The sequence below is a fragment of the Fulvivirga marina genome, from assembly GCF_016775155.1.
Taxonomy (GTDB): domain Bacteria; phylum Bacteroidota; class Bacteroidia; order Cytophagales; family Cyclobacteriaceae; genus Fulvivirga; species Fulvivirga marina.
The window spans coordinates 1-57,671 of record NZ_JAEUGD010000065.1 but is presented as its reverse complement, the minus strand read 5'-3'; the positions used below and the strand labels follow the sequence as shown (position 1 = coordinate 57,671).

Sequence of the window (57,671 nt, the reverse complement as noted above, 5' to 3'; positions counted from 1 at the left end):
GTATTAATATATTTAGAGTTGTACGCAACGCGGTTTCTGCATCCGCATTTTCGGTAGTACTTATGCTGCTTGTTCCAGTTTATGTAGTCCTTATTCTATACTACAGAGGCTATTGGATGGAGATATTATATCGAGTATTTCCTTCTGAACGGAATACAAGGATGTTAAAAATTATTTCTCTTACCATTCAAACTTACTATGATTTCATCAAGGGCATGGCCATCGTCTATCTGGTGGTAGGTACTTTAAATAGTATCGGGCTACTGATATTGGGGGTTCCTCATGCCATATTGTTTGGTTTTATCGCTTCAGTTTTAACATTTATCCCTTATGTGGGTATAATTGTAGGTTCGTTATTGCCCATAGCCATGTCATGGATTACCTATGATTCCATCTGGCACCCGGTAGGGATCATTGCTGTTTTTTCCTTTGTTCAGTATCTGGAGGCCAATGTTATATTTCCCTTAGCAGTGAGCAGCAAGTTGCACGTAAATACTTTGGTGATGCTCATTGCAATATTTACGGGAGGTTTACTATGGGGTATGGCTGGAATGATCCTTTTTGTGCCATTTGTCGGCATTATCAAGCTCATTGCAGATCAAAACCCGAAGTGGGCAACCGTCTCTATGATGTTAGGTATGAAAAATGATAAACAAAATAAAAATAAATAAGGAATAGGATTAGGTGTATGCTATGCTTAAAAAACAACTTTGGAACAAAGAATTGCTTAGCATATTGAATATACCAAAGTGTATAGGTGTCGTGAAATGCCGAAATAAACGCAAGATAAAATAAAGTGAAAGATTATTAGGTCGTTAGACTTAATAACCTTTCACTTGTCAAATCAATTCTTTAAGGCTTTAATCAGGCCTTGCACAATACTGTTTGTATCAAGGGCTCCATAATAACTTTTGCTGTAATAGAGTTAGAGATCAGGCAAGAACGCTCTGTTTTGTTCAGTATTTTTAAAGCACGCTCGCGATCTTCATCATCATATAATGTTACTACAGGTTTTACATGTACCTCGGTCATGTACAGTTTTCCATCAACCATTTCCAGTTTTCCACTTGAGTCACATGAAAACCCCTTGAAGTTAAGTTTAAAGTTTTCTGCTATTGCCAGGAAGGTAGTCATGAAACAGCTGCTTACGGCTGCTGTAAACAAGTGTTCGGGAGACCATAGGCCTTCAATACCTTTTGGAAATTGCGGAGGTGTAGCTACTTCTATGCTACCGTTTCCCGGGGTCATGTTATGAAGTTCAGGAGAGCTCATCAGTCCTATTCTTTCTTTAGACCAGGTAACATTGATATTATAAAAATGTGGTCCCATTAAATATATTATTTAAGTGTTATTGTATGTCACAAACCTAGTACATCAATTGTTTGTCAGGTATGACTGAAATCATATGAATGGGTGAGTGTTATCAATAAAATGAATAATTACATATCCAGGGATTCATGCTAATGAGCAATGATTTTAAAAAACTTTGCCAGATAGTTTATAGTCATATTCAAAAGACTGAAAGTTACAATGACCAGCCAGTCAACAACGGTTAGGGGGTAAAGAGAGAGTACTTCACGGAAGATTTCGAATTGGTACAAAATGCCAATGATGCCAACCCCGCATGCCAACGCATACCATACATATTTGTTCCTCATAACCTCTGATCTGAAAAAATTACTGCTAGATGAATTCATATTAAAAACATGAAGCAGTTGGGCACTGATGAGTGTAAAAAACAGAATGTTATTATATAGCTCGGGGTTCCACTCACCGGCAGGGTAAATAAGAAAATGGTAGCTTACTACAGCTCCCAAGCTACAGGCACTTATGGTTATGGCATAAAATATTATGGCTCTCCATCTTCCAGGGTCGATAATAGGTTTATCCTGATTTCGTGGAGGTTGCTTCATAATATCCCCGGGAGCAGCCGTTGCCCCAAGAGCTAGAGCCGGCAATACATCAGACACAAGGTTGATAAAAAGGATCTGTAAGGGTAGGAGCTGGAAATGGAGTGATAACCCTGAAGCTATGCTTATGGCAATTATTTCACTTAGATTACTTGATAATAGGTAAATAACGAATTTTCGAATGTTTTCAAATATAATCCTCCCTTGTTTGATAGCCATTACTATCGATGAGAAAGAGTCGTCTTTTAGTATCATATCAGCTACTCCTTGAGCCACTTGTGTGCCTCTTTGTCCCATAGCTATTCCGATATCAGCTTTTTTGAGAGCTGGAGCATCATTAACGCCGTCACCGGTCATGCCTACAACATACTTTTGGTCTTGCAATACCTGTATAAGGTCGAGTTTTTGAACTGGGTTTACCCTCGCAAATACGGATGTTTCGGTCCAAAGAGTTTTATCATCTTCCGTAAGTTCTTCATAGGCTTTCATTTCGGAACCCATAAGGCCGGTGGAAGTGCCTTTATTTTTCCGGTCAATGAGATTTAGTTGTGTAGCAATCTCATTTGCAGTTTGTGGGTGGTCGCCCGTGATCATGATTACTTTGATGCCGGCAGATTTACATTCATCAATAGCCTGGGCTACATCTGGTCTTGCCGGATCCATTAAAGCCACAATTGCCAAAAAAGAAAATCCGGCAGTCCTTATTTTATTAGAAGGGCTTTGTTGAAAAGCCAGTGCAATTACTTTATAACCCGAAGAGGCTAGTTCTGAGGCCTCATTGAGTAGAGCCTTTTTGTTTTCACTGGTAAGCACAGTGTTTTCGGTACCTATTTTGTCAGAGATGAGAAGTATCTCCTCAACGGCCCCTTTGACAAAGGCTATGGAGCCATCATCATCCTTATGGGTGGTTATCATCCTTTTGGTTTCAGATGAGAATGGCTCTTCACTTATTTTAGGATAACGACTTCGAATACTATCAGATACCCCATATGTGTTAACATACCTAAGCAAGGCAGTTTCAAGAGGGTCTCCGATTTCAGTGCCGTCATCTGTGATGTTAGCCGTATTACAAAGTGCCATGGCTTGTAGTATTTTACTATTAGCAGGATCGGCTTCCGATGGTTTGGGTTTTACTCTTTGAACGCTCATTTGGTTCTCGGTAAGCGTACCGGTTTTGTCCGTACATATGACATTGGTGCTACCCAGAGTCTCAACTGCAGACAATTTTTTAACAATGACGTTGTGTCGGGCCATTATTAGCATGCCACGTGCTAACCCTAAGGTGGCCACAATGGGTAATCCCTCTGGTATGGCCGCAACAGCAAGTGCAATAGAGGTTCTTAGCATTTCGAAAAAATCCTGTCCCATGAGCCATCCGGCAATGAATATGAGCAAAACAAGTAACAGAGTGACTTTGATCAGTCGCTTACTGAAGGCCTCTAGTTTCTTTTCTAGTGGGGTGGAGGCTTGTTCAGCTTTACTCACAAGATTGGCTATTTTTCCCAATTCAGTGTCCATACCTGTGCCGGTAACTATTGCAGAAGCATTGCCTCTGGTTACATAAGTGCCTTTAAAAACCATGTTGACCTGTTCGGCAACTGCAGTTCCTTCAGGCAAAGCGTCTATACCTTTTTCCACGGGTAACGATTCCCCGGTAAGAGTCGATTCGTTGATCTGGAGCAGGGCCAGTTTGAAAATCCGAGCATCAGCAGGTACCATGTCACCGGCTTCCAGGTAAATGATGTCCCCTGGCACCAACTCCCTGGAGTCTATCTCCATAAGTATACCGTTGCGAATTCCTCTGGCAGTTATTGAAGTTAGGTCTCTTAAAGCTTGCATGGAACGATCAGCTTGGTATTCCATATAAAAACCTACAGCTGTATTGATAAGAATCACAATAAGGATGGCAATACCATCAAGCCACTCTCCAAAAAAGAATGACGCTCCAGCTGCGAAAAACAGCAGAAGAACAATGGGACTTTTAACTTGTCTCAGTATAATGTCTGCCCAGGTTTGGCCTTTGTCTTCCTGTATATCATTGACCCCATATTGTTCACGCCTTTCCGTCACTCCTTCATCGTTGAGTCCAGATTCAGGGGTTATGCCCATAGCTGAGAATATCTGTTCAGGTTTTAGATTATAGGCAGATTTCATATTAATTACGTAAGGAAAACGATAGCATAAATTTAAACCAACTGAATACTAAGATCAGCTTATCGACGAAGGTATAATATGAGTATTAGCATTACATAAGACGATTATTGTCATAAAATGCTGATAAAATGAGAAGGTTTGTATTGAATAATTTATTAAATTGAAGAAAAAGGATTTCATATGATTGGACAGAGGTTCCTTGAGAGTGAAGCGGGTTTTAAGGTGCTGTTTGATTGTGCAACAATCAGTATTTTGGTTGTTGATGAAAAGGGTTATATTGAACTGTCAAACCCATGTGCTGAAAAGCTTTTTGGATATTTCCCTGATGAGTTAAAGGGAAAACCTATTGAAACTCTGATTCCCGGAAACCATAGAAAAAAACATTTTGATCACCGAGAGCATTATTTTAAGAACCCTAAATCCCGGTCTATGGGAGGTGAATTGGAATTATTTGCTCAAAAGAAGAACGGAGAGATTTTTCCTGTCGAAATAAGCCTTGGACATTATAAGGTTGATAGTGAAAAACTGGCCGTAGCGTTTGTTACGGATATCACTGCTCAGGTAAGAGCCCAGAAAATGGTGGATGAAAGAGAGGCGTGGTTTAGAAGTATTGCAGAAAACTCTCCTACGATGATCTGGGTAGCTGATGAAAAGAAGGAATACACCTATTTCAATCATACCTGGCTGGAGTTTACTGGTTGCGATATTAATCATGAAAAAGGTTTAGGGTGGTTGGATAACGTATACCCGGAGGATAGGAGTGTAATGCTGGAAGCTTTTGATTTAGCTTACGAAAAAAGAGAACCCTACATTACAGAGTTTAGGTTAAAAAGAGGAGATGGGGAATATCGATGGATACAGCAAATTGCAAAACCGGCTTATTCTCCTGAATATGAATTCACTGGTTATATAGGGTCATGTACTGATGTAAATGACCAGCGTACCACGCAGGAAGAGTTGGAGTTGAAAGTGCACCAGAGAACTCAAGAGCTCAATGATGCCCTTGATCGTGAAAAGACTGTAAGTGAAATGAAGTCAAGGTTTGTGTCTATGGCATCTCATGAGTTCCGTACACCACTGAGTATCATACTTTCCAGTGTTACGTTGATTGATCAGTACGTAGGAGGAGTGAATAAGGATGAACGCATTGGTAAACACTTGCAAAGAATTAGAACATCTATAAACAACCTTACCGAGGTGCTCAACGATTTTTTATCTATAGATAAGCTGGAACAAGGTAACGTGAAACTGGAATTTAATGCCTTGAATATTTCAGAATTTGTTCAAGATCTTATTGCCAATATGCAGGTTTTGAAGAAAGGTGAACAGAGGATAAACCTGGACGTGAAAGGAGAAGATATGGTGCTGTTGGATGCTAACAAGTTCAGACATGTTTTAGAAAACCTGATTTCTAATGCAATAAAGTATTCATCTGACGGGACAGAAATTGATCTTCACATACAAAATGACAATGGGGCCTTGGAGGTTATGATTCAGGATCATGGTATAGGTATTCCTGAAGAAGAGCAGGTGCACTTATTCAATAAATTTTTCAGGGCTACAAATACAGGAAGTGTACAAGGTACAGGTCTGGGTTTAACAATCGTGAAGAGATATGTGGAATTAATGAACGGAACTATTACTTTTAAAAGTAAATCAGGAAAGGGAACCAATTTTACCATTAAATTGCCAAACATTGACTATGAAGAAAACAGTATTGGTCATTGAAGATAACAAAGAGATTAGAGAAAATACTATTGAACTTTTAGAACTGGCAGGGTATAGAGTGATTGATGTAGAAGACGGTAAAGCAGGGATACATGCCGCCGAAAAAGAGTTGCCAGATATTATTCTATGTGATATAATGATGCCTCTGACTGATGGCTATGAGGTTTTGGAAAACCTTAAGGGCAACTCTTCGACCACTAATATTCCTTTTATTTATCTTACCGCAAGTGCCGAAAAAAAAGAGATTCAAAAAGCTATGGATATGGGGGCTAGTGCCTATATATGTAAGCCGTTTGACGTTAATGAATTAATAGATACCGTTGAGCGCCTCTTGCAATAAGGCACTTTTCACAAACAAATAGAGTATCCACTGCAAACAAAAATCATAAGATCCAACGATATAGATCATGGCGGAAAACCTTCCGTTAGCTTAATTTTATAAAATAAAAACACGGAGGTAATTATGAACTTAACAGTGAAAAAAAATGAAGGTTTTCCTTCATTGCTAACAGACTTCTTCAGCCCCACCTCATTACTAGGTCGCGAATTTTTTGACTTCGATTCAGATGCATGGCCTACACGATTAGGGGTAAATATGCCAACAGTAAATATTAAAGAATCCCCAAAAGATTACAGATTGGAACTGGCTGCTCCAGGTCTGGAACGTAAGGATTTTATCATTGAAATTGACAATAATATTCTGAGCATCAAGGCAGAGAAAGAAGAAGAGAAGAAAGAGGAAGAGGGTGACTATTCAAGAAAAGAATATTCATTCAATTCCTTCTGTAGAACATTTACGCTTCCTGAGAATATCAAGGAGGATAACATCAAGGCTAAATACGAAAATGGTGTTCTTAATTTGACCATTCCCAAGCTCAAAGAGAGCCCTGTAAAACCGGCTCATAAAATTGATGTTTCGTAGCCAACCAGTGCGTGTACATATTGATGAAGCAGAGGAAGATACGCAGAAAGTTTGGTAATATCTAAGCGGTAGCAAGGTATCCTCTTTTGCTTCATTGCTTTTTGACACACCAAAACTACTCAGTAAAATGAAAACCGATGAACAAATAAAACAAGATGTTATTGAAGAGATCCGATGGGACCCTCAACTCACGGATATAGCTCCTCATATAGGGGTGAGCGTAGATGATGGAGTTGTGACACTCTCCGGTATGGTAGATTTCTATGCTCAAAAGCTGGCAACAGAAAAAGCAGCACAAAGGGTTAGTGGGGTGAAGGTGGTAGCTGTTGACATTGAATTAAAAGGGCAAAGTGAAAAAGTAACCGATGCAGAGCTTGGAGAGGCCATTAGAAATGCGCTTACCTGGCATAGCGCAATCAATGAAGACCGGTTGGAAATTATGGTTGATAATGGCTGGGTATCTCTTTCAGGTACGGTGAAGTGGGACTATGAGCGTAAAGCTGCCCAAAAAGCAATAGAAAAAATAATCGGCATAAAAGGCATAATTAACCGAGTTAAGGTTGAAAACGAAATTGTTGAGCCCAAATATATTAAAAAGAAGATTAGCAATGCTTTTCATCGACACGCTACCGTTGATGTTGAAAATATTACTGTTGAGGTTAACGGAAGTACAGTAACGCTAAAAGGGAAAGTAAGCTCATGGTCAGAGAGGGAAGATGCCGAGGATGTGGCTTGGGCTATGCCAGGAGTAACTGAAGTACTAAATAACCTGGTTATTGACACCAGTATTTATGCTGAACATTAGAAACTCCTTCTTTGAAATAACTCGATAAACTTTAAAGATTAACATTTTTTAACCCATGAAAGACCTGGGGATTGAATTTCTCAATTATATGATTAAAGTCAGCCGGTTGAGCGACATCTGTCATATTGGTCATAAGGGGGAGATCCTACCTTTAGGTCGTGGAAAAGATCAACTTTTAAACAATGGATAAATCAGTTGCTTTATTATCAGAATTGCGTGAATGTTTGGGGGAGGAAGGTAAACTTTCCATAACCAAACACGTCTTTGTTGGCTTTGATGGTTTCGTAGATAAAATAAAGAAAGCCGTAAAGCAGAAAAATAAACTTGATACGATCTACTATAATACTTTAAATGAGTTTTCCGAACGTATTAATGCTGCCTCAGGTAAGAGTGGACAGGTTGAAATGGTCACTGAGAAAATTAAATTAGGAGGTAATGCGCCTATTTTGGCGGATACTTTAGGTAAGTTAGGTGTAGAGAGCATTTGTTTGGGAAGCATGGGATATCCCGAAGAGCACGAAGTATTCAAGCAGATGGATGAGAGGAGCAAGAGAATCAGTGTGCTGAATCCGGGTGAAAGTGATGCCATAGAGTTTGATGATGGCAAAATGATATTTAGTGAGCTTAGTGTTTTTGATAAATACGATTGGGAATATATCAGAAATACAGTAGACCTCCATGAGATCAGGAGAGCTATAGGAGAGAGTGATCTCATTGCTTTTGTCAATTGGGTAAACCTACCTCATGCCAGTGATATATGGACAGGCGTACTTAACGACCTGATCAAGCCATCAGGCAAAAAAGACTTTCTTTTTTTGTTTGATCTGTCTGACCCGTCTAAGAAATCACCAGAGGAAATAGACGAAGTGCTGGGTTTGATGAGTAGCTTCTTTCCATATGGAAAAGTGACACTAGGCATTAATGAAAATGAAGCACTTAAAATATGGGCTGCCATAAATCGTGTGGATATTAGTAAGCCAGGGATGAAAAAGAAACTCCCTACTGTACAGGAAGCAGGAAAGCTGATATATCAGGTGATGAACATTGACTATTTGCTTGTGCATCCGGTTGATCGGACTATACTGTTTCATCAGGGTGATATGTTGGAAATTCCAGGAAGACTGGTGACCGAACCGAAGGTGCTAACCGGTGGTGGCGATAATCTTAATGCAGGATATTGCATGGGGCTAATGTCAGGCTTCTCATTGCCATTATGTATGTTGCTGGGAATGGCAGCATCAGGTGCATATATCCAAAACGGAAAGAGTCCGGATGTGGCTGATATTAAAGATTATATCAGCATTTGGATAGATGAACTTTTAAAAAATACTGATAAGCATAAACAGATGCTTGCTAAGTGACATAAATAGTTGTAATATAAATCATTATTTTAAATAGAACAGAGATGAAAACCATTATTGAAACACCCAATTTTAAGGCAAGACAAGAATTGTTGGATTTTGTGCAGGAAAAAACAGACAAACTGGACTTGTTTAGTGACAGAATAATTGAAAGTAGAGTTTACCTAAAATTAAATAATTCAGATAATGGAGATAATAAAGTTTGCGAACTGAAAGTCCTCATTCCTGGTAATGACCTTTTTGCTTCAGCAGAAAGCACTTCTTTTGAAGAAGCAGTGGTTAAAGCTATAGAGGGTATTAAGCACCAAATAGAGCGTTGGAAAGATTCTAAAAATAAAAAAACTCATTCAACACCTTTATAATTCAAGTAAAGTAGAGTGAAAGAGCCGTTCCAAGATCTTGGAACGGTTTTTTTGTGTTGTTCTGAGATTCTACATATCCCAATTCACAATTTTCTCTTTATAGTTATGGTAACGAAACTGAAGGAGGTGATTATTGAATTGAACTTCATTCGAAGTGCTAAGTCAATACATTCTTTGAGATCAGGGGTTAGGCTTTAACGCGTACTTACTATGATGAAAATACTGTTTTATTTCCGAAATGAGAGCATCATAAGGCAGCGTAAGTCCACACGGGACACTTGATTTGGTCAATTACCCCCTCTGTAATACTTTTGTGAAACAGGTGAGCCAATCCGCTCCGTGCATGCGTACCTATGACCACCATATCCATAGGCTCATTGTTGGCGAAATCAATAATCCCCTTTTCTTCGCTGCGGTAGTTTCTGAAATGCAGAGCATAGTTATTTATCTTATAGTGCTTAACAAATTCCTCCAGAGCACTGCTGGCCTCGGCATCACTATTGAAAAGAGAAGGAGTATTGACTAGTAAAATGTTCAGTGTAGCATCAAAAAATTCCTGAACCTCTTTTACCTTGTGAATAAACTTGGTTAGCTTGAGAGAAAGGTTCGTTGGCAGTAAAATATTTTTAATGGTATCGGCTTCTATCGCTTCGTGTATGGCCATTACTGGTACATTAGAGTTGCGCACTATTTTTTCAGTATTGGAGCCAATGATCATTTCTTGTACTCTTGATATGCCTGTTGTCCCCATTACTACCAAGTCAATCTTCTTTTTTTTCGTCATATGTGTTACGGCTGATAGCACATCGTCATAGACCATTTCAAAGTGTAATTTTTTGTAATTTTCAGAGAGCTTTTTCATTTTTTCAAACTCTTTTTCCGTATCCTTTTCAAATTCGGCAAGCAAAAGCGGGTCATAAGACAAGTGAGCTCCACCAGGGATATATATTGCGTGAAATACAATGACTTCGCTGTTGTTGATGGCGGCAATACTTAGAGCCATTTTAAAAGCCTCCATTGATGGCTCTGAAAAGTCGGTAGGAACCAGTATTCGTCTCATAACTTTTTTCTTTAAAGTTATTTGGATCAGCCAACATAAGTCATGACTGGTATTTACCGGTTGATATGATAATTGTCATGTGAAGTTAACTCCTGAAGGTTGAGCTGTAAACTGCTAAAAATCACATTCAAAGTATGATACAGGTCATGCATATGAAGTCGGTTATACACTAATTTTATATACAAATAATAAATCAGATGACCAACATTCTTGTGCCATATGATTTTTCAACTCAGGCAGCCAATGCTTTAAGGTTTGCTTTGCAGTTTAATGAAGAACAGAAACGGATAGTGCACATTTTGCACGTAGTGGAAATGATTTCGAAACCTTTTCTTAATATAGACGAAGAGGTGCTTGATGACTTGAAAATAGAGGTTGAAAAGAAGATCCTTTCCAGGTTGGAAGAAGAAGCTTTGAACAAGTTTTCAGCGAAACTAAATAATATAAGAATACAAGTGGTATTCGGACACATCTCACAAACCATACTTAAGTATGCTGATAGTCATGAGATGGACCTGATTGTAATGGGTACCAAAGGAGTGACTGGAATGAGAGAGCTACTTATAGGTTCTAACACTGAAAAAATAATCAGGGCTTCCAAAATACCTGTGATAGCCGTGAAGAACTACGTGAAGCCGGAAAGAATAAAAAACATTGTTTTCCCTAATACGCTGCTATCCGATGCAGATGAGGAACTAATATTGAAAGTGAAGGCCTTACAGCATCACTTTGGAGCCGCATTACATATTGTGTGGGTGAATACACCCACTAACTTTCAACGAGATGTTGTAACTAGTGAAGAGCTCAAGCGCTTTAGTAAATGGTTTATGTTTAAGGACTTCACTACAAATATATTTAATGATACCAATGAGGAGGCAGGCATGATCAACTTTACCCACTTGATCAAGGCCGATATGATCGCACTGGGTACACATGGTCGTAAAGGACTGGCGCATGTTCTTAATGGCAGTTTGGCTGAAGACCTTGTGAATCATGCCGATGTACCGGTATGGACCTATACTATTAAAGAAAGAGAATAATAATTTTAATTATTTTAACCATGGAACTATTAACTAACCCTAAAGCTGATTACTTGCTCAGTGCAAGTCTCGAATCGCTCCATGCTGAGAGCAAGACTTGGCTCAGTGAGATAGACTTCTGGAAGGATGAAATGGCTTTTTTTTATAAATTACTTACAAAGAAAAAGCTGTCTGTGCATTTTTCCTCAGATAAGTTGGCTGCCATAGAAAAAGAAATTGTTCGTATCAGTAATGTAGAACTGGAAAAGCTCAAAACCGAGGTTAGAGAGCATGAAATAATGCTGGCAGGATTATTTAAAGCGAAATCGCTGAAAGAGGAAGGCTATCGGGAGGCTCATAGCAAATTCTTAAAGCGCATGCAGGAAACGCTTCAGGTGATCAGGGAACTTAAGAAAGAAATCTTTGCCTTCGTTGAAAAATCTAACTAGGTGTAAAAGAAATTTCTGATTTATGTCATAATCTGATGTGACGTAAATCATGCTATTCAAAACAGGGTTTACATAATTTAGCAGCAAACTGAATACTGATGTGAATGCCTCGTTTTTTGCATTTGTTAAGTTTTTAGGCAGTGTAATGACATCCTGTTCATTTTAGGAAAGGAGTTAATCTGCTAAATTATTGACTCATTCCGTTTGTTCAAACATATAATAACGCCCCTTAGACCCCATATTGTATGAGCTATACCATACTGCTAATTGAAGATAATCAGGATATGGCTGAGAATATTACAGGTATCCTGGAACTGGCACATTATCACGTAAAACATGCTTCAAATGGAAAGATTGGTGTCAGTATTGCTCAAATTGAACCTCCCGACCTGATACTTTGCGATATAATGATGCCTGAACTGGACGGGTACGGTGTGGTTCATATTCTAAGCAACAGCCCGGAAACTGCAGATATCCCTTTCATATTTCTTACAGCTAAAGCGGATCAAAGTGATTTTAGAACGGGTATGAACCTTGGAGCTGATGACTACATTACTAAACCATTTGATGGTCTGGACCTATTGAAAGTCGTGGAGACGAGGCTAAAGAAAAGTGAACTGCTGAAGTCAAAATATGGAAATAATCCTAGTGATGTAAGCACCTTTTTCAATAAAGCACGGGAACTTAAAGAATTTCAGAAACTCTCTGAAAATCGACCAGTTCGTACTTTTAAAAAGAAAGATCTGATATTCATGGAAGGTCAAAATCCTAATGATCTTTATCATATTGAAAAAGGAAGAGTGAAAACATATAAGATCAATTATGATGGCAAGGAACTGATCACTGGCATTCATGGAGATGGTGACTTTCTAGGTTACCTGCCATTGTTAGAAGAAAAACCCTATAATGAAAATGCAGAAGCATTGGAAGATGTCAGAGTGTCTGTAATACCCAAAGCTGATTTCCTTACCCTGATCTACTCCAGTAAAGATGTAGCGAGGAAGTTTATTAAACTCCTTTCTAATAATCTTGAAGAAATGGAGGACAGACTGTTGGATATTGCTTACCAATCAGTAAGGCAGCGTGTGGCCAGTGCCTTATTAAAAATACATGGTCAATTTTTAAAGGAAGAAAATGATACCATTATTACCATTGCCCGACGCGACATATCGAATATAGTAGGTACAGCTACAGAGTCGCTAAATCGTACGCTGGCTGATTTTCGTGATGAGGGACTTATCCAAATATCTGTGGAGGGACTGAAAATAATCAATAAGGCGAAGTTGGAGAAGCTTCTACACTAGATTAGTATTTTGTATAACTTAACGAGAATAGGTAAATCTTGAACAGAGAATTATAATTAAATTGTCAGGGATGAGAAACAGTTTTTAAACTAACTAGCTCGTGGTAGCCAGCTCTCAGTATAAAAAAAATGAAAACCTGATGAATGTCATAGAAAATGAAATTCACATTATACTATTTTGAAGTTTATTTTATTTTGGCATGACCTGAATCATTGAGTAAGGGCATGTCTTGTCCCTAATTTACATGAGTGATATAGTATAGGAAGAAGGAATGACTTCGTTTAAAATTATTTTAGGTATACTTTTTGGAATACTGGTAGCTTCAATTGCCGTTTTAGGGTTGGTTTCATACCGTACTTCTCTTGTGGTAGATGACACCTCACAACTCGTTAAAGATACACGGAGAGTAATACGCCTTGCTGAAGACATTTCATCGTTGTCTAAAGATATTCAACTTGAGAGTAATGGTATTTTTGTAAGTAGTGATTCAGGTTATGAAAAGCCTTACTATGAAGCCAGGGCGTTGATCCTTACAAAAGTAGAGAATTTAAAAGCCTTCTCTTCAGATAGGTTTCTTGGTATTGCTAAGGTTGATTTGTTAGACAGCCTAGTTCATGAACTGCTGTTTTTTGGTGATTCAGGATTAGTAGCTAATGCAAGCTCTGAAGAAGATTTGCTCAACCGTATCAGGCAAGCAAAAGCCTTACGTGAAAATTTTACTATGTTAATTGATGAAATTAAGGGTGAAGAAAGCCGCTTGATGCAAGTCAGGGAGGAGGCTAACCAAGCCAGCATCGAAACGTTTAATCGGTTGCTCATCATGCTGCTTTCCGGTATCGCCCTGCTGTTATTGGCCACTTTTTTTGTTATCCGTTATAACTTCAACAAGCGTATTCGAGTAGAGCAGAAGCTGCAAAACGCAAATGATCTTTTCAGTAGACTTTTCCATGAAAGCCCTGTCGGTATAATAATTACACAAAATGACAGCGGTGTTATTACCGATTGTAATAAATCTTTCGAAGAGTTAATCAATTACAGTAAAGAAGAAATGGAGGGCAAAACAGCGGTTGAACTGAATATTTTAGAGTCTGATCAACAGCGAGAAGAAATAACAAAAGATGCCAGAGAGCAGGGTACGGCACATGATATTGAAACTTACCTGAAACCGAGAGATAAAGAGCCTGTTTGGGTTGCTATATCGATGCAGTTAATTAGCATTAGAGGTAAAGAGTGCCTTATGTCAGCAGTTGCTGATATGACATCGCACAGGAAGGCAGAGGAAAAGATCAGAAGTGCTTTGGAGGTCGAAAAAGAGTTAAGTAAAATGAAGTCAAACTTTGTTTCGATGGCCTCACATGAATTCAGAACCCCGCTTACCACTATCTTGTCTTCAGCTTTTTTACTCGAAAAGTACTTGAAAAATGATAATGAACAACCGGCTGTAATGAAACATATAGCCAGGGTGAAGTCTTCTGTAAATAATCTGACATCAATTCTAGACGAATTTTTATCTGTGACCAAAATTGAAGAAGGTAAGATTGAACCTAAAATAGAGAAACTGAACCTTAAGGAATACTTACAGAATGTGTGCCTAAATTTTCGTAATTTCACTAAGTCGGGGCAAAACATTATTTATGATCATACAGGGGAAGACGAGATATATTCAGACCCTGTACTGTTGGGGAACATTGTTAATAACCTTGTAACTAATGCTATTAAATATTCACCCGAGAATACAGATATACATGTTTCCTCATCTCTCAATAGCCATATACACCTTAAAGTTAAAGATATGGGTATAGGTATACCTGAAGAGGATATGAAGTATTTATTTGAGAGGTTTTATAGAGCTTCAAACGCAGGCACTGTACAGGGTACAGGCCTTGGGTTACACATTATGAAGCATTATGTAGATATGTTAAAAGGTTCTGTTGAAGTGACCAGTGTGGAGGGTAAGGGCACCGAATTTAAGCTGGAATTCAAAAGGATAACCCCTGACGGGTAGTAGCTTTTGGATGAGATAACAATCATTAGGCAGACATGACCCATGTCATTGATCACAAGTCCTCATTTTAATAGCTTTAGCAACAAAGCTATTACTATGGAAGGGTACACTGAAATATTGATCAGAGACAGAGAGCACGCAGGAGAACTGCTCTGTAGAAAACTCAATACTTACCAAAAAGATAATGCTGTAGTTGTGGGTATACCTCATGGAGGTGTGTGCGTGGCCTCAATTATAGCTAAAAAACTTAAGCTCCCTCTTGAAGTGATGCCTTGTCGAAAGATTAAGCACCCCACTGACAAGGGTAAAGTTATTGGATCCGTATGTTACACGGAGGCTTGCATCCACGATTGTCCTTTTGATGTTCCCCAGGATTATATCTATCACCAGATGGCCCTGCTGAGAAATGCGATTAACTATCAGCAAAAATTTTACTATGAAGGGATGGAGCCTGTTTCGCTGAGATATAAAACGGTGATACTGGTTGATGATACGTTGATAGCCAGCGATACAATGATAGCCTGCCTGAGAGAAATCAGGAAACAAAATCCACTGAAGATTATAGTTGCAGTTCCGGTTGTAAATACCGAAGCCGCAAGAATCATAAATGAGGAGGCCGATGATCTCATTTTTTTAAGAATGGGAAACGATAAAGAAACTTTGAAGCAGCATTATGCCAATTTTCCGGTGATAAATGATGATGCGGTAAGAGATATCTTAAGAAAACAAAAAGAGAAGCAGAAAACAGCTGCGAAGTTTAACACTTAATTTAAAATAAGATGAAAAGGATATTAGTACCAGTCGACTTTTCAGATTGCGCTAATGCAGCTGTGGAAGTCGCGTTGAAAATAGCGAAAAAGGCAAAGATGGAATTATTCTTTTTACACCTTTTTCCTGTTAGGGATAGTGACCCGCATGTGCCGGGACATGCCAATATTTACGATAAAACACCTCAAGATGCCAGACACGGTCAGGCAAAACAACACCTGTCAGCTATTGTGTTAAAAGCTGAGGCATTGGGGCTAAAGGCTACACCGGTATTAGTATATAATGAGGGGTATGACAACATAGAAGACTATATAGCTCCTTACGATATTGACCTTGTTATTATGGGGTCTCATGGCGAAAGAGCTATTAAACAAGCAATGCTGGGTTCAAATACACGGAGCTTTATCAGGCATGCAACAGCCCCGGTATTGGTTATCAAGGAGTCATTAAGCGATTTTTCTGTTAGAAGGATTGTTTTTGCATCTTCTTTCGAAGACGATTCAGTAAAGTCTTTCGAGGTCGTTAAGCAACTGGCAGAAGTGTGGAAGGCAGACATACACCTCTTATATGTCAATACGCCGTATCATTTTAAAGAAACCCATGACAGTCTTATAGCTATAAAAACATTTATGAAGCAATTCCCTGGAGTTGAGTATACACCTATTATTTATAATGCTTTTAATGAAGAAGAGGGTATCCATCGCTATGCCAATGATTATAAGATGGATCTGATAGCTATCAGCACTCACGGTAGAAAAGGCTTTTTGAAACTGCTTGTACATAGTGTTGCGGAGACTGTTGCTATGGATGAAGATATACCCGTGTTGGTTATCAATATGAAAGAGTTAAATGTGAAGGAGAATGTAAAGGATAAAAAGCAAAAAGATGTTAATTTTGAGTTTAAGCTGTAAAGTAATACTGATGGGTTGAATTTTTACCCTGAAGTTTATTTCAAATAGGGACGAGTGGTTTTTCAGGAGTGAACGAACGGGGTCTGATGAGTAATGTTTGGAAAATTCGCTGGTTTCCTAAAATATATCTCTGATCACATAGGGCCTTTGGTCCAGAAAGCATATCTCACCTTTTCTTTTTCCTTTCATTTGGTTGAAAATAGTGTCTTCCGTAGAGATACAAGTTATTTTTTTACCATTGAGATTGAAGGGATCTATACTGGAAGATATAAATATAGTGTGGATATTAGTAATCACTATGGCTCCAAGTTCTACTTCTTGGTGGTTCATGTAGCTAACTGATTGAAGGTATCGCAACCGATTCATTTCCAGTTGCACAAATATCAGTGCATCATTGAGAAGGTCAACTTCTTCGAGAATTTCCTGGGTAATTACTGGTTTTGAGTCCGTTTGTTTGCGTGACAGTTCTCGGATCTCTGACAGCAGCATTTTGATTCTTTTGCTGAAATCGTCCATTAATGCCTGCTGTTGTTCAATACAGGCACTCATGATTTGCTCTCTAAGCTTCTTTTTCTCCATTTGAACCACCATAGTCCCAAGGTAATTAAGTCATATTAAAGGTATCATAACAATCATTATGAGTTTCTAAAACCTTCATCATATTAGCAAGAGGTGAATGAATATAGAAATGACATAAATCATAGATTTACCTCTATTAGCGTCATAAACTTTTTTGTTGAATAATAGCACCTTTACTAAGGAAGACACAGGTAAAGGTAAAAGGTTGGAGTTAAAAATTCGATAAAAAAAGAGTTATGGATATACAGCATCAAAACAGCGGGCAGGCAAATGATGCCGGAAAAATGGCTATTGAAACATTATACCCGATTAGTGAATACTGGAAGTCAGATTTACAATTTTTTAAAGATGAATTACAGTTTTTAAGAAGCCTGGTCGATAAATATTTCTCTCATTTTATTGAGCGTGAAAATATGGATAAAACCAAGCAATTGGCCGATAAGCTAATCCATATTGAGAAGGACCGGCTTGCATTGGAACAGCGTGTGGATGATCATCTTAAACAGCTTTCCGAAGAACTAAAGAGTGCATCAGCAGAGAAGTATTATGAGGAGACACATGCGAAGCTGGAAGTGGATACCATTGATTTTCTGAAACGATTTAGAGAAGTTAAAAAGCAAGTGTTTGCACATACAGAGCATGTCATGGAATCTGAAAAGGCAAAACATTTATTAGGGCAATAACGGAATATTATCATGATAGTACTGATTACAGGCCTACCGGGGAGTGGGAAAAGCTATTTAGCGGAGCAACTGGCATCAAGAATAGATGCTGATTATGTGAATAGTGATCAGGTAAGGAAAAGATTAGGGGCTATGGGAAAGTATAATTTACAGGATAAGCTGGAGGTATATAGAAAAATGGTTTCCCTGGCTGAAAACTCACTTAGGAAAGGTAGGGCGGTAGTAGTTGACGCTACTTTTTATCTGCAGTCTACCCGTAACATTTTTATTGCACTAGCCCGGAAATATACATCTGTCATCCATATGATAGTGGTTTATGCTGATGAGGGGCTGATTAAAAAGCGATTAAGTTTACCAAGGAAAAATAGCGAAGCTGACTTTGCTGTATATGAGCGGGTAAAGGCAGAATTTGAAGCATTTACATTTCCACACCTTGAACTGGAGTCAACGGATGACAATATAAACACTATGCTGAACAGGGCTGTTAACTACCTCGAAAGCAAATGGCATGAATGAAAAAGAGGTTAGATCACTAGCCGATAATGGATCATACAATGGAGAGCCTTTATACGGAGAAATTGAGGAGACGCACATTTCATGGGTGATATTGACTAAGAAATATGCTTTCAAGCTTAAAAAGCCCGTAAAACTCTCATTTCTTGATTTCTCTACCCTGAAGTTTCGCAAAATATTCTGCGAAAAGGAGGTAATACTCAATAGTCGTTATACAGATATTTATGAGTCTGTAGTACCTGTTCGCCATATGGCAGATTCATGGCTTTTAGGCGACGGAGAGGGACTGGTAGTAGATTACGCTGTAATGATGAGAAGACTTCCTACTAACATGCGGATGGATAACATGCTCAGGCAAAATAAAGTCAATGCAGAAGATATTCAGCTACTCGCCCTACAGGTGGCTGCTTTTCATCAAAAAGCTGATAAAGTTTATGCGCCCTTTATGTTAGCAACAGCCATTGCTCTGTTTAATGACATAGATACCTGTAAAAGAATAGTGCAAAAGCAGGTTGGTTTACACTATGCAAAAAAAATTGAGGAGGTTATTACTTGGAGTGATGGCTTCTTAAGAAAGCATGCAAATAGATTTCAGGAGCGAATTGAGAGAGGGTTTGTGAGGGATGTGCATGGAGATTTACACAGTGGTAATGTGTTTCTTGATGATAAGCCAGTGATTTTTGACTGTATAGAGTTTAATGATCAGTATAGGCAAATTGATGTATTGTATGAAGTGGCTTTTATGTGCATGGATATGGAGGCCTTTTATCAACCCCAATTGGCAGAAATATTTTTAAATACCTACAGCGACAATTTTCCGTGTTTTGAGGTTGAAGAAGATTATTCATTACTTAATTACTTCAAAAGTCTGAGAGCTAATGTGCGTGCCAAGGTACATACTTTGAGCATTGACCAAAGCAATGATGTACAAGAGGTTCAAAAACATGTCAGAGAAGTGGAAAAATATATTGATCTGATGTATAGCTATATGGGAGGCTAGATTACTAGTATAATGAAAATTTAACTTATCGGATAAAATTTCATGATCGTGATGACGTGGGTCATCGACAATTACTGATTAAGCCTATAACTTATCTTTAGAATATAAAAAATTAAAGCTATGGACACAGGAAAAGCGATATTAGGTGTAATGGCAGGGATTGCCGCAGGAGCTGTAATTGGGATATTACTTGCGCCTGAAAAGGGTTCTGATACAAGAAAAATTCTTTTGGGTAAAGGCGAGGACTTCGCTAAAGATGTGAATAAGAAAATCGATAAGAAATTTGATGAGCTCATGCATACCATCACTGCCAAGTTTAAGTTTGCGCAGAATGATTTGGTCAAACCTAAGAAGAACAAGACAGCAGCCTCTTAAGCTTGCAGCATGGCTTCGTTGACGATGAAAGCATGGTTACTCAATGAGGTATCAGACCTTTCCAAAATTACCCAGCCACTAGCAGCAGGCGAACTTCCCATACCCAGCCCTAAGGAAGGAGAGGTGCTGATCAAGGTACTGTGTTGCGGAATATGTCATACGGAACTTGATGAAATTGAGGGCCGGATCAAGCCCAATAGCTATCCCATCATTCCTGGCCATCAGGTTGTGGGAGTGGTGATGGAGTCCGGCCTCAATGTTACTCGACACAAAAAAGGAGATAGGGTAGGGGTTGCGTGGATATTCTCAGCTTGTGGGCAATGTGAGTACTGCTTGACCGAGCAGGAGAACCTTTGTTCTCGTTTCAAGGCAACCGGACGTGATTTTAACGGAGGATATGCAGAATATATGACTGTTAATCAGTTTTTTGCCTATAAAATACCGGAAAGCATATCCGATACAGAGGCCGCACCGTTGCTATGCGCCGGGGCTATTGGTTACAGGTCGTTGTGCCTTGCCCAGTTATCTGATGGGCAGACCTTAGGACTTACCGGTTTTGGTGCTTCAGGACATTTAGTGCTGAAAATGACAAAATATCTTTACCCAAACTCAGAGATATTCGTGTTTGCCAGGAGTAAGGAACAGCAACAGTTTGCTCTTTCACTTGGAGCACGGTGGGCTGGTGATATTAAGGATATACCGCTGCATAAGGCCAATGCGATTATAGATACTACTCCTGTTTGGAATACGATCATCGGGTCTTTGTTATATCTTAAGCCAGGAGGTCGGTTAGTGATCAATGCCATTCGCAAAGAACCTTATGATCAAAAAGCTTTACTGGACATTAGCTATGAGGACCATTTATGGATGGAGAAAGAAATAAAGTCTGTTGCTAACATTACACGGGCCGATATTGAGGAATTCCTCAAGTTGGCAGCTAAAATACCCATTAAACCCAAAGTGGAAATATATGCATTTGGAAAAGCCAACGAAGCTTTGCTGGACCTGAAGCATAAACATGTGAATGGAGCTAAGGTTTTAATGGTTGCAGGTTAGGTTGGGGGTATTGTTTATATTTACTTGTGATGTTAGCTGATCCTAAAATATTAATCAGATCAACTGAATACCCAGATTGCCGAAATAAGCCCCCAAAGTTACGATAGAGCAAGAGATGATGACACCAAGACTGATGGCAGAAAATGCTCTTTTGGGAGGTATTTTGAAAAGTATGGCAGCAATTGACCCCATATAGGCACCAGTAACAGGTAAAGGTATCATGACAAAGATCATCAGCCCCCAAAATCCATACTTTTCAATGCTGCTACCCACTATGTTTTTGGCACGTCGAGAAAGCCGAACACTTTGCTTTTTATACAGAGAGTATTTCCACATTCTTTGGTCGAAAGCTTTTACAATGGTATGCATGATAGGAAAAACCAACAGGTTAGCGGCAAGTCCTGACAGAAATGCCAATACTGGAGGTACTCCATTTAAGATGCCGTAAGGAATGCCTACACGTGCTTCACCCAAAGGAGAAACGCTAAACAAAATTGTAAAAAGAATGTCTATGAACATACTAAAAACAGGCCGAAAAGGGTTTAAAAATCATTCTCATATTCGGGATGCATCAAAAAAATAGCCTGAACAAATTTATATTATAAATACAAGATTCGGATATCAGGCAAGTTGCGCACTTCTTGTTTTTGATAACGCAAAGCTGAGGAAATAAGTTAAAATATTATGACTTTTTTCATGGATTTTATTTTAAAAATGTTGCAACTCATAATCTTAGCCTCAGCAACACATTATAACTTTCAAACTTTGCAACACTCGCCATCTTAAACTAAGTTCACCAACCCTATTATTGCTACTGCATGATTAACTATATTCAAGTATTATCTGTACATGTTAAGCTACTGTATGAGCTATATTTTTTACGAAGGTGGTATTTTAACAAACTAGTAAAGCAGTTGAATGACTTGTTGACTGAATATGGCCAGCAACTTACGGGCGATCAGAAGAAGAGAATTGCAACATATACAATTTTGGGCATTTATGTGAACTCTTGCTTTGCTACGTTGAGAGGTGAAAAATTAAGTAAAACGGAGGTGAAAAATACACTTTATCTCAGTGTACTAACCGCTTTGCTTGATGATTTGACTGGTATCCTGAAGCTTTCTTCAATTGAAATACTAGAACAACTCAACAACTATAAAGGAGACAATGCTGTCGATATGTTGCTCCCAAAGTATTTATTTGACCAAATTAGAGATAATAGTAATAAGAAACTGTTTTATGAAACCTTGGGACAGGCACTAATAGCTCAGGATCACCGTTTACTGCAACTTGAAGAAAAGCCGCTGACTGATGAAGAGTTGCATGAAATCACCTATGAAAAGGGCAGTATCTGGACGGTTTTGTTCAGATTGATGCTTTAATCCCTTGGTAGAAAGAGAGCAAGAGGGCAGGGCATACTGCAGTTTGGCTACCTCATACAATTGACTAATGATATGTATGATGTCTACAAAGATCTTAAAAATGGGCAGCAAACCCTCTTTACCAATACAAGAGACATTATGCATCATGCGTATCAATATGATCAACTGACCCAAGATATGATTCAAGCCTTTCTGTTACTTGGTTATACGCAAAAGCAGATCAAAAAATGTATGCGTAAGCAAAGCGCTTATGTTGTGTCTTGAACAGTTAAAAAACTGTCAGACCGAAACAGGTGGAATATTTACATCTATCAGTTATACACGCTGCCAGCTTGTTTGTGATATGGAAAAATGGTCTAATCGCCGAAGGTATGTGAGTTTACAGCTGGAATATTATAGAGAAGTTAGCAAATTAATAGAATCTGACTGAAAGTGGAGCATTCCGTAAATACAGTGCCAGGTTTAGGTATTAATTCATAATTATTACTACTCTTATATATTGTAATACCCAATGGCCGTAATGTATTAAGAACCAGCAAAATATTCCAATAATATTTCAGCATCAACCATCCTTTTCATTCTAGCTTGCGTGATAGTCTGATAACAAAGCCCCATACTAATGACAAATCCCCATACCACCCTCAAGTTAATGAGATTATCACATGGTACGAACAACGGTATTAAAAACACTGAACAACAGAAGACTTAGCCTTTTAAAAGCAATTTTTTTACAATTCACCATCATTTCGGCCATCGTCAGGCTATCTCTATATGTCTGGTCATTTAGCGAAATTGAACTTTCAATTACTCACTTAGTCAGGGTTTTCTTCACGGGCTCTTTTTATGACCTGGGTGTAATTTCATTTTTCAGTATACCGTATATATTTTACCTCATGTTTTTGCCCGACAGGTGGAGCGGTAGCCGAGGAGACCGGTTGGTTACCTATTTTTATTATGCCATTACTACCATCATTATCACTTTTTCTTTTTTTGCAGAATTTACCTTTTGGGGTGAATTTCAAAATCGTTTTAATTTTATTGCAGTAGATTATCTGGTGTATACTAATGAAGTGATTGCAAACATCAATGAATCTTATCCTATACCTTTATTGTTTGCCATCATATTGTCGGTTGATGCGGTTCTATTTTACATCCTTTCCAAGAGGTTCATTTTTAAATATACTTTTGAGGGCACGCTATCTCGGCTACAAAAGGCTGGTCTGATTTTAGTTTTGATGGTGCCGGTTTCTTACGTAGCATTTGTACAAAATAATGATGCCGAGTGGTCGGATAATCGCTATGAAAATGAACTTTCTAAAGCGGGTATCTATTCTGTTTTTGCTGCTTTTAGGAACAATGAGTTGAGTTATACGGATTTTTATGACACACAAAACCTGAAAACTACTTTTGCCACGCTCAGGTCACACTTAACTTCCCAGCAGGAGAAACTTTCTTCTAAAGATTTGTTTGATATTAAACGGACCGTAACGCACGACAGTATAGAAGTGAGGCCTAATGTGATTTTTATCTGCATAGAAAGCCTTAGCGCTGAGTTTTTAACCCATTTTGGTAATACTAGCCACATTACGCCAACCCTTGATACACTACTCGAAAACAGTGTTTACTTTGAAAATATCTATGCTACTGGTACCAGAACCGTACGAGGCATGGAAGCCATAACCTTGTCGGTGCCCCCATCTCCAGGCCGCAGCATTGTAAAGCGGATCGAAAATCATGGGCTTCATAATATTGGTGAGGTGTTCGAGCAAAAAGGTTACTCACGTACATTTTTCTACGGTGGAGATGGATACTTCGATAACATGAACAGTTTTTTTGGAGGGAATGGTTTTAATATTGTTGATCGTGGCCGAGGCTACCTGCTTGGCGACTCTTTCGATACCAAACGCAGCAATATAGAGGATGATGAGGTGACCTTCGAAAATGCCTGGGGAGTTTGTGATGAAGATGTCTATAGTCGAGTAATTAAAGAGGCTGATAAAAGTTTCTCTACTGGTAAACCTTTTTTTAACTTTATTATGACTACTTCCAATCACCGCCCGTATACTTACCCTGAAGGGAAAATTGATATTCCTTCTGGTAGCGGAAGGAACGGAGCCGTAAAGTATACCGATTATGCCATCAGGAGCTTTCTGAATGAAGCAAGGCAAAAACCGTGGTTTAAAAATACAGTATTTGTAATTATGGCAGATCATTGTGCTAGTAGTGCAGGTAAATGGGAACTTAATGTTAGCAAATACCGGATCCCGGCCATTATTTATAATATGCCGGGCCATGAGCCCCACCAACTCAGTGTTCAGTGTTCCCAGATTGACCTTTTTCCTACACTGTTCGGCTATTTAAACTGGAACTACGAAACATTTTTCTATGGCCGAGATGTGAATACTTTCGATAAGGATGACCAGCGAGCCTTCATTGGAAACTATAGAAAGCTTGGCTTATTGAAAGGGGATACATTAACCGTGCTTGGTGATCAAAAGCAGCATAATTTTTATCTATGGGACAAAGCAACTAATAGGCTTATCCTACAGCCTGAAAACAGAAAACAGTTGACAGAAATCATTTCCTATTATCAATCCATAGATTATTTGTATAAACACGGCCTGTTGAAGAAAATGGAGAAGGGGTAAAATGGAAGTGTTTTCATGTTCTCATATGCCGAGCTACTTAAAAGGAGATTCTTTTACTTTAATATTGTTGTGATATAGGTATGTATGCAAAATGTACCGAGTCCGTTGAGTATTAAAATGTGTTCCGAAGAGCCGTAAGATAAAAGTATATAACTTTTAAGGTTGATATTTTTAATACTAAAATGTTGGTTAAGGGGATATCTATTTAATCCACAATGGAACAAAAATTAGCTGTTTACAATCTTCTTCGTTGGGAGACAATCATTTTTCATATTTTAATTTCAAAAGAATCCAACCATTTTTTGTCAATAGCCAGGGAATTTAAGATTTACAACCTTAGAGGTTATAAGCTTACCAGCCGATTTTATCATAAATAACCAATACTGTTTGTGTTTCAATTTTTGTCTGAATTTTTTTCCACTTCAGAGGACAATATACTTAATAATAGGTTGACAAATAGGTAGACAATTGGTTTTTACCCTTGTTTGAGTGTTTTTTTGGTTGCTACCTTTGCACAAGACATAACACAAACAGTCTTCATACATAAGTGTTGTTCAGGTATTAATACTTGTGTTTTTAGTTGAGGAAAGTGAAGACGTTTGAGTTTATGGTTTAGGATTAAAAGAAAGGCTAGACCCTCAAGGGTAGAGAGTCGGATTAATTTCGAGTAGTGTTGATTGCAAGTTTCTCAATCCCGTGATCGGGAAGTCTGTGAGAACAGATGAATGGTTCAGTCGTCAAACTCTGGTGATATATATGGGGCGTCAGAATTGATGTACTGGACCATCATCTTTTTTATTTTAACTATTAAATCATAGCCCTTGATAAGGCATTTTGCAAAATATACAATATATAAAGAAAAAGAACTAATGGTTGACACCAAATTGTTTCATTCATTTTATTGCGTGATGTTAACCTATGCCCAACAAACCGCTACTTTTACCGAAGGAAGTTGTGAGTTTCTGAGCCCGTTATAACTTGATTTCCATTGATCTGGTGTGGTTTGTTGGGGCTAGTTTAATTATCTAAACTAAGTAACAGAAGTTCGGAGAACTTCTGTTTGAGTCACAAATGAGAAGAGTAGTTGAATCGGTAAAGAGTGTATTCTTATTAATGGAGCAAGGGGTTCTTATCATAATTTCATTACCTCTAATGTTCATCGTTCAGCTCTTTATCTGGACGAGAAATGAGTTGTCAGAAGGAAAGTACGCAAAGTTTTTAAGGCAACTGGATGGTAAGTACATTTCCTGCTATAGCAATAATTACCTGGGTTTTATTGAGCAAGAGCTATTATCTAAATTGCCTAATTCCGTTGAAGCCATTTTTACACATGGATCAATATTAAAATCAAATTACAATAGGACTGATCCTTTACTTTTTTTAGGTCCATACTTTATATATGGACACTGGAAGCGAAAAAACAGTGATCAAATTGAGGTTATGACAAAAGATCAGAGAAAGCGTAAAAATGGGTCTTTTTATGAGTCAGGTATTGCTATCGATACTTAAGGAATTAAATGGTTTATACACACAACCTTTAAGCCAACCTGTTTAAATCAGTAACAGCCCTTCTTTTCTCAGTTCTTTCCATGCCTGGCTCTGTATTATCGTGTTAAAATCAGCTCCTGTTTCCTTTTGATAGGCAACCTTGGTTTCAGCCAATGTCCTGCTCATTGCAGATGAAGGTATCCATGCCTGTAGAGCCTTTTGTAGCCATTTTCCTGACTCCAATGAGGTATGGATGATTAATGAATTGCTCTTGTTGTGAAAGTGCAGCTTAGCCGCTTTAAAAGACTTTCCTTTTTTCTTTTTCTTGTAGATTTCAAGAGTTGGTGCATTACCCAGCCATACTAGTATGGCTTTTTCTTTTAATGGTTTTCTGTTTTGGCTGTCTATGGCCCTTTCAATAAAGTTATAGGGTATAGTAGTACGAGGAACTTTAAAATCGAACCAATCTTGGAGGGGCATTTCAAACCCAACTCCATGCATATAGTTGTAAAGGGCTTTGCTGAGTCCATGGCCAAATTGCTCATGGTCACATCCCGAGGGGTCATTATGAATAAGGTCATTGTTTGCAAATGCTCCCGTTTCAGGGCCAACCTTGACCACTCCAAAAGTATTGGGTTCAAGGCCTACGGGGCTATGGGCTGTCATAGCGAACAAATGCCAGAAACCAGACTGTATGACACCATTGAAGAATAGCTGTCTGACCATTTCTAAAGAGTCTATGGTCTCCTGTGCAGTTTGGGTGGGAAAGCCGTACATCAGATAAGCATGTACCATGATACCCGAAGCTGTGAAATTCTCTGTAACCTGTGCAACCTGTGATACTGTGACTCCCTTTTTCATTAACATGAGCAGGCGATCCGAGGCAACTTCAAGTCCTCCGGAAACAGCTATGCAACCAGACGCTTTCAACAGTTTGCACAGATCAGCCGTAAAACTTTTCTCAAACCTGATATTGGCCCACCAAGTGAGCTTAAGGTTTCTCTTGAGTATTTCTAATGCCATTTCTTTCATCAATGCGGGTGGAGCTGCCTCATCCACGAAGTGAAAGCCTGTTTCGCCAGTAGCTTCAATCATTTCTTCCATTCTGTCACATAGAAGTGCGGCATTAATCGGTACGTAATTATTGATATAGTCTAATGAGATATCACAAAAAGAACACTTCTTCCAGTAGCATCCATGAGCCATAGTAAGCTTATTCCAGCGTCCGTCGCTCCATAGCCGATGCATGGGATTAACCATTTCAATTACAGATAGATAAAGGTCTAATGGCAGGTCAGTGTAGTCAGGGGTACCGGTTTTGTTGAAAGGAATGTCACCTTCTTTTCCTCCATTGATATAATTTACCGTACTATTTTGAAGTAAGAATGTACGTTTAAGTTCCTCGGCATCTCTTTTTCCGTCTATATATTCGAGCAGGTTGAGTAAAGGCCTTTCTCCGTCATCTAAGGTAATATAATCCACATAATTGAATACACGAGAATCCGTTAATGAGCGTAATTCAGTATTAGGAAACCCTCCACCCATCACCACTTTGATGTCGGGGTAATTCTCTTTTATGAACTTACCACAGCGCAGTCCTCCATACAGGTTTCCGGGAAAGGGGATGGATAAGCAGACCATAGATGGTTGAAGGCTTTCGATCTTCTTTTGCAGAAGATCTGTCGATACCTTGTCAACAAAGCTTGGCTCCTCAGTTAATGTTTCTTCTAAAGTATCAAAGGAAGTTGCAGATCTCCCGAGTCGTTCGGCATATCGGCTAAAACCAAAATGAGGGTCTACGGTTTCCTTAATGAGATCGGCAAGATCCTCAAGGTAAAGTGTGGCCAGGTGTCGAGCTTTATCCTGTATGCCCAGGGCGCCAAAGGCCCATTCCATATCGTTCAATTGATCAAAACGGCCGGCTTCAGGCAGAAAACCCCCTTCGCAGATGTTGTAAGCCAGTGTTGGGTTTTTATGTTGTAAAAAACGGATCACCGGGACAATTGTACTTATATACTCTGTTTGCAGACTAATCATTCTGAGTGCATTATCAGAATAGTCCCCACTTGGCCGGATGCTGCTAAATATCGACTTCAAGCCCTCCTTAGAAAACATTTCGAGTACTACTTCCATACCCAGATCTGATTGATGAGAGGTGATGCCCTGGGTATTTAGAAAACCTTTAATATACGCAGTAGCCGGGTATGGCGTGTTAATCTGGGTAAAAGGGGGGGTTATTAATAAAATGGATGTCTTCACAGAGTGTAAATTTGGCTACGAAATTCGTAAACATAAAGGAGAAGCCAATGATTCCCTTTTAAATATTATTGTGGAGCGGTGATGTGTTACTTTTTTTTAAATTATTTCAACGTTAATCTATAAATGTACATCGATGTAATAACCAAAGTTAGAGAGAAGACACTTGAAGAACTCTAAAAGAAGGGTGATGAGTGGTTGATGGCCATTGGTTCTATGTAGTCTGAGAAGTAACCATTAAATATCGGGTTTCGTGTTTGCGAGCATGCACCTAATCATCGTGGTCAGGTAGCACTGGCTACCAAGTGGGTTCCAAAGGTGTAATGGGTTATAAGAAGCGCTTATAACATTTGCTGATAGGCGTTTCCAGATAAAGTACTGGAGGGACTTACTCAAAACTATAACTTCATAATCTATGTCTAAATCACTATGTGTGGCTGCTTTTATTGCTGTATTAGTGCCTTTGACTCCACTATATTGCACGCTTCTCTAGTTGATGCTAAAATGAAATCTTATTAAAACTTCGCAGTTTCCATTTTAACTGCCGAATGCATTGAAGTCAAAACAGGTTGACTTAACCAGGAAATGGAAGAGGTTGATACTCTTTCTGGAATTTATGACCAAGTTAACTTTAAAAGTACCCATGACATGCTACATGCCTTATTAGGAAATAAGTAAATTATTAAGAATGGTAGGCATGCAAAGTTGTCTGAAACAAAATGAAAGTTACTGAATAGGGTGGAGGGATGGTGAGAACCCTTACATTGGTCCAAGTATGTCTTTGCTCTTTATGGTTTTCCCTCCCAAAGCTTTGATTTCATATTTTGCCTTTAAGAAGCCATTCTGATCTATAGCTCTTGTAGCATCTTCAATCACATAAGTGCCAAAACCCTCTCTCAAGGCGTCCTTGGCAGTATAGAAAACGCAGAAATCTGCGGCAAGCCCACAGATGTAGACGTTTTTGACTTTTCTTTCCTTAAGGTAGCCGGAAAGACCCGTTGATTTTTTATGACCATTGTCGTAAAAGCCACTGTAGCTGTCTATTTCAGGATTCATACCTTTCCTGAAAATGGCCTCAATTTTTTCCATGTGGAGAGAGGCATGAAACTTGGCTCCGGAACTTCCCTGAACGCAGTGGTCAGGCCATAGGATCTGCTCTAGCCCTTGAAGCATTGTGGTTTCAAAAGGGGTTCTTTCTTGGTGGTTGCTGGCAAAGCTTTTATGGTTTCGCGGATGCCAATCCTGTGTAGCTATTACCAGTTCAAATGATTTCTGAAGTTCATTTACTATTGGAATAATTTCATCTCCGTGAGGTACTGCCAGGCTTCCTTCGGGTGTAAAATCATTTTGGATATCAACAATCATCAATGCATTCATCGGGTTATTTTTTATATTGGCTTCTTAATTCGTTTCTTTCTTTTAAGAGGGTGTCGCTGATACCTACTTTATAAACATGGGGATTGTAAAAACGTTTGTGTTCATCTGGTAGTTGGCCCAGCCGCTTCTGGCAGTAAGTTGCTACTTCAAGGAGGGATGGACTTGTAGCTATTAACTTTCCATTTTCCAAAACTTTATGTAGCAAAGCCTCCTGCTTCATGCCTTTTAGGCTTAAGGATTTATCCGGCTCTGAAGGATGGAACATTATGTCAGGGGCTTGTTCATCAGCTTTGATAATAACATCAGCTCCGAAAAAGTTACCATCATCATTCATGACTCTATGTACTTGTTTCATATCCGGTAATGTGAGCTTTTTCAGGTTTTCAGATAGTTTTATCCTTGGTTTTCCTCCGGAGAAGGAAAGCTTGTAAACACCATCCAGGGCTGCATCTGGTGCGCCGGTAACCAGGCTGGTGCCTATACCAAAGATGTCAATAGGTGCGCCCTGATCTTCAAGACTTTTAATTACCCATTCATCGAGTTGGTTTGAGGCGGTGATCTTGACTTCATGAAAGCCCGCATCATCAAGCATTTTTCTAACCTTCTTCGATAAGTAGGACAAATCACCACTATCCAATCGTACTGCCAGAAGGTTTTGTCCTCGTTCCTTCATTTCCCGGGCCACTTTAATGGCATTGGGTACTCCTGATTTTAAAGTGTCGTAAGTGTCAACCAGTAAAATGCAGTTATCGGGTCTGTGGATGGCAAAATCGCGGAATGCGGTGAGTTCGTCATCATAGCTTTGAATAAAAGCATGTGCCATAGTACCAACTGCAGGAATACCGAAGTCCATGGCAGCTTTTACGTTGCTTGTGGAGTTAAAACCTCCAATAAAAGCAGCTCTTGATGCATAATACCCTCCAGTGCCCTGAGCCCGGCGTAACCCGAAGTCACTGAGTACTTTGTCACCTGACACGGATCTAATGCGTGCGGCCTTTGTGGCAATTAGCGATTGGAAATTAAGAATATTCAGTAGGAGTGTTTCTACTATTTGAGCTTCTATAATAGTACCTTCCAAACGTAGTACAGGTTCATTTGGGAAGATGACCTCACCTTCTTTTACTGCGTGAATAGTACCGGTGAATTTGAAATCTTTCAGGCTGTCGGTGAAGTCAGCATTAAGGCCATTCTGTTTCAGGTATTCTATGTCGTCCTGGGTGAAGTGAATATCCTGAAGAACTTCCAAAAGAGTACCTAGCCCTGCAAAAATCGTAAAACCTCCGTCAAAAGGATGTCTTCTATAGAAATAATCAAATACGGCTTTCTGGTCATTTTTTCCTGTCAGGTAATACACCTGCGCCATCGTTAACTGGTAAAGGTCTGTATAAGTACCTGTTATGGAGAAGTTTTTCATTTTGGGTTTTCTGGTTCTTGCCAAGGTCAATACTTCTCGTAATGGAAACCAGCAACTGGAAAACTACGAATCACGAGCTATTGAACTGTCAGCGATCAAGCAGCGGAAAGATAAACACTTTAGAAGCTTTTTCATTAAGAAGGATGAAGGAATCTGATATAAGTCCTAATACCCTGGAATTCATCGGCCGTTTTTCTGCAGGTATAAACCCATTAGTAGATGCCGGTACAAGCTATTTTGCTATCCAGCCACCATCTACAGCCATAGATTCTCCGGTAACAAATGAGGCGGCGTCTGAGCAGAGCCATACAATAGCTTCCGCCACTTCTTCAGGTCGTCCCATGCGTCCGACCGGTTCCATATCCTCATAGGCCTTTTCTACGGTCTTATCTTTCCCTGTTACCCGATCTACCATTGGTGTTTTGATCACACCCGGGCAAACTGCGTTGATCCGTAAGCCAAGTTTAGCATTTTCCAAAGCGGCAGTTTTTGTGAGTCCTATCACAGCATGTTTGCTGGCTACATAAGCGGGTAGTCCAGGAAAGCCTACTAACCCAGCAATGGAGGCTAGGTTAACGATTGAACCTTTACCTTGGTTTAGCATAATGGGGATTTCATGTTTCATACAAAGCCATACTCCTTTCAGGTTGACGCCCAATACTTTCTCCCAGTTTTTTTCGCTGCATTCATGTACTGGGGCAGTATCGCCTTCAATACCTGCATTATTGACGGCAAAGTCCAGACTTCCAAATTGTTCTACGGCTTTATGGACCATAGAGGCAACATCTCCGGTGTCAGAAACATTGCATTTGACGAAAATTGCCGTACCGCCATCCTTTTTTATAGCATCTATAGTTTCGTTGTCCTCAACCCAGTCGGCAACCACCACTTTGGCGCCTCGCTGAGCAAATGCTATTGCGGTTGCTCTACCAATACCAAAAGCCCCTCCGGTAACTAAGGCCACTTTATCTTCGAATATTTTTTCCATAACTTATGTGATTTATAAGGTAATATTACCTTTTATGTATGCTTTAAATAATGATAATGGAATGGGTAAAGAGTGATTTTTATCATGCGATATCGGGCTGTTTTTTTTCGGCTGTCAGACATGATGAAGGTCTTGCAAGTTGATGATTTTTGTTACTGCAAAACCGACTGTATAGTAGTATTTTGAATCATAAACATAGTCAAAGTCTCACTGATTGAGGTAAACAGGATAGTAGATATAATTGCTGCAATAGGCATTAAACTATTCCGTCCGATGATTGTAGTTACAGCAATCGCTTAATCGAAGGTTTTGGTTATGCAGGTAACATAGAATAACTACTTCAAAAGGTACTAAACTATGTTATCCGAAAAGGCGGATTAAGTTCCGCCTTTTTTATGCAATCTTATTCTCATCGCCAGGTCAAACAGTACTGATTGAGGGGCGGTACAAATAAGTATATGTTATCAAAATGCCTGGGTATTATCGTCCAAGTTGGGACTCTTCTCTTAGGAGGTAGTGCAAGTTAAAAGAGGAAATTATAGTTCCTTAAGAAAGTGCGATTTTCAGTTGTGGGTTTCAAAGAACTTCCGACGACTTTACTAAACTTCTAAAAGTTTGGTAAAGGTTTGCTGTTGAGAAGCTCTCACTATAGTTTAACATCCAACTGAATTAAGATCAAATAGACCTATAGTGAGCATTCATTGGGTGAGCAAATTCAGCGTAACTATTCAGTGATTTTATTCATTCATAAAAATGAACAAAACCTGCTTCACTACTTTATGAGCAACTAAAATCATGTATTTAGATGATCCATGTTATAACAGTATAACATGGACATGCTTTACTTTGTAATATAAAATTTGACCCTATGCGATTGTTTGCGCTTCACCCCACCGATGTTTTAGGAAAGGAAATAGCAAGGCATCTGAACCGACCCCTTGATTGGCTGGAAGAACGCAATTTTGAAGATGGAGAACATAAAATACGTCCTATGGTAAGCGTGCGAAATGAGGATGTGTTTGTAATCCATACTTTGGCGAGTGATCAGGAGCAGAGCGTAAACGATAAACTTTGTAAACTTTTATTTTTCATTGCTACCCTCAAAGATGCAGGGGCCAGAAGCGTGACTGCTATTGTTCCTTACATGTGCTATTCGAGAAAGGACCGTAGGACAAAGCCTCGAGATCCTGTAACATTACGTTATGTTGCCACACTCTTTGAGGCCGTTGGGACTGATTGCGTTGTTGCCATGGATGTACATAACCTACAGGCCTATCAAAACGCATTCAGGTGTATGGCAGAGCATCTTGAGGCTCATCATTTGTTTATTAACTATTGCCTGCGGGAAGTACCAAAGGGTGCTGAAGTAGTAGTTATGTCACCGGATATTGGCGGAGTAAAGCGGGCAGAACGTTTCAGGGACAAACTAGTGCAGGCCCTTTCTTCAGATGTTGGCTTTGCCTTTATGGAAAAACAGAGGAGCCAGGGAATAGTCAAAGGTGAGACTATAGTAGGTGATGTACAGGACAAGTTTGTGGTGATACTAGATGATCTTATCAGTAGTGGTACAACAATGGCTAGGGCAGCAAGGGCGTGCAAAATGTCAGGAGCAAAGCAAGTACATGCTTTGGCTACCCATGGTGCTTTTGCTGAAAATGGGCTGGCTGTTTTCAAGGAGGAGTCTTTGGATAAGGTAGTTGTTACCAACAGTATGATCAGCTGTAGTCTTAACGAAGAACTGACTGGTGGAAAGCTGGAGATACTGGACTCTACACCCTTTTTGGCGGAAGTAGTAAAGAAATTAGGCTCGGGTGGTTCGCTGGTATCATTGGTGAACGCTGAATGGTTTTAATTACGGCTCATACAGGTTTAATGGCGGAACAAACTGTTTTATTAATGGACAAAGTCAGGTTTTTGAGTAGACCTGAGAGTTATGCTCATACGCAGGAGGTCCTGGTGCGTGAAACTCATATGTCATTTGTATTCCTAACAGATGACCATGTATATAAATTAAAAAAGCCGGTTTGCTATGATTTTCTGAATTTTAGTACGCTAGAGGCTCGTCACAAGTACTGTAGGGAAGAGGTTAGGGTCAACAAGGTGTTGGCACCAGATGTATATCTCGGGGTTGTTGCAATGCGGTTTGATGGTGAACATTTGAGTTTAGGCAGCAAGGGTGTGCTGGTGGATTGGTTAGTAAAAATGAGAAGATTACCGGATGAGTATATGCTTGATAACTTGCTGAACAATGGCAGGGTCCCAATGCCTTGGATACAAAAGGCAGCCGAAAAGCTTACGAATTTTTACTTAAGTACCTCTCCTGTGTGTATGAGTGGGCATCAGTATAGAGAAATGATCAAAGAAAAGGTTGAAATAGATATCAATAATCTTCTTAGCCAGGAATTTGGTCTTTATAAGCCTCAGATCATGGGCATTGGCATTGATCTGCTTCGTTTCCTGATGCACTTTTCGTTTTTGTTTGACCTACGTGTGAGTGAAGGTAGGGTCAAAGAGTGCCATGGAGATCTGAGGCCCGAACATATTTGTCTTTTCCCAGAACCGCTAATGATAGATAGAATAGAATTTAACGAGAATCTAAGATTGATGGATATAGCAGAGGAGTTGTCTTTCCTTACCCTGGAGTGTGAAGTACTTGGGTTTTCCGAAACCGGCGAAACATTTATACACTTTTACCGGTTGAAAAGTAAGGATGATATTCCTGAAGAACTGATACATTTTTATAAGGCAAAGCGGGCTTTACTTCGTGCTTGGTTGTGTATCCATCATTTATTGGAAAAGGTTTATAGTGATCAGGAAATAAAATGGAGGGGCAAGTGTGAAAACTATCTCAACATTGCTTCAGATTATTGTGAGAAAATGTTCAACAGTACTACCTACAAACGTAATGAAAGTCATGAATAACAAAAATAACAAGCTCCCGTATAAGATATCAGCCTACATTAATGATCATTTTAAAGAAGACTTTTTATTTGATGTAAAGAGGATAAGAAAGGGAGAACAAGGGGTGATTTATACCGTAGAAGTTTCTAAAGATGGCTATATCCATGAGCTTAATTTCAATGAAGAAGGAAAGGTGCTAAGCCAGGACACGGAACAAGCTTTTCCAATGGATGACCACGATGGAAATGAGAGAGGAGAGGTGCCGGAGTAAACTTGTGGGCAAAAGTAGGTTGGTCTATTGCATTGTGGGGTGATCCTTTTTTCCAAAGGTCAAGGTAGTACAATATCTGTTCGTCACTAAAGTTATGGAATTCATCATGGCTTGAAATACTGCTTTGTGAATTAATGGCGAATGAAGGATGATAACATAATCTACGAGCGAGCACAATTTTTTACCATCTTTTCTTCTAAAATAGGAGTGGTGACCACGATTTTACTTGCATGTTGTTTTTTACACATAGCTATTGTAGCAGAAAGGGTTGCTTCTGTAGCCATTCCGTCATCAGCGATGATTACAGTTCTGTCTTTCATTACAGGTAGGGGCTTTGACTTTCGTAGCTTTTCAAGTCTATGTTGTATCTCTTCTTTTTGTTCTTCTATTACACGGTCGATCTCATAGTTACTGAGTTTGTATCGCTATATAAGCTTCCATCTTCAGCCGCAGCTCCAAAAGCCCGTTTGGGGATCAAAGAGGTAATTCAGCTCACAGGTGATAACAAATGAAAGTTCAGCTTTCAGATGCTTGGCGATGTAGTAAGCTGTTACCACCTCTCCGTGTGGAACGCCCAATACAAGTACACTCTGGGCAGTATATTTTTCAAGTGCTATGACGAGTCTTTGAGTAGCCTCCTGTCTGTTTCTGAATTTTATGATTATCCTTGGGGCTATTGACTTGTTAGTATAGTGCGGCATCTGACTCAGGAAGTGCATGTGACTTTTCTAAAATTCGCAGCTTTTCTGTAAGTTTACCCTCTTTTTGGATTGATCTTTTTAGCATTCTTGTAATGATGTCGTAGCCCAATGATGTTGAGCACTTGATAGCCTCTTCATGAATATTGATCGTATAATTGATCAAGGCATAATAAAGAGTGACTATTATATGATCGGCGGTATCGCTGCTTCCATGCTTTTCCTTTAATTTCCTTTGGGTAGATACAAGGTATTTTACTATATCATTGCTACTCGTGCTAGAAGGGTCCTCATTTAAAAGCCTTAGGAGCATTTCAAACCTCATTTGTTGTTTCTGTTTTCCCTCGGATTCCGTGCCGAAAAACTCCTTCAGGTCTGGTGCGGTTAACTCATCTTTTATTTTAGGCAAAGTTTCACTAAGCTCCTTTTCCGTGACATATATCAGCCGCAGAAAGTAAGCCAGTAGTTCCTTTATAGTGGTTATATCTTCCATTGCTTTACATAGGGGTGAAAAATATTAAATCAACAGGAAAAGGTTTATTATGGCTTATACAAGTAGCTACGGGTGATATTTGCCAGCTTTTTATTTCCTGAGATGTATCAGGACACTTTCCCGTTATAGGGAGGAGTAACAAGAAGGTCCGGAGTTTCCTTCCGAACCTTCCGGTAACATGACAACAGTAGTTATGCGTAAACTTCGGTGTCAATTTCTATTTGATTATTAACCTCCAGTACGCCGGGTGAAGACCATGCCACACGTTCCGCTTCTTCTCTTTCGGCATATGACATAACCGTTCCCCGTAAAGTAATGCGGTTTCCTGCGGCTTCCAAGCGAATAGCGTGTGAGTCAAGGGTGGCGTTGCGGTGGAACGCCGCCGCTATTTTACTTTTAACATCCGACACATCAATGGCTGCTGGCTTAATTTTGATGTTATTGGATATACCTCTTATACCCAACAGTCCTTCAATGCTGTTATAAGCAATCGTTTTTTGGTACTTCCACTCTACTTCGCCATCAAGAGTTACCCAGCCTTTGTCAACTTTTACTTCTATTTTATCTTCATTAACATCACTGTTCCAGCGAAGGGCGTTTTTAACTACTTCGGCTATTTCGGTATCTGTTTTTTTGCTGAAGTTGTCAGTCCTGACTTCTACATCACTTGCTATCACTTTTACACCGTGTACGCGCTGCGCAGCTTTTTCTACTGCTACCTTTTTGTTGAGAGTATCCACCACACCAGAAAGGGTCACCACTCCATTCTTCGCGGAAACCCCGATCTCTGTATGGATATCACGCAATTGAGGATCCCATCTGATCTCGTCCATTACATCTTTTTGAAGTTGGTCATTGGTTTTCATTGTAGTATGATTTTTAGCTTTGTTTTAGATCATTTATTATAGCATTGTTTGTTGATAATAAATTTAAAGAGTGTTACATCTCTTGTCGATGATTATGATCAGTCATAGGGAGGATTTTGATTATTACTTGAGCAGATATCTGATACTAGCAGACCATAGAAACCCTGTTTCCAGGTCCTCTTCGTATGTCTCTTGGTCTGTAACTACAGTAGAAGGGTTAACAGGAAACAATAGAGTGCCGGCAAGTGTAAACCTGAGTTGTTTGAGCTTATAAGTTGCCTGAATACCTAATTCATAGTCAAGTATCTGAAATTTTTCATATTCCAAAATTTCAATATTCATTGTTGTTGAAGAAGATCCTCCATTTGAACCTGATCCGTGACCTTTCCCACTACCCCCAGAGCCTGTAGTTATGCTCCTTTTAGTGTAGTATTCGTTGTAATAACGCTGTGTACCCAAGTTAGTGTAAAAGGAAGGGGTAATGATGAGCTTGTTGCGTGCCATGTAGAACATCCTGCTCAATTCAGCCCCCAGAAAGAAGTCTGTACTTTCGCTAAAACCAAGACTGGCATCAGTAATCAGCATAAAGGCCTCGAAATCATATCCGGCATATGCAGAAAGGAAAGTATTCATTTCAGCCTGGACAGCATAACTTTGGTCACTAAAGAAGTACTCGCTAATAGATATTCCAGTCATCAGTTTTTTGCCAAAATAGTCATATCCTGCAGTAACTGTAAATAGATCAATTCGCCCTTCGGTGTCAGTAGCGAGGTAAGACATGCCTCCATTGATGAATAATCCTGACTTATGGTAATACCCAACAGTTGGTACAAAATACGGAGCTTTTGCAGAGTCGGCTCTACCCATGTAGAAATAATCGCTTTTATAGCGTAACCCCAGCCTTACATACGAATCGGTTGATGTAGTATCATTAGCTCGGGTGACGGATTGGGCAAAGGTGATTCCAGAAGTGCCCGAAAGTACTATGAATATAAAAAGTAACCATTTCATTGCTGTAGAAGGTAGGTGCCATAGCCTGTTCAAAAACAGGCTATGGCGTAAATTTTAATTACCTATACGTTTACCAGATCCTACTTTTCCTCTTTGCTCCCTTTTTTCCCTCTCTCTCAGATCCATACGATCCCGGACACGTTGCTCCATTCTATCTTTGAACCTCTCGCGGTTTTCGTATCGCTTGCCATCCATATCCAGGTATTCACCATTTTTTAGCATCTCCTTTTTACCATTTTTGGGTGTATAACTTCCATCCGGTTTTATAACACCGCCATTCCCTAGTTTCCAGGGCTCATGAAGTTGATACTGCATATGATTTTGAAAGCGGTACACATTTCCATCTTGGAATTGGAAGTGAGGCTCCGACATAGCCGTTATTCGAGTTTGCATATGCTGGTGGTATTGTTGCTGCGAACGAAATTGGTTTCCTTCGCCATCTAAACATTCCCCATCAGATAGCCTGTTCTGCTGTCTGTTTTGAAGTCTGTAGCTGGCATCCGGATTAACAGTCATGCCATTGGGTAAACTTAATGTTTCATTCACACGGGCACGTACTTGGTTTTGTACATGATACAGTTGCCCATTATGTGCTTCAAAGTGTGCCTGGTTCATGGCCTGAAGCCGTACAAGCGCCTGCTGTCGAAATTGTTCCCGGGATGCATAAGAGTTACCCGCCGCATCGAGGTACTCACCTTGCTGCAATTGCATACGTTCCTGGTTTTGCAACTTGTAGCTTCCGTTGGGGTTTACAACCAGTCCGCTTTGCAGTTTTAATTGCTCCCTAACCGGCTCCTGTTTGCCGTTCTGCATTTGGTGCATTTGGCCATCCTGATACATAAAATGCTCCTGGTTAAGCGCTTGCAACTGCAGTTGCATGTGCTGGCGAAATTGATCCCGGTTATTGTACAGGTTGCCCTCAGGGTCAACACATTCGCCATCACGTAGCCGTTTTTGTTCCTGGTCTCTTAGCTGCAAGTTGCCATTTGGGTGGAGTACACCGCCATTGGCAAGGTTCAGGCGCTGTTGCAATTGCTTTTGCTCCTGATTTTGGATGCTTTGTACTTTGCCGTCAATAAACGTATAATGCAATTGGTTCTCTGCCTGATTGCGTAATTGCATTTGCTGCCGGAACTGCTCAGATGAACCATAAAAATTACCTTTCATATCCAGGCATTGACCGTTTTGTAATTGAAGTTTTAGACCGTTTGCATGTCTGTAGGTTCCATCCGGATAGACAATCGATCCGTCTTGTAATGCCAATTGCTCACGTAACTGAACCCGGTCTCTGTCTTGAATTTGTAAAACTTTACCATCCTGTATGAGCAGGTGTTCCTCCAAACGAACCTGATCCCGATCTCTTTCCTGATCTCGATCCTGGGCTTGTAATGTAAAGGCTATCATTACTGCCAGGAATGCATAAATTAGATGTTTCATAATATTGGTATTTCGGTTTTGTTGACGTAATTTCTAATGTATGGTACTGTATTGCGATGACGCTGGTATGCTCATTTAGAGATTTTTATTATTTAAGTATTACATGGTGGGCTGAAATATTGTCCTCGTCACTACCATCAACTGTCTGATATCCTTTGATTGGAGTAATTACCTAACGAGCTGTATTCATTTGATGACAAAGTAGATCTTTGTCATCCATTTAGAGGTGTCCTTTTCCTCTACAGGGTCAGAGTAGTATTCCTCGATAATTAGTTCCTTTTTTAAACCATTGTTTTTCAGGTACCCATCTAGCGCAGAGTAAGCAGGGTGGATGCTCTCATAAGAGCCATAATGGGTTGTGGTAATTACTTTAGCAGGTGGAGTTTTGAGAATTTCAAAATTAATAGACTGGGGGAGCTCACCTTTTACAGGCACTGCAGCCGCCAGGTCAGTTTCCTGTTTTGTTTCATCAATCGAAAAGTAAACTGCAGAAGGCACTCCATTTGTTTCAATACCGTTCTTTTCTATCCAAGAGTATATGGCCTTGTAGTTTTTACTGAAGAAATCGGAAAGCTGATCAAAGCGTAGTTTTTCCCTTTTGGTGATGAAGGTCTTTTGAGGCCAGTTAACTTCAACAATATCATATTTTACCGTATCTGTATAAGTCTCCCCCTTATTTAGCAATTTATTGATTCTTGTCAGTAAGATCTTGGCTTTTTGAGTAACATTAGCCAGGTTTGATGCTGATGAAATGCCATCGACGCTGTCCAGCACATAAGAGCCTTCGCCGGATGTGGTCATTACAATAAGTTTATTTTTGTTTTTTACATTCTCTACAAAGGCTTTGGCATCTTCCTGTGGCTGGGTGTATTCCCATGTATGTAGAATGGCAATAGCACCCCAGTCATCTTCATTTATTTCCGTTAGCTTATTTACATCGATGACTTTAATATAAACCGGTTTTGCCTTGAGGGCATCAATTACAATATTAACAACCGAGTCTTTAAATTCGCTGCCCTGAGTTGCAATAACAATGCGCTGAGAAGCAGTTGAAGTATTTATTTCAAATGGTTCAACATTCTTCATCATGTGCGTGCTTTTGTACCGCACGGCCAATAGAAAGAGGATAAACAAAATTGCCAGAAGGGATATCCAGAATTTATGCCAGTTACTCATGGTTGGTATACTTTGATAGAACTGGTATAAACCTAATTCAATAGAGGATTTATAGCGATGACGTCTGTTATTACTTACAATGATTTTGGTTCTTGGGGGCTATTCTATACAGACTTTACAGCTTTTTACGTCACTTTTTATGCCTGAATCTAACACCTGCTTTTTACGGGAATTGAGCCGAAATATGGTTATTCCCTTAAGCTTCATTTCCCAAGCAGAAAAGTATATATCGTGCACATCAGATGGTTTTGCTTTTTGTGGCAGGTTTATTGTTTTCGATACCGCATTATCTGTAAATTCCTGAAAAGCTTTCTGATGTTTAAGATGCCATGAAGGGTGTATCTCCGGTGCCGTCTTGAAAAGTGCTTTTACAGAGGAGGGTATACTTTTCATTCCACGAAGTGTACCTGTTTTTTCGATATGTGAGATCACACCTGCCGGATCGATATGCTTTTGTTTCAGGTATTCCAGTAGGGTGTTGTTACTTTCGTAGAGTGTGCTGCCTTCCAGAATGTGTTGCCTACGGTAGGCCAGGGCAAAGTAAGGTTCGATTGATGAGGAGGTATTAGCTAAAATTGATATAGTACCTGTAGGGGCGATGCAGGTGCGTGTGGCATTCCTTACCGGGATATGCTGGTTGCTGGCATGCTTTTGCCAATTGGTAAAGGGACCTCTTTCCCTGGCAAGCATATATGAGGCTGTCAGACTTTTTTCTGCAATGAACCGCATCAGGGTACGGCCTGTTTCTACAGCATGGTTTGAGTCGTAGGGTATTTCAAGTTTACTTAAAGCTTCTGCCCAGCCCATTACCCCAAGACCTATCTTTCTGTTTCCTTTTACCATATTTTTTATTCGCAAAGAAGGAAATTCACTAGCCTCAATTACATTATCAAGAAAACGGGTGGCCAATATTACGGTTTGCTCAAGGGCAGGCCAATCAAACTTCTTTTGCTTAATAAAAGCGGCAACATTAATGGAACCTAAATTACAAGCTTCATAAGGTAGTAGAGGTACTTCTCCACATGGATTTGTAGCTTCAATGGTACCTAAAGAAGGGGTGGGGTTAAATTGGTTAATGGTATCCAGGAATATAAGACCAGGATCTCCTCCCGACCATGCGTTTTCAATAATAAGATTCCATAGGTGTTTTGCTTTTACCACTTTTGTAATTGCTCCTGTCCTGGGGTGTATTAGTAGCCAGTCGCCATCTACCTGCAGGGCATTCATGAAATGGTCGTAAATCCCAATGGAAATATTGAAGTTAGTGAAGGCATTTTCCCTGCGTTTGCAGCATATAAACTCTTCAATATCAGGATGGTCAATATTCAGTATGCCCATGTTGGCACCTCTGCGTTTACCTCCTTGTTTAATGTAGGTGGTGGCAGTATTGAATATCTTCATGAAAGCAACTGGTCCGGAAGCCTGGCCCTGAGTGTGTATCAAAAGATCATTTTTGGGGCGAAGATGGCTGAAATTAAAGCCAGTCCCACCGCCACTTTTTTGAACTAATGCAGCTAGCTTTAATGAGGAAAAGATATCTTTCAGATGATCTTCCACTGGAAGCACAAAACAGGCACTTAGCTGAGGGGCAGACAGGCCTGCGTTCATGAGAGTAGGAGAGTTGGGAAGGAAATGCAATGCTGTTAGCATCCTATAGAATTTTTCTTCCCATACTTTAACATCAGTATTTGAACCCCAACATAACTCTGCCTGAGCAACAGCCTTGCTCACCCTCTGAAACATTTCTAAAGGTGTTTCGGTAACCTTGCCAAAAGTGTTGCGCTTTAAATATCGACTTTCGAGTACTTTTAACGCATTTTTTGAAAGTAGAACCTTCCCATTGGTTTTTGCCTGTAACATAATAGCCTCTATTAAGAGGAAATTAGATTACATTTGTTCATTTTCGAAATGACATACATTGGCAAAAACCGGGATATTTGTCATTCGTTAGTACAACAAGTTATTAAGTTACCAGTTAATAATGTAGGTGCAGCTATCACCGCCCTGAAGTCTGGTTTCTTTTGAGGTATCCAGAGTTACATTATACTTTGTAGAATCTTTGGGCTTAAAGCGAACCAGCATGGAGGTGATGATGCCGCGATCAAAATCACTTGGATACGGATTGTCGCAAATCATTACGGCGCGACGTTTCTTTTCGTCGAATTCCGTTACTTTATAACTCCCGATCTTTCCCTTGGTGTGGTTCATATGGTATGCTACGTCTATAGCATTAAGTGCTTTTTCCAAAGAGTCTATCTCAGGAGGAAACTTTGCATTTGAGGGAATTGCTTTTCCTATAATGTAAAGTGTGTTTTCTCCAATATTGTTATATATTTCTTTAAAAGCATCAAGCCATTTTTGCTGGTTGTACCATTCATCCATGTCGATATTCTCAAGTCCATGTTTTTTGAGAATGTTGAGTCTGGTGTCACGACCAAATTCCATAGCATTTACTACAGACATAATGGTTTGACCATTTACTTTAACATTGGGATCATACGAAACAAATTGTGCCATAATTATTAGTGTTTAGGGGTGGATAACATTACTGGAAATAAAATACGAAAATATTCTTATAATACATATAAAGTACGTGGTATAAAAACATTAAAAGTCTTTTGTAAGAGTAAAGTAGGGGGACAACTAATCAGGTTTGTTAACCTTTCTTTTGACCTTAGCCATAAATTCAAGGATATTCTTACGTTGATAACCTTAGTTAAATATAAGTATTAATACAGGAATAGTACATACAAAATTACTTATGTGTGAGACTATTTTCGGTTATGTTAATTGGCAAAGGAGCAAACAAAAACTAAAACCATGTTAAAGGCTTTTTTACAGAGGGCGGCTGTTTACCTTCAATATCGCAACTTTCAGATGGATGTGTCCGGCATGTCGGAAAATTAGACATTAATATTGGAGCTAAACACGCTATATGCCTCTTATAATGTAATCAGAAGATGCTAATGTTTTGAGCATCATTACCGGGGGCTTTTCATTAGGCTAACATATAAGTTGTAGTGTTCTATAACTGCAGTCTTTAGATAAACAAAATCACCTTGACTTGGTAAACCTAAAGTATCAACTGATTTAGATCAGTTTTTATGTTGCTTCACGTCATATAACATTGGTTGATAGTGTAATATCATTGTGGCTGGTATCCGGGAGTGTTTGTACTCTGTCCGAGCAAGTGTGGCTATCAATCTTGATATATGTTGTAAAGTGCAGGGCTAAAGATGAACAATATTGAGGTAATTTCACATTTTAGAAATGAAACCGAAACAACTAAAATATATAGATTATAATGACAGAAAAACTTGTAACAGCAACTGATAAAATAACGCTTGTGCAGAACAGTTATGGGAGGTGCTTGAGTAATGGTAAGGTACTTGAGACTTTTTATCAGAAGTTCCTTTCAAGCAGCGTTGAAGTCAAAGAAAGGTTTAAACATACGGATTTTGAGCAGCAGCATAAATTATTACGCCATGGCATTAATTTGATGATTATGTATGCTGCTGGTAACATTGCCGGGCAGGCTGGATTGAGGAGGATCAAGGATAGCCACAGCCGAGTTAGGTTAAATATAGACCCCAGGTTCTATAGCTTATGGAAAGATGCACTAATGAGTGCCATTGTACAGCACGATAAGAAGTTAGATGGGGAGACACGCCGGGCCTGGAATGAAGTACTGGATAAGGGTATCGAATTCGTTACATCAGGCTATTGATTTGTTTGTAGTGATAAAGAGCTGTATCAAACGAAGTATATGATACAGCTCTTTTTAATTTTTAGGAATGGGTAAGCCTTATTGACGTAAAAGATACAGTTTGTCCTAATATCCTTGTTGAAACTTAATTTTCCAGCCGCAATGTGAAAGAAATCACAACCCCCTTAAGCCCAATGGGGCTTTCTATTCTAAAATGGTCCATTCATCATTTTAGAATAAGTTTTCTACAATATGATGCATTTCAGCTTGGGTGAATTCTCATTCGAACATGGATTTTATGACTTCTTAGCCATGCATAGGGGCATTTGTAACCTGATGGTTTCTAGCATCAGGGTGACACAGTTCAGCTAGTTTTAAGGTATTGGCTTGTTGAAAAGCTGAACCCTATGAGTAACAAGTTCTTTTGGTGACGTATAGTAACAAAAATAACCTGAACTTATACCTACGTAATTTATTTACCTATTGTTTGAATTTGCTTGCGTGCCGTTATTCGATGATTAAATTAAATGCCCCTTTAACCAGAAACTGACTTCCTTTCTTAAAATCATTGCTATTAAGAATTTCTATATACCCTTGATGACTCTGGCCAATTTTAACTTCTTTTTTATCGAGATATATGTTTTCATTTCCATCTTCCTTTTTGACCAGTACAAAAAAACTGTCTTCTATATTTACTACAGCTTCTTCGGGAAGGGCAGAAGCAGGATGAGCAGCGGTCAATATTTCCGCTTCAGCGTACATTCCCGGAGCAAGTGTTTGATACTCTCCCTGATCTAGGTGTGCGTGAATAGCTATTGTTCTGTTTTCTGTATCAATTGACTTTCCTATCAGGTGAACAATTGCGTTGTATTCCTTATCAGCGTTCTGTATCCTGAATTTAACGGGTTGTCCTTCGCTTACAGATGATACATCTTTTTCGAATACGCTTAACTCCAAATGTAAGTGGTCTGTATTAGTTATCGTTACAGCAATGTCTGCTGGGTTTAAAAACATACCTTTGACGGCGTTTACAGAGGTTATGAAGCCGGAAATAGGAGCCGTGACCGCAATTGTAGACCTGATGTTATTTTCTTTGAGCAAGTCAGAGTTTATGTTCATAAGCCTGAGGTTTTTTCTTAAAGATTCATATGTAGCCAGTGTGACTTTATAGTCTGTTTCGGCTTTCAAAAAATTCTTTTGTGAAGTTATCTTGTCATTGGCCAGCTCTTTTTGGCGTTCATAATCGACTTTAAGGTAGTTTAATTGACTTTTGGCTTGTAAGTATTCCCGCTGCATATTGATGTAATCAGGATTTTCTAATGTAAATAATACCTGCCCTTGCTTTATGGGTTGTCCGGGGAGAAGTTTGATTGCTTTAACGTAGCCTCCGAAATAAGCGCTGACAGAGGCTTTGTTTTCAGGGGGTACATCAATAATGCCATTAGCAATTACTGATCGGGGAAAGTTATGTACACTAATAGTGTCCAGTTCCATACCCGAAGAAGTAAACTGATTTTGAGTCAAAGTAACTGTATGGTTAGTTGCCTCAGGTGTGTTAGTGGTTTCTCCTGTTTCAGGTTCATTTGCCGTGCATGAGATCAATGTAATGAGCACTGCTAATAGTCCGTTAATTTTTATAAGTTTCATGTCCTGATAGTTTCCTGTTTAATTAAAATACATAGTTGGCTTCGAGAATGGTGTGATTATATTTGAGCAAATTATCCAGATAATTTATTTTAATATCACCAGATTGCTCCAAAAGCTGAACGTATTGTAGAAAGTCAATTTCTCCTTCCTCAAATGCTCTGGATGCATGGCTAATTAACTCTTCGACCAGAGCTTTTCCATGGGTATCATAGTAATCTAATGCACTTTTGTACTGCTTGAGGTCTAATAGTAGCGATTGAAATCTTGCATTCAGTTGGATGTTATAATTGTCAGACTCCTGCTCTCGGATAGAGGTTTCGGTACGTGCTGAAGCTATTCGCGATCGATAGCTACTGTAAAACAATGGAACCGCTATACCCAGCTGGAACCCGGTATATGTTTTTGAATTTAAACCGTTGTTGGTGCCTTGAAAAGCCTCGAGTCTGAATTCAGGAAGCAACTGTCGTTTTTCAACCATAAGGTTGCTGTTGGAGAGTTGCAGCATCTCCTGATAATATTTTAACCCTGTATGATTTGAGGAGATCAATGGACTTATTGCCGGACTCAGACGCGGCATCTCAACCTTAGATATTGTATAACTAGAATCAGATTGCATCCATTGCTGAAGTTGGAGGTATGATTTTCTTACTTCTTCCAAACCTTGTTGCAGGGAGAGGTTTACAGCTCTTTGTTTGGTCTCAGAAGTGATTTTTTCCAGATAGTTGCTTTCTCCCAGTTGAAACTTGCGGTTAGCTGCATATGCAAACTGACTATACAAGCTGTCAAGATACTGATAGTGGTCCACCACTGTTTGCCAGTATATCACTTTGTAATACACTTTAGATACTTCTTTAGAGATCATGGCAGCATCCAGTTCGTGTTGTAACTTTGCCAGGTTTATACGGTTCTCCTGTACACTTTTCTTAGCGGTATATACCGTGGGAAACTGTAGAGATTGACTTACTCCCCAGACTTTTAATGGTACCCCATTCTCTGCCAGGTTGTTTTCGTCATAGCTATAGTAAAGCTCTGTTTTACCTGGGGAAAATGCCGTTTTTGAAAGCTGTTTACTTTGTTCAATACGTTCAGCAGATGCTTGCAGGCCTTTGTTATTCTCAAGAGCGATCCGGATGGCTTCATCCAAAGATAATGATTGCGTTTGTGCATTAGCAGTAAATGATAGAACCGATAATGCTATAATGATCAGGCTAGCAAGAACTTTGGAGCCAGACCTTTTTGGTTTTCTGTCAAAGATGGCATACAATACTGGAAGGACTACTAGCGTAAGTACTGTCGCAGTAATCAGGCCGCCGACAACCACTGTGGCTAACGGGCGTTGAACTTCAGCTCCTGCGGAGGTCGACACGGCCATAGGTAGAAAGCCTAACGCTGCGGCAGAAGCTGTTAGCAGTACGGGTCTTAACCGTTGTTTAGTTCCTGTAATGATGCGTTCATTGATGTCATGCAGGCCATGCGCTTTTAATTCTTTAAAATGTTCAATGAGGACAATACCATTAAGTACAGCAATACCAAACAATGCGATGAAACCAACTCCAGCTGAAATGCTAAATGGCAGGCCGCGCATGTAGAGCAACAGTATACCTCCAACTGCTGCGAGAGGTATGGCACTATAGATCATTAAAGCTTCTTTTACAGATCCAAACGCAAAATAGAGCAGCACAAAGATGAGTAAAAGGGCGATAGGAACGGCTATCATCAGTCTTTCCCTGGCAGTTCTTAAATTTTCAAATTGCCCACCATATTCCACTGTGTACCCAACAGGCATTTTAACCTCATTGCTGATGATACTCTGCACATCCTGAACGACTGACTCCAGGTCCCTGTTACGAACATTTACTCCAACCACAATTCTTCGCTTAGTGTTATCTCGTGAGATTTTTGCCGGACCTTTGGCATAGCTTATAGAAGCAAATTCGCTTAATGGAAGTTGGTTGCCATCTGGCATTTGGATAGATGCCTTCTTTATATTCTCAATATCTTTTCTGTGCTCCTCATCAAAGCGAAGGACGAGATCAAACTGCTTTTCACCTTCAAAAATGGTTCCTGTTGTGGAACCGGCAAAGCCTGTGGTAATGATCTGGTTGAGGTCGGCTATATTTAGTCCGTACTTGGCAATTTTTTGCCTATCATACTGGACAGACATCTGTGGCAGACCGGCAATTTTTTCTACGGTAATATCGGCGGCGCCCTCTACATTTTGTATGGCCTTTTGTACTTCCATAGCCTTTTTATAAAGTATGTTCAGGTTTTCTCCGAAAATCTTAATGGCGAGGTCTGCTCGAACACCTGTAATAAGTTCATTGAAGCGCATTTCTATTGGCTGCGTGAACTCGTAATCAATCCCTGGAATCTCCTCCAGTGCTTCTTTAAACTTATCTGCAAGTTCATCTTTGCTATCAGCAGATACCCATTCGCTTTTAGGGTGCAACTTGATGATAACATCACTTTCTTCCATAGACATGGGGTCAGTAGGTACTTCTGCAGCACCAATACGGCTTACAACCTGATCCACTTCAGGGAATTCTTTGAGTATTTTTTCCATTCTTGTGGTTGTTTCAATGGTTTTACTCAATGAAGTTCCTGTTTTGAGTACCGGCTGGATTACAAAATCACCTTCGTCTAATGTAGGTACAAACTCACCACCCATTTTGGTAAAAAGGAATCCTACAACAATTAAAAGTATACTGGCCATTGTCAGTACTGCAATTTTCTGTTTTAGAGCCCACTTAATAACCGGTTCATACTTCCTTTCAAGAAATGAGATAAGGCGTGATGAGATGGTTGATTTTTCCTGTGCAGATGGCTTAATAAACAAGGAGGACATAACAGGGACATAGGTAAAACAAAGAATCATGGCTCCTATGAGCGCAAAGCAGAAGACCTCAGCCATAGGCCTGAACATTTTGCCTTCTACGTTGATGAGTGAGAAGATTGGGATAAAAACGATAATGATGATCAATTGGCCAAATACTGCCGAATGCATCATTTTAGACGCACCCTGAAAGGTGATGTTATCAATAAAAGTTCTCCTCTCATGTTTGGGGAGAGACAGCACTTTATTTCTCTCGCTGGTTATTTTAAAGGCGATAAATTCTACAATGATCACAGCCCCATCTATGATGATCCCAAAGTCTATGGCTCCAAGACTCATTAAATTGGCATCAACACCGAAGATATACATTAGAGATAAGGCAAAAAACAGGCTCAGAGGGATAACCGAAGCTACCACTAGCCCTGACCGCAGGTTGCCCAGTAGTAGTACTACCACAAATATTACTATCAGACAGCCGAGAATTAGATTTTCAGCAATGGTAAAGGTGGTTTTTCCTATCAGCTCACTGCGCTCCAGAAAGGGGTTGATGGTGATACCCTTAGGTAATGAAGATTGTATTTCACTTACCCTTGTTTTGACGGCTTCGATAACAGCTTTAGAGTTAGCGCCTTTAAGCATCATCACCTGCCCCAATACTTTTTCGCCTTCCCCGTTTCCTGTAATAGCACCAAAACGTGTGGCATGCCCATATCCGACAGTTGCTACATCTTTAATATAAACCGGTACGCCATTGCGGGTTGTCACTACAATATTTTCAATGTCTTCCAAAGTACTTACGAGGCCCTCTCCACGAATAAAAAAGCTTTCATTTGTCTTTTCTATATATCCACCACCGGCTATGCTATTGTTTTTAGCCATGGCGTCGTATATACTGGTTAATGAAACCTTCATGGCCCTGATGCGCTCTGGGTTAATTGCTACTTCGTACTGTTTGAGGTAGCCGCCCCAGGTATTAACCTCCACAACTCCGGGAATGCCGGCAAGTTGTCGTTTGACCACCCAGTCCTGGATGGTACGTATGTCGGTTATAGTATATTGATCTGAATATTCCGGCTTTACATCAATGATGTACTGGTATATTTCTCCCAAACCCGTTGAGACCGGTCCCATAAAGGGTTGACCAAATCCTGCTGGTATTTTTTCTTCGGCATTTTTGATTTTCTCAGCGATGAGCTGCCTTGGCAGGTAGGTGCCTATGTCATCATCAAAAACAATAGTTACTACGGAAAGACCAAATTTTGAAACAGAGCGTATTTCTTTCACGCCAGGTAGGTTGGCCATTTCTAGTTCTACCGGGTAGGTAAGAAATTTTTCGACATCCTGAGTTGAAAGGTTACGCGAAGTAGTGATTACCTGTACCTGATTATTGGTGATGTCCGGAACAGCTCCAATGGGTATATTCATTAATGAATAAATACCAAAACCGATGATCCCCGCCACAAGAAGTAGTATGATAAGCTTATGATGGATGCTGTAGTTGATAATGCGCTCTAACATTTTATTTCCTTTAGAATGATACATCAAAGTTGCAACCACATGCCTAAAGCTTTTCTCAACCTATTCTTAAAGTTTGCTTAAAACCGTTGCCGTGAATGGCAGGGCGGTTCAGGTTAGCATAGGGAATTTAATAATCACTTTTGTGCCCTTTTTTAGTTCACTTTCTACGGATATAGTTGCTTTAATTGCTTCTGCTGCTTTATATGCTATTGACAGTCCCAGGCCGGTTCCTGCTATCTGTTTATGGTCAAGCGCATCTGATCTGAAAAATGGATTAAAAAGATGCGGCATGTCCTCTTTTTTAATGCCTATTCCATAATCCTGAACCTGGCAAACGATATTATTTCCAACTTTTTCAACGGATATGTGAATCTCCTTACCATGATCAGAATATTTGATGGCATTGTTTATTACATTGTCAAGTATGAGGTTAGCGTAATACCTGTGTACTGCAATGTCTTTAACTTGCGAATTAACTTTTATTTTTACTCCTTTTTGTTCTATCTCCGAGGTGTGCCTTAGAAGTATTTCATCCAGGAGAGCTATTAGCACTACCTGACCCTTAGCGTGTGTCTTACGGCTATCATAAAACCGGGCTAGCAATAGCAGCTGCTCAAGGATGTCGGTCATGCGATCTATTTCTGTAAGGCTGTATTTGACCTTTTCTTCATATTCGGCCTGCGTTCTGGGTTTTCTAATCAATACCTCAAGGGTGCCCCTCAGTGAAGATAATGGTGTTCTTAATTCGTGCGATGCATCAGAGGTGAATTGCCTTTCCCTTTGCATGGCATTTTCCATACGCTCTAATAATGCATTGATGGAATTGGCCATGTCATAAAGCTCGTCTTCGTTAGCCGGAAGAGGAACACGCTCGTTTAAACTATTTTGTGTGATCCTTCTGGAAGCATCAGTGATCTTTCTGACAGGGATTATACTTTTACCAGCAAGGAACCTTGAAATGAAAAATAATCCGATCAGTACAACAGGGTAGGAGATCAGTAAAATGTAATTCAAGTCTTGGAGTACTTCACTGGCAGGTTCCAGTGATACCGCTGCCAAAATATAACCTTTGGTTTTCCCCTGATACATTACAGGGAGCTGTACCTGCCGAATTGCCCGATTATTAAGCTTGGTGTCAAAATGTTCTCCAAACATGGATTTGTAAAACGGAAGTTGTTGTTCTTTCAGGTTTGGAGATTTATCCATTAGCTCACCTTTTTCGTTAAGAATCTGGATAAAAACCGGATTAACCTGGGCTTCACGATGTTCCCTTTCTTCCCATTCGGTCTTATTTATGAAGTATATGATGTCTTCCTCGAACTGGATTTCTTTGGTGTGCTTACTTGCCTCGTAGGAGAGGGTACTATCCAGGTTTTGATAAACGGTACCTTTGACTGTGATGTATAGAACACCATATAGTACAGCAACCACTATGGCGGTGGCAATCATGTAGTAAAGTGCTATTCTGTTCTTAAAAGTGGTCTTCATACCTCCCGGGCTATATATCCAACTCCTCTTACGGTCTGTATGTAGTTCTCATCTTTGTCAAGCTTCAGTTTCTTTCTCAGGGCATTAATGTACACGTCGATCACACCAGTATTATATTCAAAATGAATATCCCATACACTTTCTATGATCCTTGTTCGGCGGCAGACCTTACCCTTGTTTCTCATCAAGTATTCCAAAAGCGCAAATTCTTTTTGAGTCAGCGCTATCTCTTCATCATTTTTGAAAACCTGATGAGTATTTGTGTTCAAGGTAATATTACCCAGGTTAAACTTGTAATGTTCACCTGACTTAGGTCGTAGTTGCACTTTAATGCGTTCAAGGAGCTCATCAAAATGGAATGGTTTTTTGATGTAGTCATTGGCCCCGGTTTGTAAACCAAATATGGTTTCTTCAACAGTATCTTTAGCAGTCAGAAAAATGATAGGTGTTTCCTTGTAGGTTTTTCTGAATTGCCTGCAAATCTCTATACCACTCATGCCGGGTATCATCCAGTCAAGCAACAGCAGGTCGTATTCGCCCGACAGGGCCAGTTCAAGCCCTTGATGTCCTTTCTCTGCAATATCTACAGCAAATGACTCCTCTTCCAATCCCTGTTTCAGGAAATTGGCTATACCAGGCTCATCTTCCACTATCAGAATTCTCATGATACAAATATCGTGAGTATAAGTTAAGTTCTTTTAAGCTATTTCTTAAGGTTTGCTTAAAAAAAATGGTTTATTGGTATTGCAAATACAAGTATCAGCACCCTACACTATGCAGTTTTAGCTAGCTATTAAGTAGCTAACTCATCCTTTCCGGCACCTACAGACTGTGTTGCAGTTTTTTGGGTGCCCTCAGGTGTGGAGATTGATTTATGTTTGGAGAGACCATGTAGATTTTGTTTGATGAATCCTTTTGGAAATTGCTCTATTCCCGGAAACCCAAGCCTGATATCCCTGCCATCATAGGGAATGTAGTCCGTTTTGAACAGGTAGTCCCAAATGCTTAGTGTCAGACCAAAATTCACACCCAGAGGTTTGTCTTTTGGTAAATCATAGGCATGGTGCCAGATGTGCATTTGAGGGTTGTTGAATATGTACTTTAATGGACCAAGGTTCAGCTTGAAATTAGAATGGTTGAAATGCCCTACAACCAAAGTGAAAATATGAATGATAAAGAAGTCTCTTAACCCGATACCGATCAAAGCCAGAGGAATATATTCTATGGAGCGGTAAACGACATTTTCCATCCAGTGAAAACGAAGATGTGCGGCAAACCCCATTTGCTCTACCGAGTGATGAACTTTATGGAACTCCCACAATGCAGGTACCTTATGCAAAAGTCTGTGAACCCACCATTGAACAAAGTCACGCACGACAAAACCTATCAGCAGGTGAGTCCATATCGGCCAGCGCATAACTTCAAAAGCTAGTAGGTTGGTAATTCCAATAGAGGCTAGCAGGTCATTGAAAAAATGTACGACCACATTTGACGCTGCATTATAAATGATCAGAGAAAAAAGGAAGAAGTTAAAGAACATATAGAATACGTCTAGCCAGAAATCCTTGCGGAAAGGAGGCTGATCCTTTCGCCAGGGTCTAAACCACTCTACACCAAAAAAGAACAAAGAAACACCTATAAGCCAGTAAAAGTAGTTATGCCATGAAGGAGAGGTTATCTCCTGCCAGAGGTAATTGGCATATCCCGTATAGGAGTCTGCGATGAGCTGTAGGTATTCCATCATTTTATTAGTCCTGCTTTAAGTTTTTTCCTCTTTTTTTCCAATCTGCAATACCTCCTCCCAGGTCAACGATGTGAGTAAAGCCCTGCTCTTTGAGTATATAGGAGGCAGATGCACTTCTTCCACCAACTGCGCAGTAAACAAACACAGGTTGATCTTTTTTTAGTTTACTTATATCATTCTTGAATGAAGGAGAGTTATAATCTATATTAACAGCATGCTCCAAATGACCACTGCTATATTCTCTGGCTGTTCTCACATCCACAAGTTGAGCATCAGGGTACTCATGTAGCATGGCTTCGAATTTTTCGCTATCCACTCGCTCGATTTTTCCCGTTTGCTGTGTGGGTTTTGTTTCTTGTCCATTGCTTCCTTCTGAATTTTGTTTGCAGCTAGCCAGAGAAAGGCTGGTTGTGATCATGATTAGAAATATCGTTTTTATCATTGATATGGTTTTAGTTGACATGTTATGCAAATCTACGATATTGCATTTCTTTAAATTGTAACCAATGTTACTTAAACGCTTTTGTAATTACATAATTTTGATTTGCTTAATATAAGTTAAAATAATAAATGATTGGGAATAAAGACCATGTGAGACTTGGTTTGAGGGAAAACTGGCTTCAGTTTCTGCTTTTGGTAATCATTAATGCTTTTGTTGGAGGTATGGTTGGGCTTGAGAGGAGTATCTTACCGCAGTTGGCCGAAGCAGAGTTTCAAGTGGCGGCAAAAACGGCGATACTATCATTCATTGTTGTATTCGGTGTTTTTAAAGCTAGTTCCAACTATTTTACCGGTGCGTTGGCTAATACATTAGGAAGGAAAAAGCTACTGGTTTTGGGTTGGCTTGTGGGGATTCCTGTGCCCTTTATACTGATGTATGCGGGAAGCTGGGAATGGATCATTGTTGCAAACATATTATTGGGGGTCAATCAGGGGCTAGCCTGGAGCAGTACAGTGGTAATGAAGATTGATATAGTAGGGGAGAAGCAACGTGGATTGGCAATGGGCTTGAATGAGTTTGCCGGATATCTTGCAGTAGCTGTTGTGGCATTTTTAACAGGCTATATTGCTTCAGAATATGGTTTGAGGCCTTATCCATTTTATTTGGGTATAGGCCTTGTCTTTGCTGGTTTTTTTTCAAGCGTCTTTTTGGTTAAAGAAACGCACCACCATGTGAAAAAAGAAGCAGAGAGTAACCTGGTAAAGCGATTGGAAAATGTTTTTATTGATACATCATGGAGAGATCGTAACCTGGGTACTGTAACACAGGCAGGCTTGGTGAATAACCTTAATGATGGAATGATGTGGGGGCTTTTGCCCTTAATACTAACCTATCGAGGGTTTGATCTGGAGCAAGTAGGAGTGGTAACGGCGGCTTATCCTGCTGTTTGGGGACTGGGGCAGCTTTTTACAGGTAAAATGGCCGATCATGTAAATAAAAAACGAATGCTCTACCTTGGGATGTTGTTACAGGCGGTGAGTATTTTATTGCTTTTACTGGCCAGTACTTTTATACATTTCATAGTGCTTGCCGTGGCGTTGGGTTTGGGTACGGCTCTGGTTTATCCTACATTTCTGGCTACAATTGCGGAGTTTACGCATCCTTACGACAGGGCTCAAAGTCTTGGTGCTTTTAGATTCTGGCGTGATCTGGGATACGCTATCGGAGCCGTTTTAACTGGTGTGCTTGCCGATTGGCTTGGTATGCTTGTGCCGGTGCTTGTTATTGGTTTGCTCACCTTATTATCCGCGGTGGTGATTATGATTCGCATGCAGAATTCTTCGGTGGAGAAAAAGCATAAAGAGAAAGAACAAGTTGAGATATAATCAGTTTTATATTTAAAAACGAAGGTTATTATGAATTACTATAGCAACAAATTGATCAAACATGGCCATTTTGATAAGGTCATACAAAAGGTGACCGAAGCTTTGAAGGAAGAGGGCTTTGGGGTACTTACCGAAATTGACGTGAGGGATACATTCAAGAAGAAGATCGATGTGGATTTCAGACCATACAAAATTCTTGGGGCATGTAATCCGCAGTTTGCTTACAAAGCGCTACAAGCTGAAGATAAGATTGGTACTATGCTACCTTGCAATGTGATTGTGCAGCAGACAGATGTTGATACCATAGATGTGGCGGTAGTAGATCCTGTTGCGTCTATGCAGGCTGTAGGAAACAAAGACCTGGAGAGTATTGCCGGAGAGGTTAGGGACCGCTTAAAAAGGGTGTTGGAGAAGTTGTGATGTTGATCTTCTGTAAATAGTAAAAGGTAATCTGTAATTAGTAAACAAATAAAAATAAATTATTGAAAATCAGAATATTGAAAATGTTTATAGTTTCTAAAATTACAATTTGCCAAGTTTTTGCCAAGTTTTGAATTTTTTCTCCAAAATTTGGCAAATTGTCATATATCCCGATCCCTTGTTGAATATAAAAACAATTTTGTCAGTGACAAAATTACAGTTTTAAGAATGATCTGTCAGGTTGAACCCTTCCCTTGCAACTTATGCTTCTTACTGAAATTCAATGTCATTGACCGAGTTTTTTTAGTGTGGATCTGAATATTTTCACCTCTATATGTTTACCTATACCAGCCATTTTGTACTACAATGGTTACCCCATGATCATTTGCAAATTTTTTATTATTTTTTTTAAATAATTCACGCAACATTTTTTATGTTTATACTTTTAAAGTACTATAAAACAGGCTATTAAGTTTTATAAACAGTAAATCAACAAATTTTGGACACATTTCTTCTTGAGACTTTTCACCATATTATGGAAGGTGACCTGAACCCTTTCATGAACAAAAACAGGGATTTTAATAAGTTACTTAATGAACAGGTTGATGGTGGAGCAAAGCTATTGTCCTATAACCATACTTACTTTACAGAAGACCATATAGAATACGTAGATGCCAATAGCTATTGGTTCAAAGGTCTGCATGACATTTACCCGATGTATTCGAAACATCAGATAAGAAAGGATAAATATCCGAGCTTGCTCACCAAGGTAAATAACCTTCCTGCAGATCGAAAAGTGATAACTACTTTCCAATATTACCCCGGACAGATAGAACTGATCCTTGAGGTTGATGTTAAGCATCTGACGAATAAAGAGGCCAGGTTTTACTATTATAATCTTTTACTAAGCCAGGAATACAAAAGGGTAATAGATACCCTCTACCAGAAATTGTTTTCTCTTACCGATGAAGGTTTACTGAACCGGTATATTAAAAATCTTCAATTGCTCCTGGAACGTTATATTCATACGATTGACAGCGACTATAATCCAGTGGGGTCTTTGGAATGGCACCTGTTAATAGACGCCGAATTTACTGAGCGGGATATTTTCAAATTAA

The 57,671-nt window shown here is 39.6% G+C and carries 53 protein-coding genes (1 of these 53 running past the window's edge); 29 read left to right on the top strand and 24 right to left on the bottom strand.

Translation table 11 applies throughout. The features are described from left to right. Positions 1 to 671, top strand: the 3' portion of a protein-coding gene (locus JMN32_RS20865; protein ID WP_202858321.1) for an AI-2E family transporter. It extends 406 nt beyond the left edge of the window; 671 of the gene's 1,077 nt are visible here — the last part of the coding sequence; its start codon lies off the left edge, out of view; its stop codon occupies positions 669 to 671. Positions 672 to 864: 193 nt separating this feature from the next. On the opposite strand, the gene JMN32_RS20860 is transcribed toward JMN32_RS20865, so the two are convergent. Together JMN32_RS20860 and JMN32_RS20855 are read right to left on the bottom strand one after the other, a co-directional pair. Further along, the gene (locus JMN32_RS20860) at positions 865 to 1,329 is read right to left on the bottom strand and encodes an OsmC family protein (protein ID WP_202858320.1); all 465 of its coding nucleotides are present in this window, start codon (positions 1,327 to 1,329) and stop codon (positions 865 to 867) included. 131 nt (positions 1,330 to 1,460) lie between these two features. Continuing rightward, positions 1,461 to 4,064, bottom strand: a complete 2,604-nt coding sequence (locus tag JMN32_RS20855) for a cation-translocating P-type ATPase (RefSeq protein ID WP_202858319.1) — start codon at positions 4,062 to 4,064, stop codon at positions 1,461 to 1,463. Between the two features lie 180 nt (positions 4,065 to 4,244). Between JMN32_RS20855 and JMN32_RS20850 the strand changes: the two genes are divergently transcribed. From JMN32_RS20850 to JMN32_RS20825, 6 genes are all read left to right on the top strand, one after another. Further along, a complete protein-coding gene (locus JMN32_RS20850) occupies positions 4,245 to 5,792 on the top strand; it encodes a sensor histidine kinase (RefSeq protein ID WP_202858318.1) in 1,548 nt (515 codons plus the stop codon). Next, positions 5,767 to 6,132 carry a response regulator gene (locus tag JMN32_RS20845; RefSeq protein ID WP_202858317.1) on the top strand — a complete coding sequence of 122 codons (366 nt, stop codon included), beginning with the start codon at positions 5,767 to 5,769 and terminating at the stop codon, positions 6,130 to 6,132. Before JMN32_RS20850 ends, JMN32_RS20845 begins: the two co-directional genes overlap by 26 nt. Positions 6,133 to 6,255: 123 nt before the next feature. Beyond that, positions 6,256 to 6,714, top strand: a complete 459-nt coding sequence (locus tag JMN32_RS20840) for an Hsp20/alpha crystallin family protein (protein WP_202858316.1) — start codon at positions 6,256 to 6,258, stop codon at positions 6,712 to 6,714. A gap of 127 nt (positions 6,715 to 6,841) precedes the next feature. Beyond that, positions 6,842 to 7,519 (top strand): BON domain-containing protein, encoded by a 678-nt coding sequence (locus tag JMN32_RS20835; protein ID WP_202858315.1) that lies wholly within the window; start codon positions 6,842 to 6,844, stop codon positions 7,517 to 7,519. A gap of 182 nt (positions 7,520 to 7,701) precedes the next feature. Further along, positions 7,702 to 8,880: a carbohydrate kinase family protein gene (locus JMN32_RS20830; protein WP_202858314.1), complete on the top strand. Its 1,179-nt coding sequence runs from the start codon at positions 7,702 to 7,704 to the stop codon at positions 8,878 to 8,880. Between the two features lie 44 nt (positions 8,881 to 8,924). Beyond that, complete coding sequence (locus tag JMN32_RS20825; protein WP_202858313.1) at positions 8,925 to 9,242, top strand: HPF/RaiA family ribosome-associated protein; 318 nt, start codon at positions 8,925 to 8,927, stop codon at positions 9,240 to 9,242. A 247-nt stretch (positions 9,243 to 9,489) separates the two neighbouring features. Here the strand turns inward: JMN32_RS20825 and JMN32_RS20820 are convergent, their stop codons facing one another. Continuing rightward, on the bottom strand, positions 9,490 to 10,302 hold the full coding sequence (locus tag JMN32_RS20820) for a universal stress protein (RefSeq protein ID WP_202858312.1): 813 nt from the start codon (positions 10,300 to 10,302) through the stop codon (positions 9,490 to 9,492). 197 nt (positions 10,303 to 10,499) lie between these two features. On the opposite strand from JMN32_RS20820, the gene JMN32_RS20815 reads away from it, so the two are divergent. From JMN32_RS20815 to JMN32_RS20790, 6 genes are all read left to right on the top strand, one after another. Then, positions 10,500 to 11,342 carry a universal stress protein gene (locus JMN32_RS20815; RefSeq protein WP_202858311.1) on the top strand — a complete coding sequence of 281 codons (843 nt, stop codon included), beginning with the start codon at positions 10,500 to 10,502 and terminating at the stop codon, positions 11,340 to 11,342. Positions 11,343 to 11,362: 20 nt separating this feature from the next. After that, positions 11,363 to 11,770 (top strand): hypothetical protein, encoded by a 408-nt coding sequence (locus tag JMN32_RS20810; RefSeq protein WP_202858310.1) that lies wholly within the window; start codon positions 11,363 to 11,365, stop codon positions 11,768 to 11,770. A 245-nt stretch (positions 11,771 to 12,015) separates the two neighbouring features. After that, positions 12,016 to 13,074 (top strand): response regulator, encoded by a 1,059-nt coding sequence (locus JMN32_RS20805; RefSeq protein WP_202858309.1) that lies wholly within the window; start codon positions 12,016 to 12,018, stop codon positions 13,072 to 13,074. 271 nt (positions 13,075 to 13,345) lie between these two features. Continuing rightward, complete coding sequence (locus JMN32_RS20800; protein WP_202858308.1) at positions 13,346 to 15,079, top strand: sensor histidine kinase; 1,734 nt, start codon at positions 13,346 to 13,348, stop codon at positions 15,077 to 15,079. Between the two features lie 42 nt (positions 15,080 to 15,121). Beyond that, positions 15,122 to 15,847 carry a phosphoribosyltransferase gene (locus JMN32_RS20795; RefSeq protein ID WP_202858307.1) on the top strand — a complete coding sequence of 242 codons (726 nt, stop codon included), beginning with the start codon at positions 15,122 to 15,124 and terminating at the stop codon, positions 15,845 to 15,847. Between the two features lie 11 nt (positions 15,848 to 15,858). After that, on the top strand, positions 15,859 to 16,758 hold the full coding sequence (locus JMN32_RS20790) for a universal stress protein (protein WP_202858306.1): 900 nt from the start codon (positions 15,859 to 15,861) through the stop codon (positions 16,756 to 16,758). Positions 16,759 to 16,875: 117 nt separating this feature from the next. On the opposite strand, the gene JMN32_RS20785 is transcribed toward JMN32_RS20790, so the two are convergent. Further along, the gene (locus tag JMN32_RS20785) at positions 16,876 to 17,337 is read right to left on the bottom strand and encodes a hypothetical protein (RefSeq protein ID WP_202858305.1); all 462 of its coding nucleotides are present in this window, start codon (positions 17,335 to 17,337) and stop codon (positions 16,876 to 16,878) included. A gap of 236 nt (positions 17,338 to 17,573) precedes the next feature. Here JMN32_RS20785 and JMN32_RS20780 point away from each other — a divergent pair, with 236 nt between their 5' ends. The 5 genes from JMN32_RS20780 (at position 17,574) to JMN32_RS20760 (ending at position 20,964) form a co-directional block, all read left to right on the top strand. Further along, positions 17,574 to 18,020: a hypothetical protein gene (locus JMN32_RS20780; protein WP_202858304.1), complete on the top strand. Its 447-nt coding sequence runs from the start codon at positions 17,574 to 17,576 to the stop codon at positions 18,018 to 18,020. A gap of 12 nt (positions 18,021 to 18,032) precedes the next feature. After that, positions 18,033 to 18,536 carry an AAA family ATPase gene (locus JMN32_RS20775; protein WP_202858303.1) on the top strand — a complete coding sequence of 168 codons (504 nt, stop codon included), beginning with the start codon at positions 18,033 to 18,035 and terminating at the stop codon, positions 18,534 to 18,536. Further along, positions 18,529 to 19,533 carry a phosphotransferase gene (locus tag JMN32_RS20770; RefSeq protein WP_202858302.1) on the top strand — a complete coding sequence of 335 codons (1,005 nt, stop codon included), beginning with the start codon at positions 18,529 to 18,531 and terminating at the stop codon, positions 19,531 to 19,533. Before JMN32_RS20775 ends, JMN32_RS20770 begins: the two co-directional genes overlap by 8 nt. A 120-nt stretch (positions 19,534 to 19,653) precedes the next feature. After that, positions 19,654 to 19,908, top strand: a complete 255-nt coding sequence (locus JMN32_RS20765; RefSeq protein WP_202858301.1) for a YtxH domain-containing protein — start codon at positions 19,654 to 19,656, stop codon at positions 19,906 to 19,908. A gap of 9 nt (positions 19,909 to 19,917) precedes the next feature. Beyond that, positions 19,918 to 20,964 carry a zinc-dependent alcohol dehydrogenase family protein gene (locus JMN32_RS20760; RefSeq protein WP_238354571.1) on the top strand — a complete coding sequence of 349 codons (1,047 nt, stop codon included), beginning with the start codon at positions 19,918 to 19,920 and terminating at the stop codon, positions 20,962 to 20,964. Between the two features lie 54 nt (positions 20,965 to 21,018). On the opposite strand, the gene JMN32_RS20755 is transcribed toward JMN32_RS20760, so the two are convergent. Next, on the bottom strand, positions 21,019 to 21,483 hold the full coding sequence (locus tag JMN32_RS20755; protein WP_202858300.1) for a COG2426 family protein: 465 nt from the start codon (positions 21,481 to 21,483) through the stop codon (positions 21,019 to 21,021). A 299-nt stretch (positions 21,484 to 21,782) separates the two neighbouring features. On the opposite strand from JMN32_RS20755, the gene JMN32_RS20750 reads away from it, so the two are divergent. The 3 genes from JMN32_RS20750 (at position 21,783) to JMN32_RS20740 (ending at position 26,503) form a co-directional block, all read left to right on the top strand. Continuing rightward, on the top strand, positions 21,783 to 22,346 hold the full coding sequence (locus tag JMN32_RS20750) for a hypothetical protein (RefSeq protein ID WP_202858299.1): 564 nt from the start codon (positions 21,783 to 21,785) through the stop codon (positions 22,344 to 22,346). Between the two features lie 662 nt (positions 22,347 to 23,008). Continuing rightward, positions 23,009 to 24,994 carry an LTA synthase family protein gene (locus JMN32_RS20745; RefSeq protein ID WP_202858298.1) on the top strand — a complete coding sequence of 662 codons (1,986 nt, stop codon included), beginning with the start codon at positions 23,009 to 23,011 and terminating at the stop codon, positions 24,992 to 24,994. A 1,071-nt stretch (positions 24,995 to 26,065) separates the two neighbouring features. Beyond that, positions 26,066 to 26,503 (top strand): hypothetical protein, encoded by a 438-nt coding sequence (locus JMN32_RS20740; RefSeq protein WP_202858297.1) that lies wholly within the window; start codon positions 26,066 to 26,068, stop codon positions 26,501 to 26,503. A 42-nt stretch (positions 26,504 to 26,545) separates the two neighbouring features. Here the strand turns inward: JMN32_RS20740 and JMN32_RS20735 are convergent, their stop codons facing one another. From JMN32_RS20735 to JMN32_RS20725, 3 genes are all read right to left on the bottom strand, one after another. Beyond that, positions 26,546 to 28,741, bottom strand: a complete 2,196-nt coding sequence (locus JMN32_RS20735; RefSeq protein WP_202858296.1) for a B12-binding domain-containing radical SAM protein — start codon at positions 28,739 to 28,741, stop codon at positions 26,546 to 26,548. Positions 28,742 to 29,497: 756 nt separating this feature from the next. Further along, positions 29,498 to 30,115, bottom strand: coding sequence for a bifunctional nicotinamidase/pyrazinamidase (pncA, locus tag JMN32_RS20730; protein WP_202858295.1), 618 nt, complete (start codon positions 30,113 to 30,115; stop codon positions 29,498 to 29,500). A gap of 4 nt (positions 30,116 to 30,119) precedes the next feature. Beyond that, positions 30,120 to 31,529, bottom strand: a complete 1,410-nt coding sequence (locus tag JMN32_RS20725) for a nicotinate phosphoribosyltransferase (protein WP_202858294.1) — start codon at positions 31,527 to 31,529, stop codon at positions 30,120 to 30,122. On the opposite strand from JMN32_RS20725, the gene JMN32_RS20720 reads away from it, so the two are divergent. Further along, positions 31,513 to 31,686: a hypothetical protein gene (locus JMN32_RS20720; protein WP_202858293.1), complete on the top strand. Its 174-nt coding sequence runs from the start codon at positions 31,513 to 31,515 to the stop codon at positions 31,684 to 31,686. The two genes, JMN32_RS20725 and JMN32_RS20720, sit on opposite strands and share 17 nt — an antisense overlap. Before the next feature lie 75 nt (positions 31,687 to 31,761). On the opposite strand, the gene JMN32_RS20715 is transcribed toward JMN32_RS20720, so the two are convergent. Further along, positions 31,762 to 32,517, bottom strand: a complete 756-nt coding sequence (locus tag JMN32_RS20715; RefSeq protein WP_202858292.1) for an SDR family oxidoreductase — start codon at positions 32,515 to 32,517, stop codon at positions 31,762 to 31,764. 868 nt (positions 32,518 to 33,385) lie between these two features. Here JMN32_RS20715 and JMN32_RS20710 point away from each other — a divergent pair. From JMN32_RS20710 to JMN32_RS20700, 3 genes are read left to right on the top strand one after another with little or no spacing between them, the layout of a single operon-like run. Then, positions 33,386 to 34,369, top strand: coding sequence for a ribose-phosphate diphosphokinase (locus JMN32_RS20710; protein WP_202858291.1), 984 nt, complete (start codon positions 33,386 to 33,388; stop codon positions 34,367 to 34,369). A 44-nt stretch (positions 34,370 to 34,413) separates the two neighbouring features. Next, on the top strand, positions 34,414 to 35,439 hold the full coding sequence (locus JMN32_RS20705) for a hypothetical protein (protein WP_202858290.1): 1,026 nt from the start codon (positions 34,414 to 34,416) through the stop codon (positions 35,437 to 35,439). Further along, positions 35,432 to 35,689, top strand: a complete 258-nt coding sequence (locus tag JMN32_RS20700) for a hypothetical protein (RefSeq protein ID WP_202858289.1) — start codon at positions 35,432 to 35,434, stop codon at positions 35,687 to 35,689. Before JMN32_RS20705 ends, JMN32_RS20700 begins: the two co-directional genes overlap by 8 nt. Before the next feature lie 161 nt (positions 35,690 to 35,850). Here the strand turns inward: JMN32_RS20700 and JMN32_RS20695 are convergent, their stop codons facing one another. The 9 genes from JMN32_RS20695 to JMN32_RS20655 all read right to left on the bottom strand — a co-directional run bounded on the left by JMN32_RS20695 (position 35,851) and on the right by JMN32_RS20655 (position 43,887). Next, a complete protein-coding gene (locus JMN32_RS20695) occupies positions 35,851 to 36,009 on the bottom strand; it encodes a hypothetical protein (protein ID WP_202858288.1) in 159 nt (52 codons plus the stop codon). A gap of 123 nt (positions 36,010 to 36,132) precedes the next feature. After that, positions 36,133 to 36,390, bottom strand: a complete 258-nt coding sequence (locus JMN32_RS20690; protein ID WP_202858287.1) for a hypothetical protein — start codon at positions 36,388 to 36,390, stop codon at positions 36,133 to 36,135. Continuing rightward, positions 36,374 to 36,880, bottom strand: coding sequence for a DUF892 family protein (locus JMN32_RS20685; RefSeq protein ID WP_202858286.1), 507 nt, complete (start codon positions 36,878 to 36,880; stop codon positions 36,374 to 36,376). The genes JMN32_RS20690 and JMN32_RS20685 overlap by 17 nt, the downstream gene beginning before the upstream one ends. Positions 36,881 to 37,071: 191 nt before the next feature. Next, entirely contained in the window at positions 37,072 to 37,746 is a 675-nt protein-coding gene (locus tag JMN32_RS20680; RefSeq protein ID WP_202858285.1) for a BON domain-containing protein, read from the bottom strand. A 123-nt stretch (positions 37,747 to 37,869) separates the two neighbouring features. Next, positions 37,870 to 38,757 (bottom strand): hypothetical protein, encoded by an 888-nt coding sequence (locus JMN32_RS20675; protein WP_202858284.1) that lies wholly within the window; start codon positions 38,755 to 38,757, stop codon positions 37,870 to 37,872. Between the two features lie 54 nt (positions 38,758 to 38,811). Then, the gene (locus JMN32_RS20670) at positions 38,812 to 40,194 is read right to left on the bottom strand and encodes a DUF6799 domain-containing protein (protein ID WP_202858283.1); all 1,383 of its coding nucleotides are present in this window, start codon (positions 40,192 to 40,194) and stop codon (positions 38,812 to 38,814) included. 186 nt (positions 40,195 to 40,380) lie between these two features. Continuing rightward, positions 40,381 to 41,370 (bottom strand): GyrI-like domain-containing protein, encoded by a 990-nt coding sequence (locus JMN32_RS20665; RefSeq protein WP_238354570.1) that lies wholly within the window; start codon positions 41,368 to 41,370, stop codon positions 40,381 to 40,383. Positions 41,371 to 41,469: 99 nt separating this feature from the next. Further along, entirely contained in the window at positions 41,470 to 43,230 is a 1,761-nt protein-coding gene (locus JMN32_RS20660) for an adenosylcobalamin-dependent ribonucleoside-diphosphate reductase (protein ID WP_202858281.1), read from the bottom strand. A gap of 108 nt (positions 43,231 to 43,338) precedes the next feature. After that, positions 43,339 to 43,887, bottom strand: a complete 549-nt coding sequence (locus JMN32_RS20655; protein ID WP_202858280.1) for a hypothetical protein — start codon at positions 43,885 to 43,887, stop codon at positions 43,339 to 43,341. Between the two features lie 787 nt (positions 43,888 to 44,674). Between JMN32_RS20655 and JMN32_RS20650 the strand changes: the two genes are divergently transcribed. After that, positions 44,675 to 45,097, top strand: coding sequence for a globin (locus JMN32_RS20650; RefSeq protein ID WP_202858279.1), 423 nt, complete (start codon positions 44,675 to 44,677; stop codon positions 45,095 to 45,097). Positions 45,098 to 45,583: 486 nt separating this feature from the next. Here JMN32_RS20650 and JMN32_RS20645 read toward each other — a convergent pair whose 3' ends face one another. The 6 genes from JMN32_RS20645 to JMN32_RS20620 form a co-directional block, all read right to left on the bottom strand. Then, positions 45,584 to 46,723: an efflux RND transporter periplasmic adaptor subunit gene (locus JMN32_RS20645; protein ID WP_202858278.1), complete on the bottom strand. Its 1,140-nt coding sequence runs from the start codon at positions 46,721 to 46,723 to the stop codon at positions 45,584 to 45,586. Positions 46,724 to 46,745: 22 nt separating this feature from the next. Continuing rightward, positions 46,746 to 51,074: a CusA/CzcA family heavy metal efflux RND transporter gene (locus tag JMN32_RS20640; protein WP_202858277.1), complete on the bottom strand. Its 4,329-nt coding sequence runs from the start codon at positions 51,072 to 51,074 to the stop codon at positions 46,746 to 46,748. Positions 51,075 to 51,182: 108 nt separating this feature from the next. Continuing rightward, positions 51,183 to 52,562, bottom strand: coding sequence for a sensor histidine kinase (locus JMN32_RS20635; protein WP_202858276.1), 1,380 nt, complete (start codon positions 52,560 to 52,562; stop codon positions 51,183 to 51,185). Continuing rightward, a complete protein-coding gene (locus tag JMN32_RS20630; protein WP_202858275.1) occupies positions 52,559 to 53,227 on the bottom strand; it encodes a response regulator transcription factor in 669 nt (222 codons plus the stop codon). The genes JMN32_RS20635 and JMN32_RS20630 overlap by 4 nt, the downstream gene beginning before the upstream one ends. A 128-nt stretch (positions 53,228 to 53,355) precedes the next feature. Then, positions 53,356 to 54,306 carry a sterol desaturase family protein gene (locus JMN32_RS20625; RefSeq protein WP_238354569.1) on the bottom strand — a complete coding sequence of 317 codons (951 nt, stop codon included), beginning with the start codon at positions 54,304 to 54,306 and terminating at the stop codon, positions 53,356 to 53,358. 4 nt (positions 54,307 to 54,310) lie between these two features. After that, complete coding sequence (locus JMN32_RS20620; RefSeq protein WP_202858274.1) at positions 54,311 to 54,748, bottom strand: rhodanese-like domain-containing protein; 438 nt, start codon at positions 54,746 to 54,748, stop codon at positions 54,311 to 54,313. A gap of 128 nt (positions 54,749 to 54,876) precedes the next feature. Between JMN32_RS20620 and JMN32_RS20615 the strand changes: the two genes are divergently transcribed. From JMN32_RS20615 to JMN32_RS20605, 3 genes are all read left to right on the top strand, one after another. Next, entirely contained in the window at positions 54,877 to 56,133 is a 1,257-nt protein-coding gene (locus tag JMN32_RS20615) for an MFS transporter (RefSeq protein WP_202858273.1), read from the top strand. A 30-nt stretch (positions 56,134 to 56,163) separates the two neighbouring features. Beyond that, the gene (locus JMN32_RS20610) at positions 56,164 to 56,553 is read left to right on the top strand and encodes a DUF302 domain-containing protein (protein WP_202858272.1); all 390 of its coding nucleotides are present in this window, start codon (positions 56,164 to 56,166) and stop codon (positions 56,551 to 56,553) included. A gap of 499 nt (positions 56,554 to 57,052) precedes the next feature. Beyond that, positions 57,053 to 57,671: hypothetical protein (locus tag JMN32_RS20605; protein ID WP_202858271.1), on the top strand; the 619-nt coding region annotated here is incomplete at its 3' end.

Coding starts and splice junctions, on each gene's coding strand:
- JMN32_RS20860 (WP_202858320.1), bottom strand. CDS start 1,329: ATGGGACCACATTTTTATAATATCAATGTTACCTGGTCTAAAGAAAGA.
- JMN32_RS20855 (WP_202858319.1), bottom strand. CDS start 4,064: ATGAAATCTGCCTATAATCTAAAACCTGAACAGATATTCTCAGCTATG.
- JMN32_RS20850 (WP_202858318.1), top strand. CDS start 4,245: ATGATTGGACAGAGGTTCCTTGAGAGTGAAGCGGGTTTTAAGGTGCTG.
- JMN32_RS20845 (WP_202858317.1), top strand. CDS start 5,767: ATGAAGAAAACAGTATTGGTCATTGAAGATAACAAAGAGATTAGAGAA.
- JMN32_RS20840 (WP_202858316.1), top strand. CDS start 6,256: ATGAACTTAACAGTGAAAAAAAATGAAGGTTTTCCTTCATTGCTAACA.
- JMN32_RS20835 (WP_202858315.1), top strand. CDS start 6,842: ATGAAAACCGATGAACAAATAAAACAAGATGTTATTGAAGAGATCCGA.
- JMN32_RS20830 (WP_202858314.1), top strand. CDS start 7,702: ATGGATAAATCAGTTGCTTTATTATCAGAATTGCGTGAATGTTTGGGG.
- JMN32_RS20825 (WP_202858313.1), top strand. CDS start 8,925: ATGAAAACCATTATTGAAACACCCAATTTTAAGGCAAGACAAGAATTG.
- JMN32_RS20820 (WP_202858312.1), bottom strand. CDS start 10,302: ATGAGACGAATACTGGTTCCTACCGACTTTTCAGAGCCATCAATGGAG.
- JMN32_RS20815 (WP_202858311.1), top strand. CDS start 10,500: ATGACCAACATTCTTGTGCCATATGATTTTTCAACTCAGGCAGCCAAT.
- JMN32_RS20810 (WP_202858310.1), top strand. CDS start 11,363: ATGGAACTATTAACTAACCCTAAAGCTGATTACTTGCTCAGTGCAAGT.
- JMN32_RS20805 (WP_202858309.1), top strand. CDS start 12,016: ATGAGCTATACCATACTGCTAATTGAAGATAATCAGGATATGGCTGAG.
- JMN32_RS20800 (WP_202858308.1), top strand. CDS start 13,346: ATGACTTCGTTTAAAATTATTTTAGGTATACTTTTTGGAATACTGGTA.
- JMN32_RS20795 (WP_202858307.1), top strand. CDS start 15,122: ATGTCATTGATCACAAGTCCTCATTTTAATAGCTTTAGCAACAAAGCT.
- JMN32_RS20790 (WP_202858306.1), top strand. CDS start 15,859: ATGAAAAGGATATTAGTACCAGTCGACTTTTCAGATTGCGCTAATGCA.
- JMN32_RS20785 (WP_202858305.1), bottom strand. CDS start 17,337: ATGGAGAAAAAGAAGCTTAGAGAGCAAATCATGAGTGCCTGTATTGAA.
- JMN32_RS20780 (WP_202858304.1), top strand. CDS start 17,574: ATGGATATACAGCATCAAAACAGCGGGCAGGCAAATGATGCCGGAAAA.
- JMN32_RS20775 (WP_202858303.1), top strand. CDS start 18,033: ATGATAGTACTGATTACAGGCCTACCGGGGAGTGGGAAAAGCTATTTA.
- JMN32_RS20770 (WP_202858302.1), top strand. CDS start 18,529: ATGAATGAAAAAGAGGTTAGATCACTAGCCGATAATGGATCATACAAT.
- JMN32_RS20765 (WP_202858301.1), top strand. CDS start 19,654: ATGGACACAGGAAAAGCGATATTAGGTGTAATGGCAGGGATTGCCGCA.
- JMN32_RS20760 (WP_238354571.1), top strand. CDS start 19,918: ATGGCTTCGTTGACGATGAAAGCATGGTTACTCAATGAGGTATCAGAC.
- JMN32_RS20755 (WP_202858300.1), bottom strand. CDS start 21,483: ATGTTCATAGACATTCTTTTTACAATTTTGTTTAGCGTTTCTCCTTTG.
- JMN32_RS20750 (WP_202858299.1), top strand. CDS start 21,783: ATGATTAACTATATTCAAGTATTATCTGTACATGTTAAGCTACTGTAT.
- JMN32_RS20745 (WP_202858298.1), top strand. CDS start 23,009: ATGGTACGAACAACGGTATTAAAAACACTGAACAACAGAAGACTTAGC.
- JMN32_RS20740 (WP_202858297.1), top strand. CDS start 26,066: ATGAGAAGAGTAGTTGAATCGGTAAAGAGTGTATTCTTATTAATGGAG.
- pncA (WP_202858295.1), bottom strand. CDS start 30,115: ATGAATGCATTGATGATTGTTGATATCCAAAATGATTTTACACCCGAA.
- JMN32_RS20720 (WP_202858293.1), top strand. CDS start 31,513: ATGGAGAAGTTTTTCATTTTGGGTTTTCTGGTTCTTGCCAAGGTCAAT.
- JMN32_RS20725 (WP_202858294.1), bottom strand. CDS start 31,529: ATGAAAAACTTCTCCATAACAGGTACTTATACAGACCTTTACCAGTTA.
- JMN32_RS20715 (WP_202858292.1), bottom strand. CDS start 32,517: ATGGAAAAAATATTCGAAGATAAAGTGGCCTTAGTTACCGGAGGGGCT.
- JMN32_RS20710 (WP_202858291.1), top strand. CDS start 33,386: ATGCGATTGTTTGCGCTTCACCCCACCGATGTTTTAGGAAAGGAAATA.
- JMN32_RS20705 (WP_202858290.1), top strand. CDS start 34,414: ATGGACAAAGTCAGGTTTTTGAGTAGACCTGAGAGTTATGCTCATACG.
- JMN32_RS20700 (WP_202858289.1), top strand. CDS start 35,432: ATGAATAACAAAAATAACAAGCTCCCGTATAAGATATCAGCCTACATT.
- JMN32_RS20695 (WP_202858288.1), bottom strand. CDS start 36,009: ATGAAAGACAGAACTGTAATCATCGCTGATGACGGAATGGCTACAGAA.
- JMN32_RS20690 (WP_202858287.1), bottom strand. CDS start 36,390: ATGCCGCACTATACTAACAAGTCAATAGCCCCAAGGATAATCATAAAA.
- JMN32_RS20685 (WP_202858286.1), bottom strand. CDS start 36,880: ATGGAAGATATAACCACTATAAAGGAACTACTGGCTTACTTTCTGCGG.
- JMN32_RS20680 (WP_202858285.1), bottom strand. CDS start 37,746: ATGAAAACCAATGACCAACTTCAAAAAGATGTAATGGACGAGATCAGA.
- JMN32_RS20675 (WP_202858284.1), bottom strand. CDS start 38,757: ATGAAATGGTTACTTTTTATATTCATAGTACTTTCGGGCACTTCTGGA.
- JMN32_RS20670 (WP_202858283.1), bottom strand. CDS start 40,194: ATGAAACATCTAATTTATGCATTCCTGGCAGTAATGATAGCCTTTACA.
- JMN32_RS20665 (WP_238354570.1), bottom strand. CDS start 41,370: ATGAGTAACTGGCATAAATTCTGGATATCCCTTCTGGCAATTTTGTTT.
- JMN32_RS20660 (WP_202858281.1), bottom strand. CDS start 43,230: ATGTTACAGGCAAAAACCAATGGGAAGGTTCTACTTTCAAAAAATGCG.
- JMN32_RS20655 (WP_202858280.1), bottom strand. CDS start 43,887: ATGGCACAATTTGTTTCGTATGATCCCAATGTTAAAGTAAATGGTCAA.
- JMN32_RS20650 (WP_202858279.1), top strand. CDS start 44,675: ATGACAGAAAAACTTGTAACAGCAACTGATAAAATAACGCTTGTGCAG.
- JMN32_RS20645 (WP_202858278.1), bottom strand. CDS start 46,723: ATGAAACTTATAAAAATTAACGGACTATTAGCAGTGCTCATTACATTG.
- JMN32_RS20640 (WP_202858277.1), bottom strand. CDS start 51,074: ATGTTAGAGCGCATTATCAACTACAGCATCCATCATAAGCTTATCATA.
- JMN32_RS20635 (WP_202858276.1), bottom strand. CDS start 52,562: ATGAAGACCACTTTTAAGAACAGAATAGCACTTTACTACATGATTGCC.
- JMN32_RS20630 (WP_202858275.1), bottom strand. CDS start 53,227: ATGAGAATTCTGATAGTGGAAGATGAGCCTGGTATAGCCAATTTCCTG.
- JMN32_RS20625 (WP_238354569.1), bottom strand. CDS start 54,306: ATGATGGAATACCTACAGCTCATCGCAGACTCCTATACGGGATATGCC.
- JMN32_RS20620 (WP_202858274.1), bottom strand. CDS start 54,748: ATGATAAAAACGATATTTCTAATCATGATCACAACCAGCCTTTCTCTG.
- JMN32_RS20615 (WP_202858273.1), top strand. CDS start 54,877: ATGATTGGGAATAAAGACCATGTGAGACTTGGTTTGAGGGAAAACTGG.
- JMN32_RS20610 (WP_202858272.1), top strand. CDS start 56,164: ATGAATTACTATAGCAACAAATTGATCAAACATGGCCATTTTGATAAG.